This window comes from Pullulanibacillus pueri, assembly GCF_014639255.1.
In the GTDB taxonomy this organism is placed as follows: Bacteria; Bacillota; Bacilli; order Bacillales; family Sporolactobacillaceae; genus Pullulanibacillus; species Pullulanibacillus pueri.
Genome location: NZ_BMFV01000002.1, coordinates 55,781 through 113,451 on the forward strand (window position 1 = coordinate 55,781; position 57,671 = coordinate 113,451).

The window sequence follows — 57,671 nt, forward strand, 5'->3', positions numbered from 1 at the left end:
ATAGACCCCTCATATCCTGAGCGTCTGAGCGTCTCTTTAACAGCAATGGCTCCCAAGTCATCAGGGCGAACAGTTGCTAGACTTCCTTTATTGGCCTTTCCGACCGGCGTCCTTGCCCCAGCCACGATCACAGCTTCCTTCATCTCTCCTTCACCCCTTTTAATTGCGTAATGGTTTTCCTTTCATCAACATATGTTGCATTCTTGCCTGAGTTTTGGGTTCGCCTAACAGACTTAAAAACGCTTCACGTTCGAGATCCAACATATATTGCTCAGTAATCAATGTCCCTTGTGGTACGTTTCCTCCGGATAAAACCGTAGCCAGTTTTTTGGCAATCTTCACATCATGATCAGAAGCATAACCCGAGAGTCTCATCGCTTCAACCCCCATAATCATTGCAGCATAGCCCGCTTCTCCTGAAACTGGAAATTTCCGTGGGATAGGCGGCGTGTAGCCTTCTGAAAACATGTTAAGCACGCGTTGTTTGGCGTCATGAATGAGATGATCACCGTTAACAGATATCCCGTCCTGCGGTCGTAAAAAGCCCAGTTTTTTTGCCTCTTCACCAGACGTTGACACTTTGGCTGTCGCAATTAATTCGAAGACTTGATTTGTGATTTTTGTAAGGTCAACAGATACCCCTTCAGGAATACGATCCAGATATCTGAAGTAAAGCTCTTTGTTACCGCCGCCGCCAGGAATTAAACCGACGCCAAATTCGACAAATCCCATATAGGTTTCCATCGAGGCTTGAATACCACTGGCAGGAATACTGACTTCAACACCACCACCAAGAGCCATACTAAAAGGCGCAACAACCACCGGCCGCTCAGCATATTTCAATTGCATCATTGTCTTATGAAATTGGCGGACAACCATATCGAGTTCAAAGAAGTTATCATCTTGTGCTTCCATTAACATTAAGGCTATATTGGCACCCACGCAAAAGTTTTTCCCTTGGTTCCCAATGACAAGACCTTTGTAATTTTTTTCTACTTCTTCAATCGATTTTTGAATCATTTGCAGGACATCTAATCCTAAAGCATTATTAGGGGAAGTGAATTCTAAACAAGCCACATCATCCCCAATATCTATCAAACTTGCCCCCGCATTTTTCATAATGACACGGTCTTGCCTTTTTAATAATTTGAGATTGATCGTTTTTGGATGTGGCAGAATCTGAAGATATTTCCCCTCCGCATAATAAGCGAGACCACCACTTTCTTCCTTATAAAAAGAAGTATGACCTGCAGCCAGCATCTCTTCAATCCAGTCGGGAATCGCCTCGCCCTCTTTTTTCATACGCTCAACAGACGTCTCAAGTCCAAGCGCATCCCATGTTTCAAAAGGACCTAACTCCCAACCAAACCCCCATTTCATCGCTAAATCAATGTCATAAATTCGATCGGCAATTTCCTTATACTTCTCTGCCGCATAAAGGAACACGCGCTTGAATATCGGCCACAATATCTCTCCAGCTTGGTCACCGGAGTATGCAAGCGCTTTAATTTTTTGGCGCGTTGATTTTAATTGTTTGGCTTGTAGCATAGAGGGCGCCTGCAACTTGTTTCGAGGTTCGTATTCCAGCGTTTGATAATTTAACTGTAAAATGTCTTTTCCCTTTTTCAAATAAAAGCCTTGCTTTGCCTTACTGCCTATCCAGCCTTTTTCCACCATTGTTTGGATAAAATCAGGGATTTCGAATACAGCTTTTTCACTCTCATCTGAGACCTGCTCGCGCACGTTATTAGCAACATGAACGAAGGTGTCTAACCCAACAACATCCAGTGTTCTAAAAGTCGCACTCTTTGGTCGACCAATTAAAGGGCCAGATACTGAGTCTATTTCTCCAATGGTAAAGCCACCTTTTATCATTTCTTCGACAGTGACTTGAAGTCCGTAAGTACCGATACGATTGGCAATAAAATTAGGTGTATCCTTACAAACAACAACACCTTTACCTAGTACATCTTCGCCAAATGTTTTCATGTATTCAACAACATCATTTTTTGTATATTCCGTTGGGATAATTTCGAGAAGCTTTAAGTAACGTGGTGGATTAAAGAAGTGGGTACCTAAAAAATGAGCTTTAAAATCATCAGAGCAATCTGCAGACATATCATGAATAGAAATTCCTGAAGTATTTGAGCTCACAATAGTTCCCGGTTTCCTATGCGCATCCACCTTTTCAAACACTTTCTTCTTAACCTCTAGGTTCTCAACTACAACCTCAATGATCCAATCCACTTCATTTAAAGCCTCAAGATCATCTTCTAAATTGCCTACTGTAATGAGATCTATATTCTCTTTTACCGTAAGAGCAGCAGGCTTCTGCTTTGTTAAACTTTTTAAGGATTGATTAACAATACGATTTCGAACAGCTTTATCTTGGAGTGTTAAACCTTTAGCCTTTTCGGCAGCAGTGACTTCGTTAGGCACAATATCAAGTAACGTTGTGGGAATCCCGACGTTGACAAGATGAGCCGCAATAGACGAACCCATGACCCCAGAGCCAATGACCGCTGCCTTGCGTATACGCTTCATGCTTTAAAACCTCCTCTGGTGAAACTTGAATGAATACTCATTCATTTCTTTTTTAAGTATAATATAAGTTTTTAATGTTCGCAATCCTTTTGCAGAATAATCTTTAGTCCAGATAAGAAAATCCGGATGAAATATGTCCTTTCCAACAAGTGGATTGGAGTGAAAAACGTCAGATTCGGAACACTTATACTCAGTGTCTTCCTTAGCGCCGCCGACTCACGGATGATATTTAGTACCTTCGTGTTCACACACCAAGGTTGTCGCTAAAAGCCTTAGTTGTGCTGTGCATAAAAGGTTTTCCACAAAAGGTTGCCCTTTGTCGTTTTAATTAACTTAAGGCTTCAACCCTCTCCATATCAGTATTATGCTCTTAATGGACTAATATTCCTTGCATACTTTCCTTCTCTCAGCTCACATTAACTATTGAAGCGATTTTTGCTTTTCACCAACAAAGGGGGAACATTGAGATGAACCAGCAGCAGCAAGCACAAGGCCAGCAGGCTTACATGCCACAACCGCCAGCGATCATTTCTACTAAGGATCACTTATATCTTGAAGACATGTTATCTTGGAATTTAAATGCCATTAAAAAGGCTCACTTTTTTGCACAAAATGTCCAAGATCCTGATATTCAACGCGCCATTACCCAAATGGCTCAAATGCACCAACGGCATTATCAAACGTTGCTCAATCATATTCAACAGCATTTGCAAACCACCCAGCAACCGGCGCAAACGAATCAAATGGGAGGCATGCAATAATGGCATCTAAAATTCAAAATCCAAGTACAAGCGTACCGAAAACGCCTCAGATGAATGACCGCGACTTTATCAATGATTGTCTTATGACAGAGAAGTATTTAACCACGTCTTATGCCGTTGCTCTCCACGAGATGAGCCATCAGGCCTTGTATCAGGATTTATCGACCATATTTCAGGAAACTGAAAAATGCCAACGTGACATGTATAACCTTATGTTCCAAAAAGGTTGGTATGGCATTGAGGGTGAAGATGTTCAAAAGCTTCAACAGAGTTATCAAAAATTCTCTCAATATGCTAACAATCAATTCCCAAATCAAGGGGCGATTCAATAACAGTACGAGACATAAAACGTGTGGAAGGTTAGGCTTCCATGCGTTTTTTTAAACGACAAAAGTATAACTTAATGGAGGACTTTATAAGGGCAACTTTGGCTTATCGCATTAAGCTTGGCGTTAGCCAAGTTTTCCCACGACTTCCTTAGCCATTTAGCAGGTATTGTTCCTTCGAGTATCGAAATATAGAAAGGAAAGGGTTTTATCCTATCCCTTGTACATATTCAATTTTTTTTGCAGGAGGAAGATAAAAGTGGGAGATCAAAGACTTATCACACCCAATGATTTAACGCAATTACAATTTGTAAGTACACCTTCGCTTGCCCCTAATGGTGAACATGTTGTTTATACATTAACGCAAACGAATACAGACCTTAATGGTTATGAATCAGCCCTCTGGCATATCCAGCCAAACGAGCGTCCTACACCATTGACTACTTACCATACTGATGGAAAACTGATAAAAGAACACTCCCCTATTTGGAACCATGATGGAAAATGGATCTATTTTCTCTCTAACCGTACTGAAAAACAACAAGTTTGGTGTATACCGATGTCAGGTGGAGAAGCACAACAAATGACCGCATTTGATGAAGGCGTGAATGGTTTTGTCCTTTCGCCAAAGGGGAAGCAATTGGTCTGTGAGATCAGTGTTTCAGAAAAGGACGCTATTGAAGAGACTAACGAGGACGTCGTGGTCATCGATCGTCTCAGATATATGGCGAATGGAAGTGGTTTTATAAAAACCTACACTCACCTCGTGCTTTTTGATTTAGAAACACAGGAAACAACGGCCTTAACTTCGGGACAATACAACGCCAAATCCCCTTGCTTTACGCCACGTGGAGATGCAATCATTTTCCTAAAATCACGAGAAGCCCCTGAATTACAGGGCTATTTTAATGATATTTATCAATTGAACCTAATGACAAATGAAGAAGTCTTACTCTATAAAGGAAAAGGCTCTGTTTATGATCCCAGCGTATCACCCGATGGCAAATGGCTAGCCTTTTGTGGGCATGAGGGCGGCGAAATCAGTCCTGATAATACCGGGCTTTGGGTCTTACCTTTAGACACCCCAACTGCCTCTCCCCTGCAACTGACGCGTCATTGGGATCGGCCTGTAGGAAATTATGTCGGTGCCGATGCTAGCTTTGATGATGGCTATGAATATAAGTGGAATGATGACAGTCAAGCGCTCACCTTTATAACAACAGTTGGCGGAAATTGTTTTTTAAAGCAGGTCAACTTAAAAGGTGAGGTCAGTGATGTCTTATCACCAGAAAATAGTGTGATCACTTCCTTCGATCAGAACAAGGAGAGGATCACTTTTGTCAAAGCGACACCCTTGTCTCCTGGCGACATCTACTTGTTTTCAGAAGAAAAAACAACCCCATTAACTGATCATAATCAGAAACTTCTCGAATCCCTTTTACTTGCTCAGCCTGAACATTTTTCCTATACAGGGGCAGAGGGTTGGGAAATTGAAGGTTGGATTCTGCTCCCTCCTCACAGTCCAAAGACCAAAGCGAGTATTCCTGTTGTGCTTCAAATTCATGGAGGGCCACACACGGCATACGGCAATGCTTTTCATCATGAATTTCAATGTATTGCAGCTGAGGGCTATGCTGTCGTCTATACCAATCCCCGAGGTAGCCAAGGTTATGGAAGAGCTTTTACCGCTGCGTGCATCGGAGACTGGGGTAAAAAGGATCAAGAGGATATTCTCCTAGGTCTTGACTACGCCTTAAAGCATTATCAACAGCTTGATCCAGAACGTCAATATGTCACAGGAGGAAGCTATGGTGGCTTCATGACAAATACCATTATTACGTGTACGAACCGTTTTAAAGCGGCAGTGACTCAGCGCTGTATTAGTAATATGTACAGCTTCTTCGGCACAAGTGATATCGGGTATTTTTTTGCAAAAGGACAATTGGGCGAGGCAGATCTTTGGAAAGATGAGGATGCAGTTTTAGAGGTTTCACCTATTCGCCATGCTCGAAATGTAACAACGCCAACATGTATTATTCATAGTGAAGAGGATTTAAGGTGTCCGATCGAGCAAGCCGAGCAATGGTATGTTGCACTCCGTCGCTTGGGTGTCGATACCCGCTTTGTCCGGTTTAAAGGAGAAAATCATGAACTGTCTCGATCTGGAAAACCTAAAAATCGTTTAACCCGATTAAGTGAAATCATCGATTGGTTTAACCGTTACAATTCAAAAAAGAATAAATAATATAGTAGTCATTAAGAAAAACCGGGCGAAAAGCATGCCCAATCCTCATTCAGTTGGCATTAAAATGTTTTTTACCAAAATGCTTCTTCAGTATTAAGTGGCTTGGAGCGGAAATCCGCACCGTCCTGATGACCAGAAATTTTATACTTTCTTATTTTTTAAAAAGGAAGACAGGCATCACGTAAAGTGACCTCTCTTCCTTTCTTTATGTTAGGCTGAAATGCTCGCGTCATCCGTTCTATCTCGTTTTACTTGTCGTTTATGCCTTAAGGTTAGCGTCACCACTGTTCCTGCTAAGAGAAAGACACCAAAGCAAGCCAGAACGAACGCATGATGCCACAATAACCCTTGCTGTCCACCAGCGACAATATTGCGGAAGCCCGCTATACTATAGTTCATTGGCAGCCAATGATGAAAATCATAAAGGGCTGATGGCAATAATTCAATCGGATAGGTTCCGCCTGTTGTCGTAAGCTGCAATACAAGGATCAAAATGACTAAGAAACGCCCCGGCTCACCTAATAAGGTTGTGAAAAATTGAATAATCGTCATGAATACTAAGCTGGTTAACACACTAAAGGCAATAAATACACCGGGATCTGAGACCCGTAAGCCAATGGCAAAAAAGATAATTGCATCAGCTATCAGCGCTTGAACAATGCCGACAACGCCGATAAACATATATTTTCCAAGTGCCCATGACACACCATTTTTAGGACGTATAGCAGGAGTAACGACATCATAAATCACCGTGAGGAGTAATGCCCCCACAAATAAACCAAGCGATAAAAAGTAAGGAGTAAATCCTACACCATATTTATCAACACCGCCTGATGATTTCTCCGCCTTTAAAGGCTCTGAAAACATGTTTGCATTCTGATCTCCTAGATTCGCGTTGTCTGTTTGTTTAGCAGCATCACCAAGATTATCTGCTAATTCTCCAGAGCCCTTGTGGATCGTCTTCATGCCTTTGGATAAATCTGAGGCTCCGTCCGTTAACTGATTTTGACCACTGTTCAACGTAGTGAGTCCTGCCTGGAGTTTTTCCATGTTTTTATTGAGTGATTGACTGCCCTTTACTAATTGCTCCTGAGCACTGTTTAATTGCCCCATACTTGCAACTAATGTTCCCCACTGTTGATTTAACTGCTGAGAACCCTCAGCAAGCTGCTCTGCGCCATCAGCTAACTGTGTGGTAGCATTAGGAAGTTTATTGATATTTTGTTGTAGAACCGTTAAACCACTAGAAAGCTGTTGGAGATTAGCATTGAGTTCATTAAATCCATCTAACAGCTGTTTTTGTCCATCGGTGAGTTGTTGAATCGCATCTGGAAACTTACTGAGGCTAGCGAGCAATGTCGCTGGATTGGCTTCACTGTTGCTGCCGCTATTTAGTTGCTTGATGCCCTCTAGGATTCCATCTAACTCTTTTTGTTGTTCAGGCGTTAAATCCTGCTTATTTTTAGTGCTAAAATCTTCTATGGTGCTAAAAATTTTCTGAGAACCTGTGATATAGCGATTCATGTTATCTAATTGTGTTTGAATATCTTTTAACGGCAGAGTGGCCTGATTAAGCGCTGCAAGATTTTTGTACTCCGCCTGCATTCCTTTTGAAAGTTCGTCAAGACCGTCGGCAAGCTTCTGCCCCTTTAATTGACCAATCATTGTTTGATTACCCTTGACGAGCTGTTGAATGCCGTTATTCAATGCTTGGGTCTTTCCAGCAAGTGTCTGCGTGCCCTCAGCGAGTGCATTCACCTTCGATGTATTATTTTTAGTTGTCTCATAAAGCTTCTGTGTCCCAGATTCTGATTGGACTAAGCCATTTTCTAAATCACTGGAACCCGAGGCGAGCTGTGCTGCCCCGTCCTCAAGTTGAATGCCAGCATCATTTAATTCAGTCAAATGACTTTTTAAAGTGTTTAAACCCTCTAATTCTTCTTGGGTGCCACTAGAAAGTTTACCCGCACCCTTACTTGCCGTTTTCAACCCTGCAGCTAATTGATCAATTTCGGAAAACATATTGTCTGTATACGTTTTTGTTAATTGATGGTTCAGTTTTTCTTTGATCTCTTTTGCACCGTTATCTGTAATCTGTGAAGCAATGTAGTTATAGCCACTATTTAAGCGATATTCAAATTTAGGCTGAACCGTTTTATGATCAAGAACCGTCGTAGCATCCTTTGAAAAATCCTTTGGGATGGTGATCGTCATATAATACTGATTATCCTTCATCTCTTGATCGGCCTTTTTTTGACTGACAAAATGCCAGTCAAAACTGTCATTCTTTTTGAGTTCTTTAACGAGATCATTCCCGATATTTACTTCTTTTCCAGCGAGTGTTGCTCCTCCATCTTCATTAACGATGGCAACCGGCAAATGTTCCGTTCGATCATAAGGAGACCAAAAGGCCCACAGAAACATCCCACTATAAATAATGGGGATAAGTGCAATGGCTGAAATAAAAATAATATGTTTCTTATTTCTAAAAAAACCTTTCCATTCAGATAAAAAAGTTCTAAACATGTTAGTTAACCACCCTTGTTGATTTTTGACTATATTAGTCATTTGGTCATTTTAAACCAAAAAAAACGCTGTAGGTTAGTGTTTGAGCGTCTCTCTCAAAGACCCAGCACGGCTCTTTTTGATAAGCCCTTATTCACCCACTCGCGGCTTTAGCCCAAAAACCAAATAGCGTTCAAGTAATTCCGCCACTTCTTGGCTGCTCAAAGGTTCCTCGTTTTCTTCCCAATCAAAAACAAGTGCAATATACAAATGTAACATCACAAAGGCTGTTTTACGAGGATCACACGGCACAATTTTCCCCTTTGCAATAGCCGATTGCAAATAACGCTCGATGAACAGTAAAATTTCTGCCTCAAACCAGTCAAGCGCCCCTTTTGCTTTCTCTGTACCAATTTCACGAACCTCTTGGGATAGCTTTAACGTCAAGTGATGTTCCTTACGAAACTCAAGGACTTCAAATAAGGCACGATGCAGATTATCAAAAAAAGAGTCTTGAGAATGAATCGCCTTTTCCGCACGTTCCTTCATCACATTGATAAGATTTTCTATAATTTCATTAAATAGCTCTTCTTTAGTTTTAAAAAAGGTGTAAATGGTTCCTTTGGCTACCCCTGCAAGCTTTGCCACTTGATCCATCGTCGTCCCTTTATATCCAAACAAGCCAAAAGAGCGCTCGGCAGCAGCAACGATTCTTTGCCGTTTATCGATACGATCCCCTCCCTTATTATGACTAAATGAACAAATTAGTCATTATTTACATTACATCAATGTATCATAGAAATGACGAAAAAACAATCAATAACATGATGACCTAAACCTTCAATTAAGTCAGCTATTATTATCGCATATGTATGTGTGCCCGGTCTTATTGTTACCCACGAAGAAGCGCTTGATCCAGAAGCCAAAGTTGCCCTAAGGTCTTCCATAAAGTGATACATTCTTATACTTTAAAAAGGTACCATCAATGATGGCACCTTCGAATGCTTTACTTTTTATATTTATCCGTAAGTAAATAAATTAATTTGGAATAACTAGAACTTGTCCAGGAAAAATCATGGCTGTAGACAAATTATTTGTTTTCATAATACTCTTGACCGAAGTATCATTTAATAAGGCAATATCCCAAAGCGTATCCCCATTTTTCACGGTATAATTGGACTTCGGTTTTTTGACAACCTTGGCTGTTGGTAAGTCGGCTTTGACCGATGAGGAACCTATTGTTGGAATCTTTAGCTTTTGTCCTGGGAAAATAATGTAAGAAGAAAGCTTATTATATATTTTAATATCATCAACAGAAACCTTGTAATTTACGGCTATATCCCATAGCGTATCATTCTTCTTAACGACATAGGTACGGTTAGCCGTCGAAGCTTTACTTGCAGTACTTGATGTTTTGGAAGTTGACGTCTTTACCTCTGTATTCGTTTTTTCAGAAAGTTGGACGGGCTTCACGCTTAATTTTTGGCCTGGTTGAATAACATCGGAAGTTAACTGATTCCATTGCTTAATTTGCGAGACAGAAACATCATATTTAACTGCAATGGCCCATAAGCTATCCCCCGATTTGACTGTATAAGAAGAACCCGAACTCTGATCCTTCGTTGATGATGAAGCCACGGTTTGCGTTACATTTTTTGACGAACTTGAAAGTGTAAGTTTTTGTCCGGGATAAATAATATCTGACTGTAAATGATTAAGTGATTTAATCTTATCAATGGATAGGTTGACCTGCTGGCTAATTGTCCATAAGGAATCTCCTGATTTTACAGTGTAACTTGAACTTGATTTTGTTGACGTTTGGCTTACAGTGGGTTGAACATTCTTATTGGCCGTTTGTGTAGAAGAAGTGATCACCCTTCGCGCTGTCACATAAGTTGGCGCCCAGTACCAGGATGTGATATCAGAGTAGGAAATGCCATGATCAACAAGGGCACTCATCATTTGATTATTTCCAGTGTAAATCCCCACGTGATCAATCACACCATTTTTATCTGTGTCAAAAAAAACAAGATCACCTTTTTGAAGGTTTGCCTTATCCACTGCTTTTCCAACCAAGGCTTGTTGTTGCGAAGTCCGTGGCAAATTGATCCCTATTTTTTTAAAGACTGTTGCTGTAAAAGAAGAACAATCAAATTGAGACGTATCTCCAATAGCCGCTCCATATGTATAAGGGGTTCCTAAATAATTTGCTCCATACTTTATTACATCATCACTATCGCTTGCAAATGCGACACCGTTAGCTGTTAAAAAAATACCACCGACAACAGCAAAAGGGATGACCTTTTTCATTCCCCTAACCTCCTAGTTTAAAACTTAAAAATCGTTCTCTATATTCATTATCGTCAATGAATATATCCTTTTTTAGTAGTTTATCATATAAATAGTGCTTTTGGGGGAATAATTTTCCTCTATACACAAAAAAACGACAAACCGTCACCTTTCTCTCCTATTTTCTACTACATTCAGTGAGATTTTTGGCAAAAAAAGACTACTAATCTGAGATTAGTAGATTGGATAAGGTATGGAGATTAGAGAGAACATGAAAAACATAATGATAGATCCTTAGATATAGATTCCATGTAGCACTGGCCCCGCCTACGCCAAGTACCGTGGCAACCACATATGCTGCCCTTCCTAACTCCATTATATTGAAAGCGCTTTCTTTTGTCAACAGATTTTTGAAAATTGTTTATGCCCTATTTTGACGTGGTTTCCGAAGCAAACACAATAGACCAGCAATCAGAAATAAACACCCCGGTAACAGTGCAATGAACATAGATATAAAGGTCATCACTACAGCTGATCCAATAAAAAGAAGCCCTGCAAGCAAAGGTTTTCTATTCTTATAAATGATGATCACAGCAATAAGTCCAATCACAAAACCTATAATGGAGGCGATAACTAAGAGTCCCCCCGCCTTTCCCATAAGATCTGCGACTTTCATGACATCTTCTGGGGCCACTTTAGGATCTGCCTTTTGATGTTCTAGCAATTGTCTTTTAAAACTGTCTCCCATAGCAAAAAAGCCTACGAGCGTCATTAGTCCTGATACTACAAGTCCAATGATTCCAAGAACCATTTCAACGATACGTTTCAAGTAGCACCACTCCTCCTCTTCAAGTTATGCACGCTTTAGTCTTTCATGCTCCATTTCGTCTATCCCTTCCATGTCATATTAACTTAACGCTTAATGCATTTCATTTCTAAAAATATTATAAGTATAGCATTTTCTGCCGTTCAATAAATTGACACATAAATTGTAACCACTTACAATATAATTATTATTATATTTCTGAAATCGCTATAGGTTGTCAATATTCCTTATCCTTTTTGCAAAAGGCATACACGAGAAGACGAAGTGTTTCCGTCTATGTACCTACTAATGAATGACGCACTCGTTGCGAATCGTGTGGAAAGGTACAAGCATTAATAATCAGGTAGAGGTGATGTGAAGTGGTAAATGAATCCAAGAATCTTGATACTCTATTGAAAGAAAGTCGAACATTTAAGCCTAACCCCGAATTCACTCAACAAGCCAATTTTAATGATCCGAATGTCTACGCAGAAGCAGAAAAAGACCCTGAAGGCTATTGGGCAAAACAGGCTGACTATATCACTTGGTTTGAACCTTATAATAAAGTCCTAGAATGGCATCCACCGCATGCTAAATGGTTCCTTGGTGGAAAACTGAATGCTGCTTATAATTGCGTTGATCGTCATCGCGAGGGTCACAGAAAAAATAAAGCTGCCCTTATATGGGAAGGTGAAAAAGGGAGCAGTAAAATATACACCTACGATATGCTTGGACGGGAGGTCGATAAAGCTGCCCATATGCTTAAAGATTTAGGGATTGAGAAAGGTGACCGTGTGGCAGTTTACCTCCCCATGGTGCCAGAACTTCCTATTACTCTACTTGCTTGTGCAAAGATTGGCGCCATTCATACTGTTGTATTTGCTGGCTTTTCTTCAAAATCGCTTCAAGACCGCATTGAAGATGCAGATGCAAAGCTATTAGTTACAGCAGATGCCAGTTGGCGACGTGGCAAACAAGTTCCTTTAAAACAATTTGCTGATGAAGCTGTTAGAGGAACAGCGGTAAAACATATCCTCGTCGTAAATGCCGTTGGAGATGAAGCAGATTTCTCAATGAAAGAGGGACGTGACCTTTATTGGGATGAGCAGATCGCTAAAGCCTCCAAGGCTCCCTATCCGGCAGAACCGATGGATGCTGAGGATATTCTTTATTTATTATACACCTCTGGCACGACAGGTAAGCCCAAAGGTATCGTCCACACAACCGGGGGTTACATGGTTGGTGTTAATCATTCACTACGGAGTGTTTTCGATATTAAAGATGAAGATATCTTCTTCTGCAGTGCTGATATCGGTTGGGTGACTGGACATACTTATATTGTCTATGGTCCGCTTTCAGCCGGTGCCACGGTAGTTATGTATGAGGGGGCGCCTGACTATCCTGAGCGTGATCGCTTCTGGGATATCATTGAAAAATATGGCGTCACTACCTTCTATACAGCCCCAACATCCATTCGTACGTTTATGAAATGGGGACCTGAATATCTTGAAAAACATGATCTGAGCAGTTTAAGACTGCTTGGGACAGTTGGTGAACCAATTAATCCTGAGGCTTGGATGTGGTTCCATAAGTACGTTGGCAATGAAAAACTCCCTATAGTCGATACGTGGTGGCAAACGGAAACAGGGTGTGCGATGGTTGCTCCTCTCCCTGGTCTAACAACAACAAAGCCAGGGTCTGCGACTCGGCCATTACCTGGTATTATTGCTGATGTCGTTGATGAAGAAGGCAACTCAGTGGATTATAATAGTGGTGGAACCCTCGTTATCAAACACCCTTGGCCTTCTATGCTCCGTACGGTTTGGGGAGATGATGAGCGATTCAAAAACACTTATTTTGGTCAATATCCTGAATGGTACCTTCCTGGCGATGGTGCCCATAAAGATGAGGACGGCTATATTTGGATTTTAGGTCGATTGGATGATGTCATTAATGTTTCTGGTCATCGCATCGGAACGATGGAAGTTGAAAGTGCGATCGTTGGGCACCCTGCCGTTGCTGAAGCCGCTGTTATTGGAAGAGATGATGCCATTAAAGGGCAAGCGATCTCCGCCTTTGTCACACTTAAAGAAGGCTATGATCCAACAGATCAGCTGATCAATGACATCAAAGCTAAGGTTTCTGAGGAAATCGGTAAGATGGCGCGTCCTGAGGAAATCTACTTTACTGGCGATTTGCCTAAGACAAGAAGTGGAAAAATTATTCGTCGTTTGCTCCGTAATATCGCCGAAGGGAAAGACCTTGGAGATACGACTTCCCTTGCAGATCAAAGCGTCGTTGAACAACTTCAACGTCTTTATAAAGGTTAAAATACACTTATTCCGACAGCACCACTATATGGTGCTGTTTTTTTATTTTGCGCTATTATATATGTTGGCATCTAACAACCATTGAAGTTGTTGCTTATCTCAGAAGCATGGCCTTAGTTGTTGAAGGACATTGCGACGTAATGCATTGGTCGATTTCCGCTCCAGGTATTTTGCGGAGCACGAGTTATCATGAACGAAACTAGCCCCTTACTCGTAAAAAGAAGGAGATTTTATTCTCAGCTTTAAAAAGTGTTTCAATCTCAGAATTGCCCGTCAAGAAAGGCACTTGACCGACAATCCTAAGATTGAGGAGGTACCTGTTAAGCTGAGAAAGGAAAATCTTTAGTCGTAAATGACTCTAAAATACATTTAAAAAAGGAAAAGCGTCCAGTGCGTCCGGTCCTTACTCAGAGGCTTCGGCACAGTTTTAATCTAAAGTGCATCGATAGGCAACACATTGATTGAAGCGGAAGGTGCTCTGACTCCTACGGGAACAGCACGCGTCCGAAGATCCACTTTGGAGCACCAAAAAACCGACTCCAAAGTTAGCTGAGGCCGTGCCCGTGGAAAGCGAGCAGCCTGGAGCGGAAATCAACAACCGTTCACTTCCTTCCTATCACCTAAAAAAGTAGCCAGAAATGCTTCTTTGCTTAGAGTGGCCTAAAAACAGAGTCAACACCCAATTAAGTGGGGGGACTTAACAGTTTCGTTCATATCAGGAGGCTCACCAGCCGCCCGCGGAAAGCGGAGTGGCTTTCCGGATCGGCAGATAAGACACCCAACCACTTTCTCAAGTGACGTCGAAATCTATATCAATTATGCTTTTCTATTGGCCGCCATTTTCCCCCACCACAACATTAAGCTTAGAATCGGTTTATTTTCCCTTCTTTTGTTTTATTCACATCACTTCTTTCATCACAAACATGCAAATAATTGTCCAAGGACAATCATAGACATTAATAAATGGACATTGCGATCAGGAATAAGAGGTGAGAATTTAGTGGCAGCAAAGAAAAAGGGATCTTTATTCCTCCTGATATTGATTCTCCTGTTAGGTGCATTCTTGGGGACCTGTTATGGCTATAAACATCTGCCGAGACAAAAAGCAATATCTGCTGTAAAAGAGTTTTATGACGCTGAACAAGAAGGCGACTATGCTACCGCTTGGGAAATGTTTCACCCATTGATGAAAAAAAGATTTAACCAAACGGAATATATTCAAGCAAGAAGTAAGATCTATCTTGAGGATTTAGGTATCAAGACCTTTTCCTATAAAGTTACGGATACAAAGCACCTCGATCATTGGCGCATGACTTCTCAGGATTCTTCCCTAAAAGATGTATATAGAGTCACAGTCGAACAAAGCTTTAAAGGGATTTTTGGTAAAACTCGTATTGAAAAAGACTTTTACGTGACTGAAACAAAAGGTGACTATAAAATTTTATGGCAATATTAAAGTGATACCTATTTTTATTGGACATAGGCACTTAAACTTCCGCAATATATCTTCCTTGAATAGATATAATTAATTCATTTTTCTCGAGGAGGCATGCCCATGTCCTTTAAACAGCCCTTACTATATACTGCTCTTGGAGATTCTTTAACCGTTGGGGTGGGTGCAGATCTTTTTTCACCTGCTTTTGTTGGCAGATACCAATGTCTTTCAGAAAAAAAATTACAGGCACCAGTCTGTGTTCAGACATTTGCGAAAAACGGGGCCACAAGTGGTGACATTCTCGAGGCTGCTAGACTCCCGGCAATCAGTGAAGCTTTAAAAAGTTCAAGCATCATCACCGTTACTGCAGGGGCCAATGACCTGATACACGCGGGAGAACAATTCCTCTTTCATCAAGACACCTCGCTTTTACTTCAAGCTATGGAAACTGCCATCTTAAATATTACTGAGCTGATCGAACTCATACAAGGACTCCATTTCGAGTCATCCTCTTTTATTCTAAGGCTACAGAATCTTTATAATCCGTTTCCTCAGCTCCCAGAAGCCGAAGAATGGATTAGAAAATTCAATGCCCAAATGGCAGGCCTTACGCGCCATAGATTTACTAAGGTTGCTGATATTCATGGGGCTTTTGCTGGAAAACAACAAGAGTTACTCTCACCTCATGGCGTGCATCCGAATGACAATGGCTACGCCGTTATGGCCCAAACCGTGGCCCAACTTGGGTATGATCCTTTACGTTAGCTTTCGCATAAAGACAGATATTATATGGGAACCTATTGAAAAAAGGTTTGGTGTTCTAAGCACATGATAAAAAATCTTTGGAACTCTCTCGGCTTTTGGCTGGCTGTTTCTGTTTTAATTAGTTTATCCTTTATGATCATGATTGCGATAACAATGTAGTCGTCGTTGGTGGCTGCGTGTGATCTTCTGAGACATTAAGAAAGCGCGCAATTTCTTTTAAAGGACTCTCAGTGGCCCAATGCACATAGTGCCCTGCATCCACCTCAAAATATTGGATAAAGCTTTTAGAAGGTTTTTTTCTGACCCATTTTTCCGTTCTCTTGGCCTCTTTATCATCAATGCCTTTAAATGTACCGTAAATCTCTAATGTAGGAACAGAGAGCTGATGAAAAAGCTTGAGGACATTCGTCCGTGAAAAACATAACATCAAGGGTATCGCTGTAATATCACTGTCCAGACTCCCTTGTTCCTTAATTGCCAGAGCAATATAAGGTCCTTCTTCGATCTTCATCTTTTCACAAAATTCCTGAGTCTTCTTTTGTAAAATTTCCTGAGTTAAAGGTTCTTCCGCACCATCCGTCATAAAAAAGGAATGTAGAAACTGATGAAGCCGTCTCCCCATGAATTTTTCCATTACATTTATTAGCGAGAACACTATTGAGAAGAAGCCGACATCTGCTTTTAACGAAATTTTTTTATGACCATGATCTAGCAATATGAGATGTTCTATACACTCAGGATAATGATAGGCAAAGGCTAATGCAATAAACCCGCCCATGGAATGGCCTGCAATGGTCACCTTTTGAAAGTGGTTGAAATCCAAATAGCGCTTCACCCAGTCGGCAATCTCTCTAGTGGTGACCCTTCGATAATCTAATCCTTTACTTCGCCCTAACCCTGGCAGATCGATTAAATGAGATTCAAATTCCTCTTGAAGCATTTCAGCAATGTTTAATCCCTCTAAACCTCCAAAACCAGCCGCTGGGAAAAATAATAAGGGCTTCCCTCTCCCAATTTTTTGGACAAAATAATCATCTAATGCCATCCGTCTCCCCCTTCGTTACTGTTTTCGACATAGGGGAGAGGAAAACCTTTCATTTTTTCCCTTTTTAAGTTATAAGTGAAATATTGAGGTAATGAAAGATTATAATCAATAATAAGATTTCAAAACGAAAATGGCGAGACCCAAAAAATCATAAAAAGTGTAATTGATTAATTGATATAGATTGCGACGTAACTGTAAGGTGATACTTTTCCGAGCTAATAGTGTAGATCTCCGCTCCAGGTCGCTCGCTTTCCATGGGCACGGCCTCAGCTAACTTGGGAATGGATTAATTGGTTTCCCAAGTGGATCTTCGGACACGTGCTGTTCCCATAGGAGTCTCGCGCCTTACGCTCCAATCCACTTCCATGTTGTCGATGCTTTTTGAAGAAAAAATTAGGCATCTTTGCTTTTTTTAAAGGTAATTTTAACTTTAGGTGCATGAAAATCAGATCATCTTAACTAGCGGAGGAAATACACGGAGACTCCTGCGGGAGCAGAGGCCTAGGTGAGACCCCGGAGCGCGGAGCGCGAGGAGGCTCACCAGCCGCCCGCGGAAAGCGGAGTGTATTTCCGTAGCAGTGATTTATGATTTGCGTCGCAATTGACTTCAACTCCTGACATTCATAACTTGGGAAAACAACAACTCTTCTGGAAAAAATTCTTATCTTCTATAAAAAGACACCTCACAAGAAATTGTTGTGAGGTGTCACTTTCCGTTTAAATTTTTGCAATTTTAATGGTGGGTTCGGACTTTTTTTGCTTTTCAAGTCGTCTAAACATCACCGCATATAAACCAGCACTGGCAAACGCTAAAAAGCCGAGAATAGAGAACGTCCAAGTATAACCAACCCAAACGGTAAGTGGGATAGCAATGGGCGCTATTGTTCTACCAATGGAAAAGCGCAGACTAGACGCTGCAAAGTATTGCCCCCTCATATTCTCAGGTGCCAGCTTAGAAATAAAGGAATCTTGAATCCCGACGACCATTAATTCAGCTGCCGTAAAAATAACAACAGCAAAGAGTAGCCCCCAAACATTGGTCATATTTCCAAAGAGAAGAATCCCTAGGCCATAAAAAATAGCGGAACCCATAAAAACGGTTTTCTCCTTGTAGCGTGTCATCCACTTATTCATAAGTACTGTAAAGAGGGCAACGAGTAAACCATTCTCAGCTACCACCCAACTGAAGGCTTGTTTGCCCGTTAGATCAAAATGCCAAGAGCCTAGAGAGAGCAAGGATTGCGTAGGAACTTCTTCCGTTGTATAGACAGCCATGAGAAGGTCTAATTGCATAAATGTTTGCGCGACCAACACGCCTGCTAAAATAAAGATAAGGAAGGTTTTATCCGTTATAATTACTCGATAATCATGTAATTGTTCTCCAAGATACTGATACCATTTTCCGGCTTTGGTTCGCTTTTCTACTTTTGGAGCTGTCTCGTGAATCCATTTTTGCAAAACAAACGTCAGCAATACACTCACCGCAAAACAAACGACTAACAGTGGAAAACGAAAATCAAAGAAAAAGATACCCCCGAGTAAAGGCCCTAGTACAACAGTGATATTAATTGATGTGTAAAAAACAGCAAACACCGAGCTGCGATGCTTCTCCGGAACGACATCAGCAACCATCGCATGACTTGCAGGCCAGTATAGCTGGCCGAATAAACCCAGAAATGAAAAACTAATAAATGTCAGCAAAGGTGATGAGAGCCATGGGGAGTTTCCTAGGGCAAAAAAGATAAAACTAACCGCCTGACCTAAACTCGCAATCACCATCATTTTTTTCCGTCCCAAATGATCTGCACAATATCCACCAACAAGACCAATGGCGACGCTAATGACCTGAGAGGCCACTAACAAAGCCCCTGCCGTTTCTTTTCCAAAAGCATCAGAAAAGTAAATGGACATGAATGGAAAGAACATCCAAAAAAGCAAATTTGTCATGCCCTCTCCAAATAACCTTACTTTTAAGTTGATATCCCAATCTCTAAGTTTCATTGTTTTCCCTCCCCACTTGCGCTTTCTTGACGAAAACGAGACAACAAAAAAGAGTCTATGTTGGACACCACCATGGCCAACATAGACTCGCGAAAGGTCTTTGTAGACACACGGCACCATCGTCCTGTGATGAAAAACACTAGAGCTAACCCTATTTCCCTAAAAATGCCAGAGAATGCTAAGAACTGCAGCAGCTTTTATCGAAAAAGCTTGTCAACACAGCTAATAGGGTCTTCCTTAGTGTTGTTCCACCACAATTTGAACGATGATTGCCATGTCAAACCTCTCCTAATCCGTTATCAGTATAGCTTAAGTTATCATAATTACTGAATAAAAACAACATGATTTTAATTCCGTATATGAATTGTCGGTTTAGCCAATTAAATATGAGAAGAAGAGTGCTCAACCGCTTGTACTTTAGGCTGCTGGGCAGTGATTGTCCGTTTCGTCTTGGCATTAAAGATGACATTCAAGACGATAGCGGTGATGCTTCCAGCAACAATGCCGTTACTCGTCAATAATTGCACACTTGAAGGAAGCTGAGCAAAAAGGTCCGGCACAACCGTTACACCTAAGCCAACACCGATGGCGCAAGCAATTGTCAAAAGGTTTTCATAATGATTAAAATCAACTCTTCCTAGCATCTTAATCCCTGATGCCGCCACCATGCCAAACATGGCAATCATTGCCCCACCAAGTACAGGCGTGGGAATTAAGGTGGTTAACGCCCCAATCTTCGGCAAAAAGCCAATAACAACGAGAGTCACACCAGCAACTAAAATGACTTTTCGAGACCTCACGCGAGACATTTGTACTAGTCCGACATTCTGTGAAAACGTCGTGTAAGGAAAAGCATTGAATAATGAGCCAATCACAATCGCTAATCCTTCCGAGCGGTAGCCTCTTTCTAAATCTTTATCGGATAATTTATGCTCACAAAGTTCTGATAATGCAATGTAAACCCCTGTTGATTCGATCAGACTGACAATAGCGACAATCGTCATTGTGATGATCGCACTTAAATGAAAGGATGGTGCAGCAAAATGAAGCGGGGTAATGACATGAACCCATGATGCTTCTTTCACAGAGGAGAGATCCACCATACCAAGACAGCCACTCACAAGGGTGCCAACAATCAAGCCAATTAATACAGAAATAGAGCGAATAAAACCAGTAAAGAAACGATTTAAGAGAATAATAAAGATAAGTACGCCAAAAGCAATCGCTAAATATTTTGGATCTCCAAAATGAGGATTGCCTTGTCCACCCGCCATATCATTGATCGCAACGGGAATCAAAGTTGTTCCAATAATAGTTACAATGGAACCAGTGACAACGGGTGGAAACAAACGGGCAATTTTACTAAAAAATTTGGAGATGAGTAAGACGATAAGACCGGCTACTAAAATGGATCCATAGATACCTGACATGCCATATTTTTGACCAATGGTAATCATAGGTGTTACAGCGGTGAATGTACAGCCCAGAACCACGGGTAAACCCACACCGAAGAAGCGATTTTTCCAAATTTGTAATAAAGTCGCTAAACCACTTGCAGCCAAATCTAGCGAGACGAGATACGTCAATTCTTTAGACGACAACCCTAGTGCTGCCCCCACCGTTAATGGAACAATAACAGCCCCAGCGTACATCGCCAACACATGTTGAATCCCTAATGAGATTAATTTTCCTGATCCTATATTCTTCATAATTTCACCTCATCAAGATTCTTGGCAAAAGTCACCTTATTTCCTTCTAATGACACAATCCGAGCAAGCGAGTACACATCATAGCCCTCGCGATCCAATTTTTCTCGGCCTTCTTGAAAGGTTTTCTCGATAACAATACCAATGCCACTCACTTCAGCTCCAGCTGCAGCAACGATCTCGGTTAATCCTAGAGCCGCTTCGCCTTTCGCTAAAAAATCATCGATGATAAGGACGCGATCAGCAGCAGATATAAACTTTTCTGAAACAAAGATTTCAGACCGCACTTGCTTTGTATAAGAGTAAACAGAAGCCGTGAATAACTTTTCCTTTAAGGTTAACGACTGTTTTTTTCTAGCAAAAACAACCGGTACCCCAAGGGTCAAACCTGTCATCACGGCTGGAGCAATACCCGAGGATTCTAAAGTTAAGATCTTGGTTATTTTCTTATCTTTAAAATAAGAAGCAAAAGTTTCCCCTATATTCTTCATAAGGTGGGGGTCAATTTGATGATTCAAAAAGGCATCTACTTTTAAAATATGACCATCAATGACCCTACCTTCGTTTTTTATTTTGTCTAAAAGCTCTTGCATGACGATGTCCTCCCCTATTTTAGTAATAATTCAGAGAGATGAAGCCTGAGGCAAAATAAAAACGCCCAAAGTCATCCTCTCTCTGTATGAGTGAGAGAAAATACCTTGGGCAAAACGAAAATGGTAGAACAATAGGGATCCACCAAATCACATGACCGTATATATCTCACTCGTAGGCGAACTATTTACGGTAGTTCGGTAGAGACTTGCGAGCCATATTCCCGCGATTATACGAGTTAAAATTAGTTTTTAGAATCGAGTCTCATTATAACGAAAAACAAACAACTTGAAAAGGGGAAATTCAGGAAGTCTAAAAGCTGTCCCTTCCTCCAAGCTCTATTAGTAAAAATAAAATCCTTCTCTAACCTTCGATCCCTGCGGCAGTTATTCTTCTTTTTATAGTAGATTAAAGCTCTGTCGCCGTAACCTTCTTGAAATCGTTGGGAAATGGACGTCGAAGAGGAAGCATTATGCCACTCCCCCCATCTTCTCAATTCATCAATTGTTCACAGATCAGCAAACCACCAGTCGCTGAATGTTTAAACAACAAAAAAACGGGCACCACACTGCTGGCTTGATGACCGTTTCCGGAACAAGGAGAACAAATGGGTATCTATGCATCTTAAATGTGGTGACACTACAGCTTGTGCATAACTTCTCTCCTCAATTTACTTCAATAGTTGTCTTCAAGTCGCGAATTTTATAATTTCCTAAACAACAAAAAAGCATACCTTTATTGGCATGCTTTCGTCACGTTATGACATCCATTGTGGTGGCGTATTTTTATCCCAATACACTTTTCCAAGTTCATGATGCACCTGATATTGATCTTCTGCCGTATGATAGTGAAAATTAAACCAATAGCCGTCTTGTGGAGGATGATCTCTTCGGACATGGAACTTTAAAATTTCCTTTCCTGTGCGTTCATCGTAAAGGTTTAGGATTCTTTCCCCAGTACCTCCAGCAGGATTGTTACTCACAGCTAGATTTTTCAAAGTATCTACGTCCATAGTATTACCCAGTGAAGCCACCGCCTCACCAAACTTTGGTAGAATGCTTTGGGTATATGTATCCCCTAGTCTTTTTCCAATGGTATCACCAAATTTAACAAAACCCTGTGTTTTGGCTTCTTCTACAGCATAAGTTTGAAAGTGCGGAATCATCTCGTCTACATTATCATATTGACTTGCAATAGTAGACCAGCTACGCTCAGTCTCTTCAGTAATCTCAGGCGCAGCTTCTTCAACCGCATCTACCGTGAGTTCTGTCCTTGGCGATTGAGCGCTTGGTCCATTAATGCTTTCCTTGGATGACGGCTTTTGTTCTGTATGATAGTTGACAGAGGGGACAACTGTACCCAATGTAAGGATGGTTACAAGCGTAACAAAAGATTTAATTAACCATTTTGGCAATGAAATACAGCTCCCTTCTATTCTTTATAATTAGAATACGTTTCACTCTTCAATAGGTTTCACATTTATTATCGCATGGAAGACATTGACTTACAATCTTTCTTCCCATTTTTATATGTCCATTAAACCATATTATCTGTCAAAATTAAGGAATATGAAAAAACTTTGAAATTCTAGGGACATGGGGTCAGGTCCTTTGTCCCACTTTAAGAAAATATCATTTTGAACCAGCATGAACAGACATTCATGACTCCTATTATTTTTTTCGTTTAATAGAGTTAATTTAGGGTGGTTGATAGCCCTTTCATTACACTTTTTTAAAATCTATTATGCATTGTGTTCTCTATTCATTTTTGCTTCTTTCTCCACCTGTAGTTTTTTATTGAGTAAACTCCCTGAATGATAAAAAAACAATGCTGAGAGAAGCCAATAACTCCAATCAAACCGGTCATAAATACCGACGAGGTGATCACGCCTAATGTGATCATCATCCCCGCAAAGATCTGGACACATTTCCTGATAAACCACTCATTGCCATATAGGAACTCCGCGCTTAGTCCGGCGCAAGGTCTCCAAGATAAGCTTGTTTAACAGGGACATAGATCAGTTCACCAATCGTGGCGACAAAGGACATTAACATGAGTAAGAGCAGCGATGTGCCAAACATAAGATAGGCGAAGCCACAAATAAAGATCAGCACCCCTGTGACAATAGCTGCATGATTATTGACTTTTCTAACAGGTCTTGCAATAATCAAAGCCTCAGCGACAACAAGAACGGTATTTTCAGTTTGTAAAAGACTCAGCATCAGATACCCCTCAATGTGGAAGAAACCATTGATGTCAAGTGGTTTTCAGACTCTTTTGTTTCCTTAGTCAACTTCCACATTTTTAGATAATTTCCTTTAATCATGCATATTTCCCCTTGTTTCGTGCATGTTTCATGATATAGGAGTTAGGCATACAGATTCAGTCACAATCCGTCCATCTCTCCCTTGCATCCTATTTCCACAATATTTTTTAAAAAAATTAGTATCAGATACTAATATTAAGTGATATAATGAATTATCAATTTTTCTAGGAGTGATTGAATTTGCAATCAAAGGCAAGAATAACAGCAATAGGTACTTACACCCCTAAAAAAATCCTTACAAATGCTGATATGGAAAAAATCGTTGAAACAAGTGATGAATGGATTGTACAAAGAACAGGTATAAAAGAACGACGCATTGCCGCAGATGATGAATTTTCAAGTGACCTTGCCATTCAGGCAGTAAATCAATTGGTCGCCAATTACAATACATCGATCCAAGATGTTGACTTAATTCTAGTCTCAACGACAACACCAGATTATCCTTTTCCCAGTGTTGCCAGCCAAGTTCAAGCGCGTTTAGGGATCAAAAATACGGGAGCTATCGACCTAAATGCCACCTGTGCAGGTTTTGCATACGCCCTGCATTTAGCTAACGGCCTTGTGACTTCAGGAGCTAACAAAAAAGTGTTAGTGATTGGAGCAGAGACATTATCTAAAGTCACAGACTACACCGATCGTACTAGTTGTATCTTATTTGGTGATGCTGCCGGGGCTGTGTTAGTGGAATATGATGAAGAAAACCCGAGTTTTATTGAGTCAGTCATGGGATCGGATGGTGACGCCGGTATCCATCTTTATAGAACGGGATTATCTCAAAAGATGCAGGACGTCGATCTCATTGCCTCGGAAAAAATGGTACAAAATGGTCGAGAGGTTTATAAATGGGTAATGAAAAATGTCCCTAATTGCATTCAAGAGCTTTTAAATAAAGCCCATATGTCAATGACTGATGTCGATTGGTTTGTTCCGCATAGTGCCAATATGCGTATTGTAGAAGCCCTTTGCGAAAGACTCGACTTTCCTGTGGAAAAAGCGTTGACCAGTTTGACTTACATCGGTAATACGTCTTCGGCCTCTATTCCCCTCGCTATTGATTTCGCAGTAAAGGAAGGCAGAATTAAAACAGGAGAGACCTTGTTACTCCATGGATTTGGTGGCGGACTTGTCCAAAGTGGTGTTCTATTAAAATGGCAAATGTAAAGGATAAGCAAAACCAGGCGAAAAAACATATGCTTCCCTTAATCAGGCATTAAAAATGTTTTTTACCAAAAGCCCACATCAGCAACCAAGTTGATTGAGACGGAAGTTGCGAGATTCGGAACACTTATATACTGTGTGTTCCTCAGCACCGCTGACTCATGGATCCCTAAACAAAAGTCCTTTGGGAACGGGTCCAGCGTGACTTCTATTTTTAAAAAGGTGAGCCAAAGATTACGTTGGCCCACCTTTTTCTTATTATTTACACTGGACCCCAATGGATTAACACACCAATGGTAATAAAGATCAGTCCAATCACAAACCAAATGAGTGCTAGGGGTGCCATAAATCGAACCCACTTAAAGTAAGGAATACCACTCGCTACGAGCACACCCATTAGAACTCCTGATGTAGGGTTAATACAGTTGGCCACGCCTTCCCCTAGCATCACGGCCTCAACGGCGACCTGCCTCGTAATGTGCATAAGATCAGCAAGAGGGGCTAAAATAGGGATAAAAACGACCGACTCACCAGAACCTGAAGAAATGACGAAATGAAGCAAAATACTGGTAATAAACATACCGATAGCCCCAAAGACTGGACTTAAGCCATGCAAAAGATGGGAGAGTGCATACACTATAGTATCAAGAAGCTTCCCACTCGTTAAGATGACCGAGATACAGCGCGCCATCCCAACGATAAGGGCTCCATACACCAAGCGTTGACACCCCATAAGAAATGTTTTGGATATACTATTTGCCCCCATTCTTGCAATAAGTCCGGAAATGATCGAGATAAAAACAAAAGTCCCTGCCATCTGAATATCCGACCACTTGAGCCAAAGGGCTCCAGCGAGATAACCGAGGATGGACACACCCGTCACAATTAAAATGAGTTTATGCTGCAGTGTAAAGGCCACTTCACCAACGTCATCTTCATTGAGCAGCGCTTTACTAGGAAACCATTCCTTCCCCAATAAACTTCCCTTTTCAGAGTGAAGTCTTTTTATATAAAAATAAATATATGCAATTGTTGCAATAAGAAAACAAATATAGATAGCGAGACGCAGACCGATACCTGAAAACATAGGAATCTCTGCTATTTTCTGTGATAAGCCCAGCGGTGAAGGCGATAAGAGCGTCGCATTAAAGCCGGCATAAGTCCCCAAATAAATCACTGCCGCTCCAACAACCGCATCCCATTTTAGCGATCTTGCCACAATAATCCCTAAGGGAATAAACCCTATGACCGAGTTAACGACAATACCTGTCGTTCCAAGAATCGAAAAAATAGCTCCTACAATAATCACAAAAAGTAATTGTCTTTTTCGAAACTTGTTGACCACATTATGAATTAGACCGTGGATGGCTCCTGTTTCCTCAAGAATAGCAATAAGTCCACCTGTAAAGAGAATTAAAAAGATAATTGAAGAGGAGTCGATCATTCCCTGTTCAATCGCTGTAAAAAATTCCATAAACCCAACAGGAGAGTTGGTAACATGGTGATAACTGCCTGGTACTGCTTGTGTGGTTGTTCCATGAGTTGTGTATTTAAATTCCCCTGCTGGAACAAAGTATGATGCTATAGCGCATAGAAGGGAATCAGAAATAGCAACACATAAGCATCAGGCATTCTTATTTTTCTTTTCTTTTTCTCTGGCTTTGTCTCATATTGTGTACTCAATCGGCCCACCTCCATTTTCATACATTTCAAACTAAAAATCTATTGAAAAAATTCTGTCTTATGTTAGATTATAATAAAGGATTTCCTTCAATTCAATACTAAATGTTGCGAATCCTTCAAAAAGTTGAGGTGTTGCCATCTGAGCAAAGTTTTTGAAAAAATCAATATATACTATCCTCATTTGACAAAGGGGCAAAAGAAGGTGGCTGACTTTTTACTCGCCGATCCTACAACTTTTGCCACTCATTCAGCTAAGAAGGTAGGTGAACTTATTGGCGTTAGTGAGACGATGATTATTCGTCTGTGCCATTCCTTGGGCTATCATAGTTTCAAAACACTCCAAACCGAGATAAGGGAATCGATTTTCGACTTTAGTAATCAACATCCCCTTTTCGCAGGAGAAGACCAAGTTAAGCAGTCGACTTTTTATCATGCGATGACTGCTAATAGTGATTTTATTAGAGAAGCAGCCACGCACATCGATGATGAGGCTATCAATCTTACCCTTGAAAAGTTGCATCAAGCACGTTGGGTTCTTGTTTCAGGTTCCCACGCCGCTTTTTCTATGGCCCATTGGTTTGCCTTCTCACTTAATTTAATCAAAGGAAATACGCTTTTATTTCGTTCCGAGTTTGATTCCAATCTCGAACAACTTTCGGATCACAGTGCACTATTTGTCTTTTCGTTTTATCGGTATGCCAAAGAATCCTTATGGGTAGCTGAGGCGGCAAAAAATCAAGGCGCTTATGTTATTGCCGTGACAGACTCACCGAATGCTCCGATTAATCCATTTGCTGATAGCATTCTTGATCTCAAGCTGCCGAATAAAATTATTTACAAGACAGCCCCGATTGTCTTTTCATTTCTCAATGCTCTCTTAATGAGTTATAGTCAGAAGTTTGCTGATCCCAATGTCTTAAGGGAAAAATTATATAAGGAAAAAGCCAACCAGTTTTATGCTTTTTAGAAATGGTTTAAACTGTCAGGAGGATTTTTTATCATGGAACTAACTGAAGAAATGAAACAAGAAATACTCAGTATTTTTGAATACCTGCATACACATCCGGAGATTAGTTGGAAGGAAATCAATACCACGCAATATATTGCCAATAAGCTTAAAGCATTGGGCTGTCGGGTGCAAACCTTTGATGACTGTACTGGAGTTATTGCCGAGATTGGATCAGGCAGTCCAATTATTGGTTTGCGCGCTGATATGGATGCCTTATGGCAGGAAGTAGATGGTACTTTTAAAGCGAATCATTCCTGTGGACACGATGCTCACATGACCATGGTTCTCGGCACTTTAATGATGCTGAAGCAACAAGATACCTTGCCCCAAGGGACGATTCGCTTTATCTTCCAACCCGCAGAGGAAAAAGGGATGGGTGCACTCAAAATCATTGAAAAGGGCGTCATTGACGACCTCGAATTCCTTTATGGCGTGCATGTTCGCCCAATACAGGAAACGGCTAATGGTCATGCTACTCCTGCGATCTTACACGGATCAACGCAATCCATTACCGGAACGATAATCGGAGAAGACGCCCATGCTGCCCGCCCTCACCTCGGTACAAATTCAATAGAAATCGCGGCCACTCTCGTTCATGAACTTGCTCATATCCATGTTGATCCGATGGTCCCTCATTCCGTAAAAATGACGAAATTGCATGCTGGTGGTGAAAGTTCAAACATTATTCCTGGAAAGGCTGAATTTAGTTTAGATTTACGGGCCCAAACGAATGAGGTCATGGAATCCTTAATTGCCCATGTTCAAGGAGCCGCACAGTCAGTAGCCCAATTTTATAATGTCAACATCGACATGAACATTCCTGAAAATCTTGCTGCTGCAACTGAAAATCTAGAGGCTGAAACTCTTCTTGCCGCTGCAATAGAGGATACTATTGGAAAGGAAAATTTAGATCCCCCGCTCGTGACAACAGGTGGAGAGGATTTTCATTTTTACTCCTTAAAAAGACCTAAATTAAAAGCGACCATGCTCGGTTTAGGCTGTGGGCTAGAACCCGGGCTACATCATCCCCATATGACCTTTGATCGCAAGGCCTTATTCTCTGGTATCCGCATCCTGACATCTGTCCTCTTAAAAACATTAGAAAGAGAACCTTGTGGGGTCTCCCGTTAGAAAGCCGTTTCATCGCGCATGTCCGATCAACTACCATGCGTCTTTATCCCTAAAAGGACCATTAAAAAATCGCCCTATAAAGAGGGCGATTTTTTTGGTGATATTTTTTTAAGGTAATACAGTGGCTCCCATAAGGTAACGGTCACATTCACGTGCAGCTTCTCTTCCTTCATTTATGGCCCAAACGATCAAACTTTGTCCACGACGGACGTCACCCGCTGCAAAGACACCGTCCTTATTTGTCGTGTACTCTCCATATTTCGCTTTTACCGTACCACGATAGGTTTGCGTTAAGCCCAAATGGTTGAGCAATGACTTTTCAGGACCTTCAAAGCCAACAGCAATTAAAACGAGATCAACGGGCCAGAGTTTTTCCGTGCCAGGAATCTCTTGGGTGACCACCTCTCCCTTTTCATTCGTGTCTTTCTCAACTTCCATTGTTTCCAAAGCAACAATATGACCCTTTTCGTCCGTTATAAAACGTTGGGTAAGAATAGAATATTGACGTGGGTCTTGGCCAGATTGAGCTTTTGCTTCTTTATACGCATAACTTAATTCAAAAACATCAGGTTGTTCTGGCCATGGATTCGTCTCTAAACGATACTTAGGTAGCTTAGGATGCTTCCCAAACTGAACAATACTCTTACTCCCTTGGCGCAGAGCCGTTGCGACACAGTCTGCCCCTGTATCACCGCCCCCGATCACGATCACGTTTTTATCCTTTGCAGAAAATGCCTCTGGTAATTCAAGTGTTGGATCAAGCAGTACCTTTGTGCTCATCGTTAAATAATCCATTGCATATTGAATACCTTTAGCCTCTCGACCTGGAATATCCACATCGCGTTGCTTGGTCGCCCCAGCACACACAATCACCGCATCAAATTTGTCTTCAAGTTGCTGCATTGAGATATCTTTTCCAACTTCCGTATTTACTTGGAAGATGACACCTTCTTGCCGCAAGAGATCAACCCGGCGTGTCACTGACTCTTTCTCCAGCTTCATATTAGGAATACCGTACATGAGCAGTCCACCCACACGATCTTCACGTTCAAACACAGTGACCCAATGGCCTGCTTTATTTAACTGATCAGCTGCTGCTAATCCAGCAGGACCTGAGCCGATGATAGCAACATGCTTTCCTGTTCGATGCTCAGGGGGCTCAGGAACGATCCATCCTTCGGCGAAACCCTTATCAATAATACTTTTCTCAATATTTTTGATAGTCACTGCATCATCATTTAAGGAGACAGTACAAGAGCCTTCACATGGCGCTGGGCACACTCTCCCAGTCCATTCTGGAAAATTATTCGTTTTAAGAAGCCGATGAAGTGCTTCTTTCCATTGTCCACGATAGACGAGATCATTCCACTCTGGAATTAGATTATGCAAAGGGCAGCCAAAGGAGGTTTGATTAAACTCAACCCCTATATGGCAATAGGGCGTTGAACAATCCATGCAACGTGCCCCTTGTTGTTTGAGCGTCTCATCCGACCAAGCCTTTTGGTATTCCTGCCAATCACGGAGGCGTTCACGAGGGCTGCGTTCTTTTGTTTCTTTTCTCTTATAGTCTAAAAATCCCGTCAGTTTTCCCATCGATTCCATTTCCTCCTTGGTTTCATACTGGTTCTAATGCATCATCTTTAAAAATCACTTTTTGGTCAGTCTTTTTCTCAAATGCTGATAAGATAGCGGCCTGACCATGAAGCCCCTTTGCTTTTGCCTCATCTATGTTGGCAAGCATGCGCTTATAATCTGAAGGAATCACCTTAATGATCCTTTGTACAGACGCTTCCCAGTGGCTAAGGACTTCACGCCCTTTTGCACTGTTTGTATACGTGACATGCTTTTCAATCATGTGTTTCACTTCAGCAATTTCTTCAGGATCTACTAATGCCTCTAGTAAAACCATACCGAGATTACATTTTTCTTTGAAGGTTTCTTTGCTCTCATCTGAAAGAATATAAGCAATGCCGCCTGACATCCCCGCTGCAAAGTTGCTGCCCACCGATCCTAAGTTGACCACGCGGCCACCTGTCATATATTCACAGCCATGGTTTCCGATGCCCTCGACAACGACCTTTACTCCGCTGTTTCGAACACCAAAGCGCTCCCCAGCACGTCCGTTAATATAGGCCTCACCTGAACTGGCACCATAAAAAGCAACATTCCCTATTAAACTACTTTCATCATGAATCGCTTCAGGTACTGTACTTCTGACAATAATTTTTCCTCCGGATAGCCCTTTCCCAACATAATCATTGGCATCTCCATCTAACTCAAGTGTGATGCCATGGGGAGCAAAAGCCCCAAAGCTCTGACCTGCCGTGCCCCTAAAATGCAAGTGGATGGTATCCTCTGGCAGCCCTTTGGCTCCATATTTATTGGATATAGCATTACCGATAATCGCCGTCACAGTGCGATCTGTATTCTTTATCGTGTAATGACCGACCACTTTATGCCCCAACTCTAAAGCCGGGCGACAGTCATCTAATAACTCTCGTATATCAAAGGATTCTTCAAGCTTATGATCCTGATCCCTCTGTTTAAAAGTCCCTACGCCTTCAGGTGCTTCTATTACCGTCAATACCTTCGAAAGATCAAGGTGTTTCGCCTTCCAATGAGTCTTAGCTGTTTCTGTTACCTCAAGTAAATCGGTACGACCAATCAGTTCATTTAAGCTTCTAAACCCTAGTTCTGCTAAAAGTTCTCTTACTTCTTGGGCGACAAAATGCATGAAAGTCACCACATGATCAGGCGTTCCCGCAAAACGTTTTCTAAGCTCGGGATCCTGAGTTGCGATCCCTACTGGACAGGTATTGGACTGACACACCCTCATCATGACACAGCCAAGAACAACGAGAGGTGCTGTTGAAAACCCATACTCTTCCGCACCGAGAATGGCAGCCATCACAACGTCCCGACCCGTCATCAATTTGCCATCGGTTTCAAGGGTGACCCTATCACGTAAACCATTAAGGACTAACGTTTGATGCGCTTCAGCGAGTCCAAGCTCCCATGGGAGTCCAGCGTGTTGAATACTAGAGCGGGGAGAAGCTCCTGTACCACCGTCAGAACCACTGATCAATATGACGTCGGCTAACCCTTTTGCGACACCAGCAGCAATCGTTCCTACTCCAGCCTTAGCAACCAGTTTGACATTTATTCTCGCATTCGGATTGGCATGCTTTAAATCATAGATCAGCTGAGCAAGATCCTCAATCGAATAAATATCGTGATGTGGTGGTGGAGAAATAAGTCCAACACCTGGCGTCGATCCCCGTACTTCGGCTATCCAAGGATACACTTTTTTACCCGGGAGGTGACCGCCTTCACCTGGCTTCGCTCCTTGAGCGAGTTTAATCTGAATTTCTTCGGCATTCGCGAGATAATAGCTCGTAACACCAAAGCGACCCGAAGCGACTTGCTTAATGGCACTTTTACGATTATCACCATTGGCATCAAGGATATAGCGCTTAGGATCCTCGCCACCTTCACCACTATTACTTTTTCCACCAATTCTATTCATGGCAATCGCCAACGCCTCATGAGCCTCTTTACTTATCGAACCATACGACATCGCACCTGTCTTAAAACGGCGACAAATGGCATCAATAGATTCCACTTCATCAATGGAAATGGGTGTTCTATTGGCCTTGAAATCTACTAAATTTCGAATCGATGAAAGGGCTTCGGTATTAGCCAATGCTGAATAAGTTTTAAATAATTGATAGTCCTTTCGCCTTGTCGATTGCTGCAACGAATAGATCGTTTTCGAATGAAGCTTATGATACTCTCCGCCGTGTCTCCACTGGAACTGGCTTCCAGAGTCTAGCGTTTTATCAACAGATTTAAAGGCTTTGGTATGACGCATCAATGACTCTTCGGCAATCACATCGAGTCCAATACCACCAATTTGTGAAGCCGTACCTGTGAAGTACCTCGCGACAACCTTATCCGAAAGCCCTAATGCTTCAAACATTTGCGCACCGCGATAACTCTGAACAGTCGATATTCCTAGCTTAGACATCACCTTAATCACACCACTAGAAAGGGTGTTAAGGTAGGCATCGACTGCCGCTTCAGGTGTCATATCCTTAATGTGACCTTCATCGATCAAGCCTTTAATCGTTTCAATACCTAAAATCGGATGAATAACATCAGCACCATAACCGACTAACATCGCCATATGATGGACATCACGTGCTTCTCCTGTATTAACAATGATGCTGACATCCATTCTAGTTCCTTGGCGAATCAGATGATGGTGGAGACCTGCCACAGCAAGAAGTGCTGGAATCGGAGCGAATGTTTCATTGACCCCCATGTCAGAGAGAACAATGAAAACCACCCCTTCTTCAATGGCGGCATCAACTTTATCAAACAACTTATCCATTGCCCGTTCGAGAGTCTCCTCTTTGGTATCGAACAGGATATCCATGATGCGTGCCTTAAAACGCTCTTGCCCTAATAAGTTTTGATACAAGGTCGTCTCAATGATTGGAGAATTCAACTGTACACGATCTGCACCGGCACCATAGGTCTCTAATAAATTACTCTGCGCACCCAACCAGGTTAAACCCGAGGTCACCGAAGCCTCCCGGATAGCATCTATGGCTGGATTCGTCACCTGTGCAAAAAGTTGTTTAAAATAATTATATAAAAGCTGTGGCTGATCGGATAATACCGCAATAGGAGTATCTGTCCCCATTGAACCTACAGGATCTTTGCCTTCTGTTGCCATTGGCATGAGGCCTTTAATCAATTCTTCATAGGTATAGCCGAAAGCCTTTTGCAATTGCCTACGCTCTTCCTGTTTCATCACAGGAATCTCATCATCTTTAGTAATGACATTTTCAAAGCTCAAAGTGCTTTCTTTTAACCAATCACCATAAGGGCGTTCATCTGCTAATTCCTTCTTCAATTCTTCATTGGAGCAAATGCGACCTTCCTCAAGATCAATCCACAAGGCTTCACCCGGGCTTAGGTTTTTCTTGATCTTAATTTGATCATCTGGGACATCCAAAACACCAAACTCTGATGAAAAGACAATCTTATCTTCATGGGTTACGATATATCGTCCAGGTCTTAAGCCATTGCGATCTAAAAGCGTGCCGATTTGTTTACCGTTTGTAAAGGAAATAGCCATTGGACCGTCCCAAGGCTCCATCAATTGACTATGAAATTTATAATAATCACGGACTTTTTTATCCATTGATTGCAATTCCCATGGTTCTGGAACAAGCATTGTTGCCACATTCGCTAAAGAGCGACCACTTAACGACAAAAATTCTAATACATTATCGAAGCTCGCAGAATCACTTCCACTTTCATCAATAATCGGAAGTAAAGTCTCTAATGGGACACCAAAAACATCAGAGGCCATTTTTCCTTCACGCGCTTTCATCGCATTAATGTTGCCTCTTAATGTGTTGATTTCACCATTATGGACAAGATATCTATAAGGATGCGCTCGCTTCCACATCGGTTCTGTATTGGTACTATATCTTGCATGCACTAATCCAAAGGCAGACCGAAACTCTGAATCGGCTAATTCTTGATAAAATTCAGGAATTTCCATCGGCTTCAATAATCCCTTATAAACAATCGTTTGTGACGAAAAACTTACGATATAAAAGTCACTAAACTGCTGAGTCTGTTTTTCAATCCGTTTTCTTAACACGAATAATTGGCGATCAAATGTTAAGGAATTCACATAAGAATCTTTGCCAACAAACAACTGTTTAATGATGGGACGACTTTGCTCCGCCTGACGTCCGATGCCTTCTGGATTCACAGGAACCTCGCGCCAACCTATCCATTTCAAAGGCGAGTCAGCCACTTGCTCTTCAATTAATTTCTCAATATAAAGCCTTTCTCGTTCCTCTTGAGGTAAGAAGAACATGCCTACGCCATAATCACCCTTTGCAGGTAAATCAAAAGAAGTGTTCAGCCGAAAATAAGCATCAGGAATTTGAACAAGAATACCCGCGCCATCACTAGTATCATCAGTATAACCTGCCCTGTGATCTAACCTGTGTAACATTTCTATTGATTCATTTATAATATTATGGGTAGGGTTTCCCTTAATGTTGGCGATGAATCCAATGCCACATGCATCATGTTCAAAAGATGGATGATACAAACCTGTCTGCTGCATTACCCTTTCCCCCCAATGATTTTTAATCGTTATCAGAAATGTAGTGTTATTATAAATTTTAACTTTAATAATCGTTCTAAACAATATATAATTAATATAAAAATAATCTCATATTGATATAGGTATTTTTTGGGGGTTTTTTAAATGGAAATGAGGCAGATTTTATACTTTATTGAGGTCGCAAAAACCGAGCATGTGACAAAGGCTTCTACCCATTTGCACGTGGCCCAGTCTGCTGTCAGTCGACAAATTGGACTTTTAGAAGCCGAATTGGGGGTTTCTTTATTTATTCGCGAAGGACGTAACGTCAAGCTTACAAGCATTGGGAGATTATTTTTACAACATGCTGAGAAAGCCATTTCAGAGCTCAATCAAGCAAAAGAGAAAATAACAGAACACCTCAATCCAGAACAAGGAGTGATTCGATTAGGCTTTGCTGCCAGTTTATCTGTCCAAACCTTATCGCTCGTCCTTGCTCAATTTCGGGAGGCCCATCCTAATATTCGATTTCAATTGCACCAGGGCTCTCTTGACTATTTAATTGAATTAATCGAAAAAGGGTCTTCAGATATTGCTTTTACTGCCCCCGTTCCAAGAGAACACCCTAATATTAAAGGCGATATTTTCTATCGTGAGCACATAATGGCCGTTTTACCCATTCAGCATCCTTTAGCTACTCAAACTATGTTGAGGTTAAGTCAATTGCGCGATGAGAAATTTGTAACCTTCCGTCCTGGATTGCCCTTATATGATATTGTCCAGGAGGCCTGCCAACAAGCCGGTATACAACCCGCATTTGCCTTTGAAGGTGAGGATATCGATACTATCAAGTCTCTCGTCATTGCTGGCTTTGGTGTGGCTTTGCTGCCTGAACAAGCCTTAACGGATCTGCCTCCTGAGTTAGTGAAAATGAAAATTTCAGAACCAGAAGTATTCCGAACCGTAGGAGTGATCACCCCTCGCCACCGTGTACTTGCCCCTTCGGAAATGCTTCTCCATGAATTTCTCCGCGACTTCTATAACCGCCTCTCCCGATTTGGTCAATAGCTTTATTCGAAAAAAGGAATCCGATGTTCACACACCGAATTCCTTCCTATATAATAACGTTCCTGCTCTTCTTATTTATTTCCAAACATTGCGGTGCTGTGCATCGGTTGAGTACGCGCTTTAGGATCCATGTAGGATTTAGCATTATTAACAGCTGTTGGTCCTTCACCAAAACCTGTGGCAATTAAATTGACTTTCCCAGGATAAGTCGTGACATCTCCAGCTGCATAGACACCCTCAATAGCAGTCTCCATTTTTGTATTTACAACAATAGAGTTCTTTTCAATGTCTAAACCCCATTCCTTGATAGGACCAAGAGCAGAGATAAATCCATGATTGACGATCACATCATCAACCTCAACAATGACTTTCTCTTCTCCTCGCGGTTGTTGGAGGACCACCGCCTTTATGCCGTCATCATCACCGATAAAATCACTTACAATATAGGGGGTCTTAATATCGACACTGGAATTTTCAAGTTGCTCAACGCTCCGTTCATGGGCACGAAACTTATCACGACGATGAACAAGTGTGACCTTTTCCGCAATCGGCTCTAGCATATTCGACCAATCGACAGCCGAATCTCCACCACCTGAAATCAAAACCTTCCGACCCGCAAATTGCTTAAGGTCTGTAACAAAATAGTGCAGATTCTTTTCTTCATAATAATCCGCTTTATCAATTTCCACTCTTCGTGGTTGAAAAGCACCAACACCCGCTGTAATAATCACAGTTTTTGTATAATGTGATTCTCCGTTATCAGATGTTAAAGTAATGATCCCCTCTTCATCTCGTTCAAGAGAATGAACCGACTGGCCGAGAACAATCGTTGGAGAAAAGCGACGGGTTTGCTCTACAAGTTGATTCACCAAATCCTGTGCTTTTATTTCTGGAAAACCGGCTACATCATAAATGATTTTTTCAGGATATAGTGCGGCTAACTGGCCACCTAATTGCGGCATACTCTCAATAATTTTGGTTTTCATTTGTCGTAAGCCACTATAAAAGGCAGTGAACAATCCTGTGGGTCCACCACCAATAATTGTCACATCGAAGATCTCTCTCTCTTGAGACATAAGGACACCCCTTTATCAACTTAACCCTGAGTCCGATCCATTAATTCTTTCTCAAGGAAAATATCATTATTATAATCAAATTCTATTATAACAGGTGTGGAGCAAGAAAAAAGTATTTTAATGAGAAAAGTTCTCATTCGGACAAATTTAATACAATCAAATAAGAGGACAAACAAAATAATGAATACAAACGAACAATGCACGTTCGAAGATTGAGAGGAAACGGAGAGTGTCGTCAAAATGTGGAGACTCCAGCGGGAAAAACACGCGTCCGAAGAGCTACTTTGGAGTAATAAAAGACCTACGCCACAGTGAGCTGAGACCTTGATCATGGAAGCAAAGTGCTTTGACGACGCCATTCACATCAAGCGCAGAATAAAGAAAATCCGTCCATTCAAATAGAATGTTCAGATTTTCCTATTTATGGAACATTTCTGTTCAACCCCCGCGGCATCTCTTTAAATATACAAAATGTCGCAGTTTAATGGATTAAGCATCAATCGTCACCATCCATAAAGTTCCATAAGCCTCCCAGTACACTTCCTTCGCCACGACTTCTTCCACCAGGAATTTGTGGTGCAGCACTAAAGACACGGCTAGCCAATCGACTAAAGGGCAACGATTGTACCCATACATCACCTGGGCCCTCAAGCGTCGCAAAAAATAAGCCTTCACCACCAAAAAGCGCTGTTTTAACACCTCGGACCATCTCTATATTATAAGAGACACCTCGTGTCATGCCAACTAAGCAACCTGTATCTACTCTTAAACGTTCTCCAGGACTTAAGGTCAAGTGTTTCATGGTCCCACCAGCATGAATAAAAGCCAATCCATCTCCCTCTAGTTTCTCCATAATAAAACCTTCGCCACCGAAGAAGCCGGTCCCCAGTTTTCTTTGAAACTCTATGCCGACAGATACCCCTTTAGCAGCACAAAGGAAGGCATCTTTTTGACAAATAATCTCGCCCTCTAAACGACTTAAATCCATTGGAATGATTTTTCCCGGATAAGGTGCCGCAAAAGAAACATGCTTCTTCCCTACGCCAGTGTTTGTAAAGGCCGTCATAAACAAGCTTTCCCCTGTAAGTAGACGCTTCCCGGCACCAAAAAGCTTACCCATTAAGCCCTTTTGTCCACTGCCATCACCAAAAATGGTTTCCATGCCAATGCCATCTTCCATCATCATTAAACTCCCAGCTTCAGCAATGGTCGTTTCACCTGGATCCAATTCTATTTCAACAAACTGCATATCATCGCCATAAATCTCATAATCAATTTCATGGTTATTCATTACCATCCCTCATCTCTGAAAATTTTTATAGCCGAGAAAAAAGCTTTTCCTATGTATCTTATTTTAAGGCACAATACCACATGGTTCATTTGCCTTTTTATAATTTAAAAATATACCTTTTTGTTTTGACAAATCAAGTTCTATATTACATACAATAAAAGATTGGGACATACATTAGTTATAAATCCAACCTTTAAAATGGATACAACGTTAACTCGGCGAAATACTTTGTGCGGGTCGATAAACGCATGACTTGAAGCATAAGGGCACGGGCGTCAATAACAACCAGGGTCACCTCTCGAAAAAACGTTCATCAGTATGACACCACCGAAGCTCATCGTCAGCCCAAAGTAAAACGTACTTTTCAAGGACCCTAGTTATGCGGCAACGCTGCTCCTCACCATATCAATGAATCGAAAAGGTACGGCGTTTCTGCTTGAATTATTCTTGAAGAAGCCCCCTTCATTCTGGGGATGCGAAAAGCAAACGTTGTGGAGCGAAGATCAACACCCTCTGGTTGACCTGAACTGAAGTTTATCCTTTTCTTATCATGAACGAAGCCTCTCTATACGAAAATATCAAAAAAACGGTTCGCTTTTTAAAAGAAAAAATGAAAGGAGGATTGAACATGAAAAAAATTTTTTTGATACTCATTGGTAGTCTCCTTTTGGCGATCGGCATTGACGCCTTCATCATCCCTTATCATTTATTGGACGGTGGTATGATTGGTATTGGACTCATTGTACAATATCTTTGGGGATTTAAAACCGGTCTAACCATTATTATTCTCAGCTTGCCAATATATATTTTCGCCTTTTTTTACTTTCGGGCAATCTTTTATAATAGCCTTCATGGCCTTCTCACTTCATCTCTTTTTATTGATATCCTTGCCCCCTTAAATCACTCTATCCACCTACCGATCATATTAAGTGCCCCTATCGGAGGACTATTTATTGGAATGGGCATTGGCATTTTGCTTAAATTAAATGTTAGTACAGGGGGGATAGATTTACTTGCCCAATTCATCGCCCAAAAACTCCCCATCAATGTCGGACTCATCATTTTAACACTGGACTCTTTCATTTTATTTATCGGACACAGGATTTTAGGTATCAATGTATTATTTTCAGCCATTACAGTTGCTTGTGTCGGACTCATCACTACCATCATCAACCTTCAATATAAAGCCACCCGACCACCCGTTTAGTCCAGCGTCTGAATGTATAGTAATAAAACTTATGGGGGGATATGAGTCTTTGCCTGCAATTATACTTCACCCCATAGACCACTACGGTTTCCTAACCTCTAAAAGTACTGATCGTCCTCCTCATTGAATAATGAGTAAGACATGTGGTACAACCTTCCTCAACTTCTTTTTTTATTCAAATTTAACATCCTTCTGCCTTTCTCTAGGGACAGAATTGTGGCCTTAGCCATACGTTATTAATGGAGAGGGGTGCGTTGGTCATATTCCAATAAATCATCAAGATAAAACTCTGACATTTTAACGCATTACTGTAAAAAGGAGTGGAATGATTGAAAATCACGGATGACGGACTGAGAATCGAGTGTGATACCTTAGCCGTTAATAGTTTAGAAGCGAACTCAGGTATTTTTATCGGGAATAATCATTCATTTTATTGGAGTTCCCACAATAAGGTGAATAATGGGTTAGGAACCATCAACTCCTGTGACATTTCTAAAGTGCTAAATATCGTTTATGATAATGACTTTATCGATACCTTCATTAATGATCATGAGAATGAAACAGAGCCGACCTATTATACGGAAAAAACCCCTGAAGGGAATAATGAGTTTTCAGTAAATACCATTAATGTGAATGCTATTAATAATAACTCAACCCTTTCTATGGGTGAAAACAAACAAAATAGTTGGCGTTCTCATCATAAGTCTAACTTTGGCATTGGACACTTAATGGGTGTTAACAACGTATCTGACACTCTTAACAATATAGAAGATAATGATTTTCTAGATACCCAAATTAAACCATGAAATAGCGTATCCAAAATGTTGTCTCTAGTCTGCTCTATCAAAAAGGCGTTCTCCACCACCATTGGTTCTATAAGAAAACCTCGACTTACATCAAGTCCTTGCCATTAAGACAAGTTTTCCTACCAATCTCTTTGTTGCTTCAATGTCTATCCTTTCTATAAAAAAAGACAGAAAACACACTGGGTGTTATCTGTCTTGGATTTTTTCTTATAAGGTGTTCAACAAGATCTTATCTTCTGAGCAATCAATCTTTACTTTGTGCACAGCCTCTTTTTCGAGCATAAGATCAGCAATCGCATCCTCTATTTGTTCTTCAATAACTCGTCGCAATGGTCTAGCGCCAAATGTAGGATCATACCCTAGTTCAGCAAGTTTAACCTTCGCTTCATGTGTCACTTCAATATCAATATTTTGAGCTTGTGCTGCTTCTTTTACTTCTTCAAGCATTAAGTCAACAATCTTAACAAGATGTTCTTTCGTTAATGCATTAAAGGCGACAATCGCATCAAAACGATTGAGGAACTCTGGACGGAAATAATCGCTGAGTCCCTGAACAACACTAGGTTGTTCTGACGCTTTCTCATCTGCACCAAATCCAACCGTAATCTTTTTCACTGTTGAACCCGCATTGGACGTCATTATAATCACAGTATCTTTGAAACTAACTGTTCGTCCTTGACTGTCAGTGAGACGACCATCCTCAAGAATTTGCAAGAACATATGTTGGACATCGGGATGCGCCTTTTCAATTTCATCAAGTAAGATAATGCTGTAAGGTTTACGACGGACACGTTCCGTTAATTGACCAGCTTCTTCATGACCAACGTAACCAGGGGGTGAACCGATAAGTTTAGATACAGAGTGTTTCTCCATGTATTCACTCATATCCAGTCTGATCATCGCTTCACGATTTCCAAACATTTCCTCAGCTAATGTTTTTGAAAGCTCTGTTTTCCCTACACCCGTTGGCCCAACAAATAAAAATGAACCAATGGGACGATTTTTCCTTCTAAACCCCGCACGATTACGACGTATAGCTTTTGCGACTTTTTCCACAGCCTCCTGCTGACCAATAACTTTTTCGTTTAACCGTTCAGGGAGATTTTTCATTTTTTCTTGTTCATCTTGTTGGAGTTTGCGAACAGGAATCCCGGTCTTGGCTTCAACAAGGGCTTCAATAGTGTCAATATCAACAACGGCCTGATTGTTTTCACTTGTTTCCAGCTCTTTTAATTCTTCCTCTAAAAGCAGTTCTTCTTGACGTAATTTGGCTGCACGTTCATAATCTTCACGTTCGGATGCTTGTTCCTTCTCCGACACGATTTGTTCAAGGCGTGCTCGGATGTCTTCACCATTCGTTTGAGAATGGAGTAAGTTAATCTTTGAGCCAGCTTCATCCATCAAGTCAATGGCTTTATCAGGCAAGAAGCGATCCTGAATATAACGATTGGAAAGTGTTACACAGGCCTCTAAAGCTTCATCAGTATAACGGACGCGATGATATTTTTCATAGTTTGTCCGCAAGCCTTTTAATATAGCCACGGCCTCATTTAATGATGGTTCATTCACAGTAATCGGTTGGAAACGACGCTCTAAAGCCGCATCTTTTTCAATCTTACGGTATTCATTCAGCGTAGTCGCTCCAATAATTTGAATCTCACCTCGGGCCAGCGCAGGTTTTAGGATATTCCCAGCATCGGCTGATCCTTCAGCACTACCTGCTCCAACGATTTGATGAACTTCATCAATAAAGACAATCACATTTTGTCTTTCTTGCATTTCCGTCACGAGGCGCTTCATACGCTCTTCAAATTGACCACGTATGCCAGTGCCTGCCACAAGTGAGGATACGTCTAATAAATAGATTTCTTTATTTTTTAATTTATGCGGAACCTGTCCTTCAATAATTTTAAGCGCAAGGCCTTCGGCAATGGCTGTTTTACCGACACCAGGTTCACCAATAAGGACTGGGTTATTTTTATTACGGCGATTCAAGGTTTCGATGACTCTTTCAACCTCTTTATCCCTACCAATAACAGGATCAATTAAGCCTGCTCTTGCGGATGCTGTGATATTTTTCCCTAGTTCGTCTAGCAAGCCGCCACGTCCACCCTGGCCTGTCTGAGTTTTAACTTTGGCCCCTCCATTTTGACTTGCCATTCCCATAGAAGGTTGCATAAAACCTTTGAAAAAGTCCTCCATAGAAAATTGGCTCGTAGGCTGAGTTTGTTTTGTTTGATTCATTAATTCCTTATAACAACTTTCACACAAATGAAGATGTTTTTGATAACCATTAACTTGTATATTCCATTCAACACTTACAGGGTTTTGTTTACAATGATCACAACGCATACTCTAATTCCTCCTTTAATATCAAAAAATCATAGACCATGCGACGTCAAAAATGATCGCTTTCGTCAAGGGTAATTTGACTTTGACTATCTTTGACCTTTGTGAGATAAATAATACCCTATCCACTTTCTCGCATCAATAAATATGCTTGGATGGGTTTGGTTTAAGTAAGGAGCACATCCTTTACACTCTCTATTATAGTTTGACCTTCTTTGACTTTCAAGGGGTTTACCTAAAAAATTTATAAATTTTTCTCTTGTTCATGAATCGACACCTTCTTCTATTTCCCGGGAAACTTCCTCGCCATGCCCTGACAAAAAACCTACTCTACCAAATACCAATTGCGTTTATTCCTTTATATTTCCCCTTTGAAACGCTCTAATAGAAAGCGTGAGTTCTCACACTCTCTATTAGAATAAAATCTTGAGAATAGGGTACTCCTCTTTTAGATGGAAGTCATTCTCGACGGATTGGAGAGAGCATATAAGTCCCTCTATCCGTCTTGATAAAAATTTCCTCAGAAGAGCATTGTACTTCACTTAAATGGTCAACAGGAATATCGAATTGAGCATAAGGGAGAGGTGAATCCGTTTCTCCTAAAGTTTGCCCCGGTCCTGCTAACTGTAACGCAGCTTGGGGAAGATAATCATCGAAAGCATTGTCATAATTCTCAAAATCCAAGCGATGTAAGTCTATAACTGTTTGATCAATATCTCCCTCTTCTTCCTTCGTAATAAGAATCTGACTACCTTCCCATGCCTTAAGATATGACAAAATGACCTGTAGCTGATCCTGATGCTCTACCATAAATCATTCACCTTCCTCATATTGAATCCAATTTATTACAATTCTTATTCAAAGAATAAAATAATGATTGAAAGTAAGGCTAACACAATACAAAGACTTACAATGGTAATGGTTGAATAAAAGCCAGTTTTACCCTTGACTGCCACAAACATGCCCTCCTTTAATACACGTCCAAATGAGTAATTAAAAACCACACCTAAAAATAGATGTGGTTAGTTTAACCTAATGCAAAAAAACATATTTACTTTTTGTCAGTATTATAATTTTTTGGCACCTTATTACTTACAGATTCCGTATCAATCGGAATATCGGCCTGAACCCATGTCGGCTCAGTAATAAAAGGAAGGACAATTTCAACTTCAACTTTGACGTGAACAACAAGCTGAAAAGTAGTTGAATTAATTCCTGTCTCCGCAATTCTTCTTTCCAGAGTCGTTTGAACATGACTCAAAAAGTCAAAATGCACCGGAATAGTTGAACCTAAATTTTTTAAAATTTCGATTCCAGTGACACTCCCCATTGGGATCTCCGTTGAAATGCCCTTAGGTTTATCATTAATATTAATTATGGAATCCTCGTCATGACTGATTGAGATTCTACCGTCTTCGACTCTTCGCAAGAAATCCTGAACCCTACTCGTGCGTTCAACCATAAACTGTTGAATCGCTAATCCATCAAAGGTTAAACTTTGGACTTCACCGTCATCATCATAAGTTCTTTTAATAAATTGCGAATGATTTTTGAGGATATTTTCTTTTTTAAAATCAACATCATGGCGCATTTGTTCAAGGGTCACATCACTAAGACCATAATTGATAGCGTATATAGCCGCTTGTTCTGCCTCTGTTTGAGCGAGCTCCATCAGAGGCGGTTTTACTACATAACTAATAAGGATAATGCCTATTAAAGTTATCAACAGGAAGACGATAATCGACAGCACGAAAATATTTAAATTGCTTAATGGCGGAAATCCCTTTCTTTGTTTTTTTAATTTCATCCTTCTTGGTCGCCAATATAGTTTCACGATGATCCCCCTCTGATAGCATGTATATGCTTAAACATAAGAGATTCATCCATGAGACTTAAGGCTAAGATAAAAACCGCATAAAAAACTCCCTAAATCGATTAAGACTAGGGAGTTTTACCTTTATTCTTCTGAAGTCTCTTTTTCATTAAGCAAGGCTTCATGATCTGGTTTTTTAAGCTTCTTAATACTAACATAAATGCCCAAAACTAGACCAATCAACATAAAGCAGAGGGATGTCCATTGCCCTCCGGTTAAATTTAAGGCAAAGCGATCAGAATCTCCGCGGAAAAATTCAACTGAAAAGCGTACGACACCATATAAAAAGAGATAGATGAAAAAGAGCAGACCTTTAGGGAGTTTTTTACCGAATAAATACATAAGTATAGCAAAGACAACAAAATCCGCTTGTATTTCCCACGAAATTGCCGGCCAAAGTGGCTCGTCGCCATATGTATCATGAGCAATCGTTCCCTCAGGATAAATGATGCCATAGCCTGATCCTGTGGGTTTACCAAAGGCATCACCAGCAAAGAAGCAAGCGATGCGACCAATCCCCATGCCAAGCATCATTGGCGGTGCTAAATAATCTGCGATATCTAAGAAATCGAGGCGGTGTTTTAGGGAATAAATAATAAGAGCAACAGCGCCACCAACAATGGCTCCTAAAATTGAGATACCGCCTTGCCATATCGCAATAATTTCCCCCAAGTGGTGCATATAATAAGGCCATTGAAAAACAAAAACATGCCAAAGTCTTGCACCAATAATTGCTCCAATCAGAGCCCAATAGATGAAATTATAAAGATGCTCGTGATAGATGGTCTTCTTTGTCAACGTTAACGCAACACCAAGGCCCAAAAGAATAGCCACAACTGATATTACCGCATGAGTTTGAACAGTATAGCCAAAGATCGTAAATAGGTCTTTGTACATCTAACGCCACTCCATACTATAGAATTTTTTACTACATGACAAATTAAAATGAGATAAGGCTTCTTATTTGATCGTATTTTTGGAAATAGGAAACACTATATTCCCTAGACCTTTTTGAACAAACTCACCTCTCGTCCATTTTAACATATTTTCAAATAACACAAGGAGAACTTTCTCCGAAATCCTGAAGCATCCAATAATTGTTTATTTTGATGCTCTCCATAACTTCTATGGCGTGGTATAATTTAAAAGGGTCATCGCCTCCTAAGGCGTAAGACCACGAAGGTCTTTCTGCTAAATTGACGTTAACAGGCCCATATAAAAATCCATTCGGATTTAATGATCGAAACATACATAAAGCTGTATGATTGAAAGGAGCACCACGTTTACTATGCACAAAATTCGTTCTTATTTCCTCTCTTTATGGAATCTTATTGATCCTTTATATTATGTCTTTACACGACTTTCATATATTGATCAGCACAATCGAAAAAATCAAATTTTTCGTGTCCGTCTCACTCGCTATAAGGGGAGAAGCGTAATCCTTAGCGATGGGACTTCTATTCATAAAAATGATTTTTTACTTAAAATTCATTTGCATAATGTCAAAATTCTAAAGGACTTATATCAACTTGACAATGATTTTAGAAAAGGTCTTTATCTCTATAATAGTATAAAAAATTCCTTGCCAGGATTAGCCCGTTTTATTCACAACCATAAAGATGAAAAGCGGATTAAGGCCATCATTGGAGTAACGATGCTCCACCAAGGAAGTGAGCGTTTAGGCTTTGAAATTCATTCTATTCAAAATAAAGCTTATCTGCGATTTAAACAGATCGCCCAATTTCCTATTTATTTTTTATCAACGGTCAATCAACATCGTAAAAACAAGCCCATACCAAAGTATTTATTTATGCCAAAACAAGACCTTATCGAGAAATATTATCCGATGCCATTCCCTGAAACCGACCATTTTAAAAGGAGCGAGGCCCCGCCTATGCGGTGAAGCCTCACTCCTTTTTTAATAAAAATGGTCATAATTAACTTAGAAAATTTTCTTCCATGATGTGAACTTTGCAACTTATTGGCTCAGGTTCTCATCATTCGATGCATTTGATATAGATTGCGACGTAACTACAAGAAGATTAATGACGTGTTAATAGTGTGGATTTCCGCTCCAGGTCGCTCGCTTTCCTCATGCCCACAGGACTAAGGAAAGCGTAGTGTATTTCCGTAGCGGTGCCTAAGTGTGGTGAGTTACATCGCCATTTCCTTCAACTTTTAAGGAAATCAACCTTCTTCCTTATCACGCCCGCTCCTTTTACTTTGTTAAAATTTTGTCTATCAATCCATACTCCTTAGCTTCAGCTGCCGTCATAAAGAAGTCCCTATCGACGTCATGTTCAATCTTTTCACGCGGCTGATTCGAACTTGCAGCTAAAATGTTATTGATCTGCTTTTTCACTTTGATGATTCGCTTAGCACTGATTTCTAAATCACTGGCTTGCCCCTTAGCCCCTCCAAGCGGCTGGTGAATCATGACCTCACTATTAGGAAGGGCCACTCTTTTTCCTTTAGTGCCTGCAGCTAATAAAACAGCGGCAAACGAAGCGGCCATGCCCATACAAATAGTTTGGATATCTGGCTTAATAAAGGCCATGGTATCATAGATTGCAAAACCTGCTGATGTCGAACCCCCTGGACTATTAATATAAAGAGAAATATCCTTTTCACCATCTTCTGCCGCTAAAAACAAAAGTTGTGCCACAATACTATTAGCGACTTCATCATTAATTTCTGAACCTAAAATCACCACGCGATCTTTCAATAGTCTGGAATAGATATCATAGGAGCGTTCGCCCCGATTACTTTGCTCAATCACATAAGGAATGACACTGGCCATCCTTAACCCCTCCTTTATTAAGCTACTAATACAGGTGAATTACTCTCACCAAGGAGCGTCATCCACTCCCCACGGTTAAAAGGAACCATCCAAAATTGTCCGTCTAGGCTAACCCATGATAGGACCATTAGGTGATTGATTTGTATATGAAAAATGTCCCGATGGGTGCGCCTATTTCCAATCTTCATTAAAGAAAACATACTCATTTGCGGTTCTATCTCTTGCTTATACAGGGTGACAATCGTCTCGGGTTGCCCATTAATAATCGCTTGTGTGTAGGGCAACACTTCCTCTCCTTCTTCTTCCTCTGAAAAAGAGGTTTGATGTCGATGCAACGTTTTTCGCGCCCGATGTAAAGCGGCCTTAATCGCCCCTTCAGAAGAATGTAACATCTCAGCCACTGTTTTAGAATCAAAACCAAAGCCCTCAACTAAAAGAAAGACTGTACGTTGCTTGGCTGTTAATACTCTTAAAACTCTTGTCAGCCCCTGTGAAAGTAAAGCATCGTCCCTAAAAGACTCTGACTGTTCCTTTTCAAGGGCCTCCGGATTACCCGAAACCTCTATCCGACATTTCCGATAGTGATCAATCCATGTATTCGAAGCCACGCGAAACAAGAAAGCCTTATTCATTTCTTTAGGGGTAAGATTCCAGCTTCGATAGGCCTTGATTAAGGTTTCTTGTAGTAGATCCTCTCCATCCCACTCTGACCCCGTTAACGCTGTACAGTAATGTCGCAAAGGAGTCATATCACCCTTTATCATTTCGATAAAGTCTTTTTGGTCAGTCTTAATCTGTGGTAGCGACATTCTTCATCTCCCTCTTTTTTGTGCCTTCACTTATATAAACGAATTTTTCCTGGCTAAAGATACGGCCACCAAAATTTTTTCTGATATTCACCTTATCCATGAATTTCATAAATCAAGTATAACCCCTTGTTTGATGAGGTAAAAATAATAGAGATAAACCTAGAAGAGGAGCCTGCAATATGACGAGAAATAAAGTGATTTTTTATATGGGGCTCATCTTCATCGTTCTCTATTTATCTCCTTATTATATTCTAGGTGAAGACAGTCGCGTACGGATACATGATAACCTTGATTCTAATATTGTGTGGAACAAATTAATGGCTGAAAGTCATACGTTATTTGGTGGCCCTCATAGTTCTGTTCCTAACATTATGAATGGTCTCCCGAGAAATTCATTAGGATCTGAATTTGATTTCTTTGTCTTCATGTTTTCCTTTCTTTCACCTTTTGCCGCCTATGTTCTTAATCAGACAATATTACGCTTTGTCGCTTTTTTTGGAATGTATGTGTTGCTAAAAAGGCATGTGCTTTTTAACAAAGAAAATTATGGCCTTATTGTTGGCGTTGCTGTGACTTATGCTTTACTTCCTTATTGGCCATCAATGGGACTGTCAATTGCTGGATTGCCTTTAGCTTTATATTGTTTTATGAATATTAAGCAATATAAAGCCTCAAAATGGGATTGGATCATACTTGCCCTACTCCCCTTTTACTCTAGCTTTGTTCTCAGCTTTTCCTTTTTTATTGGCTGCCTTGGCATATGGTGGCTCATTGATGCGCTTCAACATAAAAAATTAAATTGGGGATGGCTGATCGCCCTTGGTATGATGACTTTTCTTTTTCTTGCTGTTAATTACAGGATCATTGATGAGATGTTCATCCAAACCGGCTTTACATCTCACCGTGCAGCATTTAGTCGTGGTCATCTTCCTGATGAGGAACTCTTTAGAAGAGCGCTTCATTACTTTACTAAAGGGCAAACACACGTGGATCGGCAGACCGCCTTTATCGTGCTTCCAGTGATTTTATTTGCACTTGGTGCTTCTCTTTTTAAAAGGAAATTGCTCCCTACTCTTTGGCTTATTCTGGGCTTGAACTTCCTTTTTTCTTATTGCATTGCTTATTACTATTCGGAGAAAGTCTGGCATCTCAGTGAGACGTTTAAATTAATCACGACCTTTAATTTTGGCCGCATCCATTTTCTAGAGCCCCTACTTTGGTATGTCGGTTTTGCCATCGCGCTCGCTTTTTTATGTCAGCATTTCAGAAAAGGGAAAGCTTATGCCTTCACCTTCTTATTTTTGCAGATTTTGTTACTCTTTTCATTTAACGAACAAAGCAAATACACCTATTATGAATACCCAACGTATCGGGAATTTTACTCTGCATCACTTTTTAATGAAATCAAGAGGTATATCGGCAGTGAGCCTTCAAGCTACCGTGTGGTTTCCATTGGGATGCATCCGAGTATCGCGCAATACAACGGCTTCTATACCCTTGATGGCTATGTTGTCAGCTACCCATTAAGTTACAAAAAGCAGTTCAGAAAGATTATAGCTCCAGAATTAGAGAAAAGCGGAAGTCTCAGACGCTATTATGACAATTGGGGGAGTCGCTGTTACCTTTTTGTTAGCGAGCTTGGAAAGCATTACTTATATACAAAAGACCATCATAAGGTCATTCACCATTTAGACATCAATGCTCAAGCGTTAAAGGCCTTAGGAGGTGACTACATCCTCTCAGCTGTTAAAATCGAAAACGCCTCAGCTAACGCATTAACCTTTGAGAAGTCGTTTGAAAATCAAAACTCACCTTGGAAGATTTTCCTATATAAAGTAAATGCTTAACATCAATTGTAAGAAAAAAGGACATGAAGAATGAAAACTGCGTTATAACTAAGGTATAATGATGGAAAGAGTGCGTGAGATCAACTATGATGAGACTAACCTATGTTGAATAGTCTCTAAAGAAACGGAGAGATACATATGAGACCTTTGCAAAAGGAAATCATGGAAGCCCTTAATGTCAAACCGAGCATTAATCCTAAAGAGGAAATTCGTAAACGTATTGACTTCTTAAAACAATATGTAACAAAGGCCCACGCGAAGGGCTTCGTATTGGGATTGAGCCTCGGACAAGATTCTACCCTTGCTGGGAAGTTGGCTCAGCTTGCCATTGATGAGCTTAATGAAGAAAAGGGTGGGGGCTACCGATTTATTGGTGTCCGTCTCCCTCATGGGGAACAAAAGGATCAAGAAGATGAATCATTAGTCCTTGACTTTATTCAGCCAAAGGAGCTATTCACCTTCAATATCGAGGCAACAACGACTGCCTTCCAAAACACTTTTAATGACAATTCGCTTGGTGTTACTTTAAGTGATTTTCATAAGGGAAATACCAAAGCACGCTTACGGATGGTTGCACAATACGCCCTCGCTGGTGAACTTAATCTGCTCGTTATTGGGACTGATCACGCCGCTGAAGCCATTACAGGTTTTTTCACAAAGTTTGGTGATGGTGCTGCTGACCTTCTGCCATTGACAGGCTTAAGTAAGCGGCAAGGCAAGGCCTTATTACAGGAGCTCAATTGTCCTCGCCGCCTTTATGAAAAAGCGCCTACTGCAGACCTGCTTGAGGACAAACCCTTACAAGCTGATGAAACAGAACTGGGACTTACCTACTCAGATATCGACGATTACTTGGAGGGAAAAGAAGTAAGCGACACCGTTGCTCAAAAGTTAGAACACCGTTATCTCACAACAAAACATAAGCGAGAACTTCCAGCCTCTATGTTTGATTCCTGGTGGGCATAAAAAGATAATAGTAAAAACAAACTTATTTTTGGCCAACAAAAAAACGAACAATCCTCCGAGATTGTTCGTTTTTTGTTCAATTGCCATAATTATACTCAAAGCTGCCAATTAAGAGAAATAATATATAAAAATATCCAGCTTTCAGAATGCGTCATTCGAGTTATGTCCTTGACCTGTTTTGACACGGACAACTCAGGTCTTTAAGATGAACTCCTCAGGCTCCACATTCTTGCTTTGCAAAGTTAGTAGTGCTGATGTTATAAAAAAGATTGCCATTATCCGAAACTTTTCATATACTTTATTCGTCCATATATATTAGAGGTCGTTTCTAGCCTTTTGCATTTTATCCCAAAAATAGGTGTTGGGACAAGCCGATCTGAGACTGACCTTTTTTAATCATGCCTTATTTATGTCGTTTTTTTTTGAATTCTTTACATTTTTACATAAGAACAACATTCTTACAAATTGACTACATCTCCTTAAAACGAATAACGACCAAGCACCAAAGACATAAAATAGCGAGAAGCACCAATTCCTTTTGTTACACATCAACACATTATAAGGAGGTCGCAAAAATAACTATGAAACTACCAAAACTTCGGGAGCATTTCAATATCAAAAATTTATCTTTTTTTCTCGTTGCTCTCTTTTTATTTTGGATTAAAACTTATATCGCCTATCGCATCGAATTTAACCTTGGTATTCAAAACCTTTACCAACATTTTCTTTTGTTTATTAATCCCATCAGTTCAGGAGCTATTTTTCTTGCGCTTTCCTTATTTTTAAAAGGAAGGGCTCAGCACATTGTAATGACGATCATAGCGTTTATTTTAACGCTCGTTTTATATGCGAATATTGTATTCTATCGTTTCTTTAATGATTTTATTACTCTACCTGTCTTATTTCAGACAAAAAATTTTGGTGATGTGAGTGGCAGTGCAGAAGCACTCATGAAGCCCTATGATTTTTTGTATTTTCTAGATATCCTTATTCTTATCGCTTTGATTGTGTTTAAGGTCATGAAACCCGCCGTTAAACTCCCTAAAAAATCCGTTGTTTATGTTCTTGGCGCCGGCGTTCTTGCGTTCTTCATTAATCTCGGACTAGCTGAAATTGACCGGCCACAATTACTTTCGCGAACCTTTGACCGCAACTATCTCGTCAAATATCTAGGGGCCTATAACTATACCCTTTATGATGCTGTTCAAAATATTCATTCCTCAGCGCAAAGGGCCATGGCCGATAGCGGTGACGTTAATGATGTTTTGAACTATACAAAAGCACATGATGCGAAACCGAATGATAAGTATTTTGGTAAAGGAAAAGGCATGAATGTTATTTATGTCTCTTTGGAGTCCTTTCAGTCCTTTTTAATCGATCGAAAGGTTAACGGGCAAGAAGTCACACCTTTTTTAAATGCATTAACCCATGATAAAAATACCTTTTATTTTGATCACTTTTATCACCAAACAGGGCAAGGCAAGACTTCGGATGCAGAATTTCTTATGGAAAATTCACTCTTTCCATTGCCACAAGGCTCCGTCTTTTATTTAAAATCACAAAATACGTATCAGGCAACACCGGCTATTCTGAAATCAAAAGGCTATACATCCGCTGTCTTCCATGGTAATTATAAGAGTTTCTGGAACCGTGACGTCATGTACCAATCGCTCGGCATTGATAAATTTTTCGATGCGCGATATTACGATATGCAACCTGACCATGTTTTGAACTATGGTATGGAGGATAAACCCTATTTCAAAGAATCAATGCCTTTACTTGAAAATCTAAAACAGCCTTTCTATTCCAGGTTCATCTCACTTTCTAACCATTTTGATTTTGAGCTTGATGATGAGGATGTCACTTTTCCTCCTGGAGATTATGGTGATAGTGTCGTCAATCGCTATTTTCAAACTGCTCATTATACAGATGAGGCAATCGCACAATTTTTCAATGATTTAAAAACAAGCGGGTTATATGACAATTCCATTATCATCTTATATGGTGATCATTATGGTATTTCTGAAAATCATAACCGTGCCCTTTCAAAGGTTTTAGGGAAAGAAATTACACCTTATGAGAATACTAAATTACAACGGGTACCCCTCTTTATTCATGTGCCTAATGTTAAAAGTCCGGGTAAACCCCTTCATACCTACGGTGGAGAAATCGATGTCAGACCCACACTCCTTCACTTATTGGGTATTGATACTAAAAATTACATTCAATTCGGCAGCGACTTACTTTCAAAAGAGCACAGTAATATTGTGCCATTCCGAAATGGTGATTTTGTAACGCCGGATTATACCTATACTAAAGGTGTCTGCTATAGTAACAAATCTGAAGAAAAAGTAAGTGAAAAAAAATGTGAACCCTATGACAAAGTAACTAAAGAGAAGTTGAGTCTTTCGGATAAAGTCGTTTATGAAGATCTTCTGCGCTTCTACACACCAAAGGATTTTACACCTTTTGACAAAAATAAGATCGATTATAGACGAGAGGTTCAAGATGCGGATCTCCCAAAAAGCGTCTTACCCCATTACGATAATCATGACAGCGAGAGTTCTACCTCTAATCATTAATATTGAGAGGCCCCCTTGATGGGGGTTTTTTCTTGCCCCTTTTACATTTCAAAAAAATTCTACAAGATCAAGCATGTCAAAAGTGGGTCATCATTTAACACTAGGCATGTAAAAATCATAAAATAAGTGGCGTGATAATATTCGTAATCCGTATAAAAAACTAATCTTGACTTGTTAATGTTCGTCAAAAGTCTTGAATCGTCTCTTTAAAATCGCTACAATAGAAATTGTGTTTTTTAAAGAGGGTGTTCAAAAAGAAAGGGACCTATCATCATGAAAAAACAAAAGACTCTTGCCCGTTATTTTGAATTTAATAAATTCCAGACTTCATTTACAACTGAGACAATTGCGGGGGTAACGACTTTTTTATCCATGGCTTATATCCTTTTTGTTAATCCCAGCGTACTGGGTGATGCAGGAATGGACAAAAATGCAGTCTTTACGGCTACGGCACTTGTTTCTGCATTCGGAACGTTAATTATGGGACTTCTTGCGCGCTATCCGATCGGTGTTGCTCCTGGTATGGGAATTAATGCTTTCTTTACATATTCCGTCGTTATCGGTTCAGGTGTACCTTGGCAAACGGCACTCGCGGCTGTCATTCTAGCCGGTATTCTCTTTGTCCTACTCACACTTTTTAAAATTAGAAATGTGCTTTTGAATGCCATCCCACAGAATTTAAAAATGGCGACAGCAAGTGGCATTGGACTACTTATAACTTTTATTGGTTTAAAAAACGCTGGCATTGTGGTCAAAAACGAGGACACTTTTGTCGCCCTCGGCGATATAACCGCTCCACATACCCTTCTTGCAATTTTGGGTACGCTGATCACAATGGTCCTCCTTGTTCGTAATGTCCGGGGTGGCATTTTCATTGGTTTAGCTGCTACTGCGCTTATCGGCATATTGACAGGCTTGATTCCAACACCCGATCACGTTTTTTCATCAGCACCTAGCCTAGCACCAACGTTCGGTGTAGGTCTATCACATCTGTCAGATATTCACTCAGGTCATCTCATTATCGTCGTACTCACTTTTCTTATCGTTGGTTTTTTCGATACAGCCGGGACAATTATGGCTGTCAGTCATCAGGCAGGATTAATTCAAAACAATCAATTACCGCGATCCGGACGCGCCCTTTTCGCTTCATCCAGTTCCTTTATTGTTGGGGGGATATTAGGAACTTCTCCTGCTAATGCTTATGTTGAGTCTTCAGCTGGCGTCGCTGCCGGCGGGAGAACAGGCTTTTCTGCAGTCGTTACGGCTATTTTCTTCTTATTAGCAACCTTTTTGTCGCCCTTATTATCAGTAGTGACGAATGAAGTGACGGCACCGGCATTAATTGTTGTCGGCTCTTTAATGGCCTCTGCAATGGGGTCTATCGAATGGAAACGCTCAGAGATCGCCATCCCTGCCTTCATTACCATTATAGCGATGCCACTCACTTACAGCATCACGAACGGCATTGTCCTAGGCTTTATCACCTATCCCATCTTAATGACGGTTAAAGGTCGGTTTAAAGAACTTCATCCGATGATGATCATCTTATTTATTATCTTTATTTTTTTCATTCCTTTTCTATCCTCGTGAGGGTATTCTACAGTTGTTTAGAAAAGGATTCATAAGGGAAACGTTTGATTTTACCCGACTTCTTTTCATTTATTGATTCACAAAAAAGTGGAGAGCATAATAAAGCTCCCCACTTTTTTAGTGTCCTTTTCCTAAAAATTGATATAGATTGCGACGTAACGATAGGTGGACTTATTCTCCAGGTCGCTCGCACATAAGAGGTCACTGGCCAACAAAAAGAGAGTGCTCCGGCCACACACAGGAAAGTCATGGTGGCTTATCTCTGGACAAAACCTAACCTGTGTAAATAGATTAGGAAGATTAACAGAGTTTTTTCACTCGCCATTAAGTCTAACCCTTGCCGAATACTACTTGAACTTAACATCTCCTTCATGTGAGTCGGGTGTGATTTGTCATATCTGTAACAAAAAAATACCGTATTAATAGATCCAGAGACTTAGAAAATGGTATTTACCATGGATGGTTTTTATTTTAAAAATCTATGCGTTTTTCTCACTAGGAGAAGGCTTTTCAAAACGTCTCATCTTTTCTTTCCCCATAAAAAAGACGGTGACCAATGCTAAACCCCCGGGGATTAACGTCCATAAGAAGGTGGTCGCTAAAGAAGTGGAAAGGATATCTGTCATTTGGTGAAGCACCGGACTCGGAATATGGGCTCTCAGTTCTTTTGAGAGCAGGACCCGGGGTTCTGAAAAATCGACACCAGAAAAGGCCTTTGAACGGATAAGCGCCACTTTTTCCGTTAATCCGTTGACCATGAGATGACTCTGTATCGTCCCATAGATCACAAGACTAATGGTCATGCCAAATTCCCTAATAAATGAAACTGTCGAGTTTACAGAACCAAATTGCTGTGGTTCAAAATGATGGATAGCAGCAATACTTACCACTGAAAAGGAAAATCCAACCCCCAACCCTGTCAAAATCATATACAGAGTTAATAAAGAGCGGGGAGTATCCATGTTAAGGGTTCCAAGGAGATAGAGACCTGGAAGCAAAAATAAACAGGAAATAAACATTAAAGATCTATAACTAAACTTTTGCGCTAAAGCCCCACCTACCATACTGGAAGCGACATTTCCCAATAGCATCGGTAACAAGATAAGGCCAGAATTTGTAGCTCCTCCACCGTAAACCCCTTGAACAAATATAGGGATGAACACGATGGGGATCACAAAGGCCGCTCCATAAAACACAGATAATAATGTACTCACCGCAAATAATCGCTTCTTAAACATTTTAAAGGAAATAATAGGCGCTTCCACTTTTGTCTCTACGACAATAAAGACAATAAAGAAGACGGCAAAGGCAACAAAGAGACTCAAGATTGTAGCAGAATCCCAAGCGTATGCCTTCCCACCTAGTTCCAAACCAAACATCAGGCAGACAACTGAAATGACCAGACTCAGTGCTCCCCACCAATCAATTTTTTGCCGTTGATGAAGTTGTGATTCTTTATAATAACGGGCAATAAGCAAGATCGCGACAAGCCCAATGGGAACATTGATATAGAAGATCCAATGCCAGCTCCACGTTTCAGTAATAAATGACCCGAGTAATGGCCCTACGATACTTGACACCCCAAAAACAGCACCAAAAATCCCCCCCATCTTCCCGCGCTTTTCAGGAGGGAAGACGTCAAACACAATAGCAAAAGCAATAGGCATTAGCGCACCGCCACCTATGCCCTGTATCGCTCGATAAATACTTAATTGAACAATGCCCGTTGCAGTCCCACACAAAATGGAACCTACTAAAAAGAAAATAATCCCGGCAATAAAAAAGCGCTTCCTCCCGTACATATCGGAGAGTTTCCCAAAGATAGGCATCCCTGCCATTTCGGTCACTAAATAAGCTGAGGTCACCCAAACAAATTTATCGAGACCCCCTAATTCAGAAACAATGGTTCCCATCGCTGTTGCGACAATGGTTTGATCCATCGCTGACATAAAGATTCCTAATAACAAGCCGGTCACTATCAGACCAAACTTCCTATTATTACTATGCTTCATACTTTTTCACGTCCTACCTTACCTTAATTTGCCGTGCGACTTTGGCACATGGTGAGACAGAAAGATGATTCTGATACTCCACCACCTCAATGTCACAGTCTGGGCCAATTTGTACCTTCTGTCCTCTCACATTTTTTGCTGTTGTTGCTTCCAAGGAAATATCATCCCCCTCAATACTGTCAACGATTAAACGGGCATCCCTTTTTCCATTGAATAAACCTATATCCTTCTTGATCACAATCGTTTCACCCCCGATCTCCCGTGCTTGACTCGTTCCAAATTTGAGTCCGATATCAATCCAATCCGCATTCAATAGCCCCGTAATGCTAAACATGCCTCTTGAATGAAAAACATCCACTTCACAATTCTTCTTTATGGACAGATTCCCTTTACAGTTCACGGTCTGGCCTTTATGGGTACCAAATATCTCTAAATTCCCTCGAATGATTAATTCCCTGGTCACAGTATTCTCAAGATCTGCATCTCCATATATTCTGATTTGTCTCGCTGTTAGAAGCTCTCGAACAACAGCATTTCCAAAGACAGCAAAAGTTTCCGCCTTAACAGCTTTTTCAAAGGTACACGTCCCAAAAATTTTAGCTTG

42 protein-coding genes, 1 pseudogene and 1 riboswitch (2 of these 44 running past the window's edge) are annotated in these 57,671 nt (G+C 40.7%); of the genes and pseudogenes, 17 read left to right on the forward strand and 26 right to left on the reverse strand.

The features are described 5' to 3' along the window. On the reverse strand, positions 1-143 hold the 5' portion of the coding sequence (locus IEV91_RS02155; RefSeq protein WP_188495614.1) for an acetyl-CoA C-acetyltransferase. Its footprint begins 1,030 nt before the window's first position; only the first 143 of its 1,173 coding nucleotides appear in the window; the start codon lies at positions 141-143; its stop codon lies beyond the left edge, outside the window. A gap of 16 nt (positions 144-159) precedes the next feature. Beyond that, positions 160-2,544, reverse strand: a complete 2,385-nt coding sequence (locus tag IEV91_RS02160) for a 3-hydroxyacyl-CoA dehydrogenase/enoyl-CoA hydratase family protein (RefSeq protein WP_188495616.1) — start codon at positions 2,542-2,544, stop codon at positions 160-162. 467 nt (positions 2,545-3,011) lie between these two features. On the opposite strand from IEV91_RS02160, the gene IEV91_RS02165 reads away from it, so the two are divergent. The 3 genes from IEV91_RS02165 (at position 3,012) to IEV91_RS02175 (ending at position 5,876) form a co-directional block, all read left to right on the forward strand. Continuing rightward, positions 3,012-3,305, forward strand: coding sequence for a ferritin-like domain-containing protein (locus IEV91_RS02165; protein WP_188495618.1), 294 nt, complete (start codon positions 3,012-3,014; stop codon positions 3,303-3,305). Next, positions 3,305-3,637 carry a spore coat protein gene (locus tag IEV91_RS02170; protein WP_188495620.1) on the forward strand — a complete coding sequence of 111 codons (333 nt, stop codon included), beginning with the start codon at positions 3,305-3,307 and terminating at the stop codon, positions 3,635-3,637. Before IEV91_RS02165 ends, IEV91_RS02170 begins: the two co-directional genes overlap by 1 nt. A 253-nt stretch (positions 3,638-3,890) precedes the next feature. Next, complete coding sequence (locus IEV91_RS02175; RefSeq protein ID WP_188495622.1) at positions 3,891-5,876, forward strand: S9 family peptidase; 1,986 nt, start codon at positions 3,891-3,893, stop codon at positions 5,874-5,876. Between the two features lie 210 nt (positions 5,877-6,086). Here the strand turns inward: IEV91_RS02175 and IEV91_RS02180 are convergent, their stop codons facing one another. From IEV91_RS02180 to IEV91_RS02195, 4 genes are all read right to left on the reverse strand, one after another. After that, on the reverse strand, positions 6,087-8,402 hold the full coding sequence (locus IEV91_RS02180; protein ID WP_188495624.1) for a YhgE/Pip domain-containing protein: 2,316 nt from the start codon (positions 8,400-8,402) through the stop codon (positions 6,087-6,089). 129 nt (positions 8,403-8,531) lie between these two features. Beyond that, positions 8,532-9,110, reverse strand: coding sequence for a TetR/AcrR family transcriptional regulator (locus IEV91_RS02185; protein WP_188495911.1), 579 nt, complete (start codon positions 9,108-9,110; stop codon positions 8,532-8,534). A 309-nt stretch (positions 9,111-9,419) separates the two neighbouring features. Next, on the reverse strand, positions 9,420-10,691 hold the full coding sequence (locus tag IEV91_RS02190; RefSeq protein WP_188495626.1) for a LysM peptidoglycan-binding domain-containing protein: 1,272 nt from the start codon (positions 10,689-10,691) through the stop codon (positions 9,420-9,422). Between the two features lie 400 nt (positions 10,692-11,091). Next, entirely contained in the window at positions 11,092-11,499 is a 408-nt protein-coding gene (locus IEV91_RS02195; protein WP_188495628.1) for a DUF4064 domain-containing protein, read from the reverse strand. A gap of 356 nt (positions 11,500-11,855) precedes the next feature. On the opposite strand from IEV91_RS02195, the gene acs reads away from it, so the two are divergent. The 3 genes from acs (at position 11,856) to IEV91_RS02210 (ending at position 16,005) form a co-directional block, all read left to right on the forward strand. Further along, on the forward strand, positions 11,856-13,805 hold the full coding sequence (gene acs / locus IEV91_RS02200; protein WP_188495630.1) for an acetate--CoA ligase: 1,950 nt from the start codon (positions 11,856-11,858) through the stop codon (positions 13,803-13,805). Positions 13,806-14,805: 1,000 nt separating this feature from the next. Next, the gene (locus IEV91_RS02205) at positions 14,806-15,261 is read left to right on the forward strand and encodes a hypothetical protein (RefSeq protein WP_188495632.1); all 456 of its coding nucleotides are present in this window, start codon (positions 14,806-14,808) and stop codon (positions 15,259-15,261) included. A 99-nt stretch (positions 15,262-15,360) separates the two neighbouring features. Then, entirely contained in the window at positions 15,361-16,005 is a 645-nt protein-coding gene (locus IEV91_RS02210) for a GDSL-type esterase/lipase family protein (protein WP_188495634.1), read from the forward strand. A gap of 136 nt (positions 16,006-16,141) precedes the next feature. Here IEV91_RS02210 and IEV91_RS02215 read toward each other — a convergent pair whose 3' ends face one another. From IEV91_RS02215 to IEV91_RS02245, 7 genes are all read right to left on the reverse strand, one after another. Further along, on the reverse strand, positions 16,142-17,050 hold the full coding sequence (locus tag IEV91_RS02215) for an alpha/beta hydrolase (RefSeq protein WP_188495636.1): 909 nt from the start codon (positions 17,048-17,050) through the stop codon (positions 16,142-16,144). A gap of 717 nt (positions 17,051-17,767) precedes the next feature. Next, positions 17,768-19,051: an MDR family MFS transporter gene (locus tag IEV91_RS02220; RefSeq protein ID WP_188495638.1), complete on the reverse strand. Its 1,284-nt coding sequence runs from the start codon at positions 19,049-19,051 to the stop codon at positions 17,768-17,770. A gap of 380 nt (positions 19,052-19,431) precedes the next feature. Then, a complete protein-coding gene (locus IEV91_RS02225) occupies positions 19,432-20,760 on the reverse strand; it encodes a nucleobase:cation symporter-2 family protein (RefSeq protein ID WP_188495640.1) in 1,329 nt (442 codons plus the stop codon). Next, positions 20,757-21,350, reverse strand: a complete 594-nt coding sequence (locus IEV91_RS02230) for a xanthine phosphoribosyltransferase (protein ID WP_188495642.1) — start codon at positions 21,348-21,350, stop codon at positions 20,757-20,759. The genes IEV91_RS02225 and IEV91_RS02230 overlap by 4 nt, the downstream gene beginning before the upstream one ends. Before the next feature lie 153 nt (positions 21,351-21,503). Then, a riboswitch (purine riboswitch) is annotated at positions 21,504-21,605 on the reverse strand. A gap of 500 nt (positions 21,606-22,105) precedes the next feature. Beyond that, on the reverse strand, positions 22,106-22,762 hold the full coding sequence (locus tag IEV91_RS02235) for a YpjP family protein (protein ID WP_188495644.1): 657 nt from the start codon (positions 22,760-22,762) through the stop codon (positions 22,106-22,108). A 327-nt stretch (positions 22,763-23,089) separates the two neighbouring features. Next, positions 23,090-23,290, reverse strand: a complete 201-nt coding sequence (locus IEV91_RS02240; RefSeq protein ID WP_188495646.1) for a hypothetical protein — start codon at positions 23,288-23,290, stop codon at positions 23,090-23,092. Positions 23,291-23,315: 25 nt separating this feature from the next. Then, positions 23,316-23,570 carry an MFS transporter gene (locus IEV91_RS02245; protein ID WP_188495648.1) on the reverse strand — a complete coding sequence of 85 codons (255 nt, stop codon included), beginning with the start codon at positions 23,568-23,570 and terminating at the stop codon, positions 23,316-23,318. 284 nt (positions 23,571-23,854) lie between these two features. On the opposite strand from IEV91_RS02245, the gene IEV91_RS02250 reads away from it, so the two are divergent. Beyond that, complete coding sequence (locus IEV91_RS02250; protein ID WP_188495650.1) at positions 23,855-24,835, forward strand: ketoacyl-ACP synthase III; 981 nt, start codon at positions 23,855-23,857, stop codon at positions 24,833-24,835. Between the two features lie 259 nt (positions 24,836-25,094). Here the strand turns inward: IEV91_RS02250 and IEV91_RS02255 are convergent. Further along, positions 25,095-26,530, reverse strand: a pseudogene (locus IEV91_RS02255) (YfcC family protein). Between the two features lie 109 nt (positions 26,531-26,639). Between IEV91_RS02255 and IEV91_RS02260 the strand changes: the two are divergent. Continuing rightward, entirely contained in the window at positions 26,640-27,482 is an 843-nt protein-coding gene (locus IEV91_RS02260; protein ID WP_268236343.1) for a MurR/RpiR family transcriptional regulator, read from the forward strand. 33 nt (positions 27,483-27,515) lie between these two features. Further along, a complete protein-coding gene (locus IEV91_RS02265; protein ID WP_239540917.1) occupies positions 27,516-28,655 on the forward strand; it encodes a M20 peptidase aminoacylase family protein in 1,140 nt (379 codons plus the stop codon). A gap of 108 nt (positions 28,656-28,763) precedes the next feature. On the opposite strand, the gene IEV91_RS02270 is transcribed toward IEV91_RS02265, so the two are convergent. Together IEV91_RS02270 and gltB are read right to left on the reverse strand one after the other, a co-directional pair. Beyond that, positions 28,764-30,248: a glutamate synthase subunit beta gene (locus tag IEV91_RS02270; protein ID WP_188495653.1), complete on the reverse strand. Its 1,485-nt coding sequence runs from the start codon at positions 30,246-30,248 to the stop codon at positions 28,764-28,766. Positions 30,249-30,270: 22 nt separating this feature from the next. Then, entirely contained in the window at positions 30,271-34,812 is a 4,542-nt protein-coding gene (gene gltB, locus IEV91_RS02275; RefSeq protein ID WP_188495655.1) for a glutamate synthase large subunit, read from the reverse strand. Positions 34,813-34,956: 144 nt separating this feature from the next. On the opposite strand from gltB, the gene gltC reads away from it, so the two are divergent. Next, positions 34,957-35,859, forward strand: a complete 903-nt coding sequence (gene gltC / locus IEV91_RS02280; RefSeq protein ID WP_188495657.1) for a glutamate biosynthesis transcriptional regulator GltC — start codon at positions 34,957-34,959, stop codon at positions 35,857-35,859. 71 nt (positions 35,860-35,930) lie between these two features. On the opposite strand, the gene IEV91_RS02285 is transcribed toward gltC, so the two are convergent. Both IEV91_RS02285 and IEV91_RS02290 read right to left on the reverse strand, forming a co-directional pair. Further along, positions 35,931-36,935: an NAD(P)/FAD-dependent oxidoreductase gene (locus IEV91_RS02285; RefSeq protein ID WP_188495659.1), complete on the reverse strand. Its 1,005-nt coding sequence runs from the start codon at positions 36,933-36,935 to the stop codon at positions 35,931-35,933. Positions 36,936-37,431: 496 nt separating this feature from the next. Next, positions 37,432-38,226 (reverse strand): TIGR00266 family protein, encoded by a 795-nt coding sequence (locus IEV91_RS02290; RefSeq protein WP_188495661.1) that lies wholly within the window; start codon positions 38,224-38,226, stop codon positions 37,432-37,434. A 628-nt stretch (positions 38,227-38,854) separates the two neighbouring features. Here IEV91_RS02290 and IEV91_RS02295 point away from each other — a divergent pair. Together IEV91_RS02295 and IEV91_RS02300 are read left to right on the forward strand one after the other, a co-directional pair. Further along, entirely contained in the window at positions 38,855-39,433 is a 579-nt protein-coding gene (locus IEV91_RS02295; protein WP_188495663.1) for a YitT family protein, read from the forward strand. Between the two features lie 329 nt (positions 39,434-39,762). After that, positions 39,763-40,239 (forward strand): hypothetical protein, encoded by a 477-nt coding sequence (locus IEV91_RS02300; RefSeq protein ID WP_188495665.1) that lies wholly within the window; start codon positions 39,763-39,765, stop codon positions 40,237-40,239. A gap of 207 nt (positions 40,240-40,446) precedes the next feature. Here the strand turns inward: IEV91_RS02300 and IEV91_RS02305 are convergent, their stop codons facing one another. The 4 genes from IEV91_RS02305 to lgt form a co-directional block, all read right to left on the reverse strand. After that, positions 40,447-42,591 carry an ATP-dependent Clp protease ATP-binding subunit gene (locus IEV91_RS02305; RefSeq protein WP_188495667.1) on the reverse strand — a complete coding sequence of 715 codons (2,145 nt, stop codon included), beginning with the start codon at positions 42,589-42,591 and terminating at the stop codon, positions 40,447-40,449. Between the two features lie 456 nt (positions 42,592-43,047). Continuing rightward, entirely contained in the window at positions 43,048-43,398 is a 351-nt protein-coding gene (gene ymzB, locus IEV91_RS02310; RefSeq protein ID WP_188495669.1) for a protein YmzB, read from the reverse strand. Between the two features lie 241 nt (positions 43,399-43,639). Continuing rightward, positions 43,640-44,422 (reverse strand): sporulation protein YunB, encoded by a 783-nt coding sequence (gene yunB, locus IEV91_RS02315; protein WP_188495671.1) that lies wholly within the window; start codon positions 44,420-44,422, stop codon positions 43,640-43,642. A 123-nt stretch (positions 44,423-44,545) separates the two neighbouring features. Next, entirely contained in the window at positions 44,546-45,358 is an 813-nt protein-coding gene (lgt, locus tag IEV91_RS02320) for a prolipoprotein diacylglyceryl transferase (RefSeq protein ID WP_188495673.1), read from the reverse strand. A gap of 391 nt (positions 45,359-45,749) precedes the next feature. On the opposite strand from lgt, the gene IEV91_RS02325 reads away from it, so the two are divergent. Continuing rightward, positions 45,750-46,364 (forward strand): YkoP family protein, encoded by a 615-nt coding sequence (locus tag IEV91_RS02325; protein WP_229745366.1) that lies wholly within the window; start codon positions 45,750-45,752, stop codon positions 46,362-46,364. Positions 46,365-46,679: 315 nt separating this feature from the next. Here the strand turns inward: IEV91_RS02325 and clpP are convergent, their stop codons facing one another. Both clpP and IEV91_RS02335 read right to left on the reverse strand, forming a co-directional pair. Then, a complete protein-coding gene (gene clpP / locus IEV91_RS02330; protein WP_188495675.1) occupies positions 46,680-47,261 on the reverse strand; it encodes an ATP-dependent Clp endopeptidase proteolytic subunit ClpP in 582 nt (193 codons plus the stop codon). Between the two features lie 17 nt (positions 47,262-47,278). Continuing rightward, positions 47,279-48,070 (reverse strand): RNA polymerase sigma factor, encoded by a 792-nt coding sequence (locus IEV91_RS02335; RefSeq protein WP_188495677.1) that lies wholly within the window; start codon positions 48,068-48,070, stop codon positions 47,279-47,281. A gap of 179 nt (positions 48,071-48,249) precedes the next feature. Between IEV91_RS02335 and IEV91_RS02340 the strand changes: the two genes are divergently transcribed. The 4 genes from IEV91_RS02340 (at position 48,250) to IEV91_RS02355 (ending at position 55,055) form a co-directional block, all read left to right on the forward strand. Then, positions 48,250-49,917 carry a DUF6044 family protein gene (locus IEV91_RS02340; protein ID WP_188495679.1) on the forward strand — a complete coding sequence of 556 codons (1,668 nt, stop codon included), beginning with the start codon at positions 48,250-48,252 and terminating at the stop codon, positions 49,915-49,917. Positions 49,918-50,055: 138 nt separating this feature from the next. After that, on the forward strand, positions 50,056-50,883 hold the full coding sequence (gene nadE / locus IEV91_RS02345; protein ID WP_188495687.1) for an NAD(+) synthase: 828 nt from the start codon (positions 50,056-50,058) through the stop codon (positions 50,881-50,883). Positions 50,884-51,464: 581 nt separating this feature from the next. Beyond that, a complete protein-coding gene (ltaS, locus tag IEV91_RS02350) occupies positions 51,465-53,465 on the forward strand; it encodes a lipoteichoic acid synthase (RefSeq protein ID WP_188495689.1) in 2,001 nt (666 codons plus the stop codon). 273 nt (positions 53,466-53,738) lie between these two features. After that, positions 53,739-55,055, forward strand: coding sequence for an NCS2 family permease (locus IEV91_RS02355; protein WP_188495691.1), 1,317 nt, complete (start codon positions 53,739-53,741; stop codon positions 55,053-55,055). A gap of 479 nt (positions 55,056-55,534) precedes the next feature. Here IEV91_RS02355 and IEV91_RS02360 read toward each other — a convergent pair whose 3' ends face one another. Beyond that, a complete protein-coding gene (locus IEV91_RS02360) occupies positions 55,535-57,067 on the reverse strand; it encodes an MDR family MFS transporter (protein WP_188495693.1) in 1,533 nt (510 codons plus the stop codon). Between the two features lie 13 nt (positions 57,068-57,080). Further along, positions 57,081-57,671, reverse strand: the 3' portion of a protein-coding gene (locus tag IEV91_RS02365; protein WP_188495694.1) for a hypothetical protein. 114 nt of this gene lie beyond the right edge of the window; the window shows 591 of its 705 coding nt (coding positions 115-705); its start codon lies off the right edge, out of view; its stop codon occupies positions 57,081-57,083.

Bases quoted from the DNA above. Each gene is read 5' to 3' on its own strand.
- IEV91_RS02305 (WP_188495667.1), bottom strand. From the start codon at position 42,591: ATGCGTTGTGATCATTGTAAACAAAACCCTGTAAGTGTTGAATGGAAT.
- IEV91_RS02265 (WP_239540917.1), top strand. From the start codon at position 27,516: ATGGAACTAACTGAAGAAATGAAACAAGAAATACTCAGTATTTTTGAA.
- IEV91_RS02210 (WP_188495634.1), top strand. From the start codon at position 15,361: ATGTCCTTTAAACAGCCCTTACTATATACTGCTCTTGGAGATTCTTTA.
- gltC (WP_188495657.1), top strand. From the start codon at position 34,957: ATGGAAATGAGGCAGATTTTATACTTTATTGAGGTCGCAAAAACCGAG.
- IEV91_RS02340 (WP_188495679.1), top strand. From the start codon at position 48,250: ATGACGAGAAATAAAGTGATTTTTTATATGGGGCTCATCTTCATCGTT.
- IEV91_RS02215 (WP_188495636.1), bottom strand. From the start codon at position 17,050: ATGGCATTAGATGATTATTTTGTCCAAAAAATTGGGAGAGGGAAGCCC.
- IEV91_RS02285 (WP_188495659.1), bottom strand. From the start codon at position 36,935: ATGTCTCAAGAGAGAGAGATCTTCGATGTGACAATTATTGGTGGTGGA.
- IEV91_RS02270 (WP_188495653.1), bottom strand. From the start codon at position 30,248: ATGGGAAAACTGACGGGATTTTTAGACTATAAGAGAAAAGAAACAAAA.
- IEV91_RS02180 (WP_188495624.1), bottom strand. From the start codon at position 8,402: ATGTTTAGAACTTTTTTATCTGAATGGAAAGGTTTTTTTAGAAATAAG.
- ltaS (WP_188495689.1), top strand. From the start codon at position 51,465: ATGAAACTACCAAAACTTCGGGAGCATTTCAATATCAAAAATTTATCT.
- lgt (WP_188495673.1), bottom strand. From the start codon at position 45,358: ATGTACAAAGACCTATTTACGATCTTTGGCTATACTGTTCAAACTCAT.
- clpP (WP_188495675.1), bottom strand. From the start codon at position 47,261: ATGGCCAGTGTCATTCCTTATGTGATTGAGCAAAGTAATCGGGGCGAA.
- IEV91_RS02295 (WP_188495663.1), top strand. From the start codon at position 38,855: ATGAAAAAAATTTTTTTGATACTCATTGGTAGTCTCCTTTTGGCGATC.
- nadE (WP_188495687.1), top strand. From the start codon at position 50,056: ATGAGACCTTTGCAAAAGGAAATCATGGAAGCCCTTAATGTCAAACCG.
- IEV91_RS02170 (WP_188495620.1), top strand. From the start codon at position 3,305: ATGGCATCTAAAATTCAAAATCCAAGTACAAGCGTACCGAAAACGCCT.
- IEV91_RS02225 (WP_188495640.1), bottom strand. From the start codon at position 20,760: ATGAAGAATATAGGATCAGGAAAATTAATCTCATTAGGGATTCAACAT.
- IEV91_RS02355 (WP_188495691.1), top strand. From the start codon at position 53,739: ATGAAAAAACAAAAGACTCTTGCCCGTTATTTTGAATTTAATAAATTC.
- IEV91_RS02230 (WP_188495642.1), bottom strand. From the start codon at position 21,350: ATGCAAGAGCTTTTAGACAAAATAAAAAACGAAGGTAGGGTCATTGAT.
- IEV91_RS02220 (WP_188495638.1), bottom strand. From the start codon at position 19,051: ATGAAACTTAGAGATTGGGATATCAACTTAAAAGTAAGGTTATTTGGA.
- gltB (WP_188495655.1), bottom strand. From the start codon at position 34,812: ATGCAGCAGACAGGTTTGTATCATCCATCTTTTGAACATGATGCATGT.
- IEV91_RS02360 (WP_188495693.1), bottom strand. From the start codon at position 57,067: ATGAAGCATAGTAATAATAGGAAGTTTGGTCTGATAGTGACCGGCTTG.
- IEV91_RS02245 (WP_188495648.1), bottom strand. From the start codon at position 23,570: ATGCTGAGTCTTTTACAAACTGAAAATACCGTTCTTGTTGTCGCTGAG.
- IEV91_RS02325 (WP_229745366.1), top strand. From the start codon at position 45,750: ATGCACAAAATTCGTTCTTATTTCCTCTCTTTATGGAATCTTATTGAT.
- IEV91_RS02335 (WP_188495677.1), bottom strand. From the start codon at position 48,070: ATGTCGCTACCACAGATTAAGACTGACCAAAAAGACTTTATCGAAATG.
- IEV91_RS02290 (WP_188495661.1), bottom strand. From the start codon at position 38,226: ATGAATAACCATGAAATTGATTATGAGATTTATGGCGATGATATGCAG.
- IEV91_RS02165 (WP_188495618.1), top strand. From the start codon at position 3,012: ATGAACCAGCAGCAGCAAGCACAAGGCCAGCAGGCTTACATGCCACAA.
- ymzB (WP_188495669.1), bottom strand. From the start codon at position 43,398: ATGGTAGAGCATCAGGATCAGCTACAGGTCATTTTGTCATATCTTAAG.
- IEV91_RS02190 (WP_188495626.1), bottom strand. From the start codon at position 10,691: ATGAAAAAGGTCATCCCTTTTGCTGTTGTCGGTGGTATTTTTTTAACA.
- IEV91_RS02160 (WP_188495616.1), bottom strand. From the start codon at position 2,544: ATGAAGCGTATACGCAAGGCAGCGGTCATTGGCTCTGGGGTCATGGGT.